Annotated in this window: 48 protein-coding genes and 1 pseudogene (1 of these 49 cut by a window edge); 25 read left to right on the top strand and 24 right to left on the bottom strand. The window is 71.1% G+C overall.

Annotation, left to right across the window (positions count from 1 at the left end; translation table 11 throughout):
• A partial coding sequence (gene ctaD / locus GIS00_RS11795) for an aa3-type cytochrome oxidase subunit I (RefSeq protein WP_154768610.1) occupies positions 1–1,583 on the top strand: 1,583 nt, incomplete at its 5' end.
• Positions 1,584–1,619: 36 nt separating this feature from the next.
• Here the strand turns inward: ctaD and GIS00_RS11790 are convergent.
• From GIS00_RS11790 to glgX, 3 genes are all read right to left on the bottom strand, one after another.
• Entirely contained in the window at positions 1,620–2,507 is an 888-nt protein-coding gene (locus GIS00_RS11790) for an alpha/beta fold hydrolase (RefSeq protein ID WP_154768609.1), read from the bottom strand.
• Positions 2,508–2,571: 64 nt separating this feature from the next.
• Positions 2,572–3,009: an SRPBCC family protein gene (locus GIS00_RS11785; RefSeq protein ID WP_154768608.1), complete on the bottom strand. Its 438-nt coding sequence runs from the start codon at positions 3,007–3,009 to the stop codon at positions 2,572–2,574.
• A gap of 83 nt (positions 3,010–3,092) precedes the next feature.
• On the bottom strand, positions 3,093–5,135 hold the full coding sequence (glgX, locus tag GIS00_RS11780; RefSeq protein WP_154768607.1) for a glycogen debranching protein GlgX: 2,043 nt from the start codon (positions 5,133–5,135) through the stop codon (positions 3,093–3,095).
• Between the two features lie 170 nt (positions 5,136–5,305).
• Between glgX and GIS00_RS11775 the strand changes: the two genes are divergently transcribed.
• The 7 genes from GIS00_RS11775 to GIS00_RS11745 all read left to right on the top strand — a co-directional run bounded on the left by GIS00_RS11775 (position 5,306) and on the right by GIS00_RS11745 (position 13,262).
• Complete coding sequence (locus GIS00_RS11775) at positions 5,306–6,118, top strand: SDR family oxidoreductase (protein WP_154768606.1); 813 nt, start codon at positions 5,306–5,308, stop codon at positions 6,116–6,118.
• The gene (locus tag GIS00_RS11770; protein ID WP_322097879.1) at positions 6,115–8,580 is read left to right on the top strand and encodes a phosphoketolase family protein; all 2,466 of its coding nucleotides are present in this window, start codon (positions 6,115–6,117) and stop codon (positions 8,578–8,580) included. Before GIS00_RS11775 ends, GIS00_RS11770 begins: the two co-directional genes overlap by 4 nt.
• An 86-nt stretch (positions 8,581–8,666) precedes the next feature.
• The gene (locus GIS00_RS11765) at positions 8,667–9,821 is read left to right on the top strand and encodes an acetate/propionate family kinase (RefSeq protein ID WP_230313456.1); all 1,155 of its coding nucleotides are present in this window, start codon (positions 8,667–8,669) and stop codon (positions 9,819–9,821) included.
• On the top strand, positions 9,799–10,161 hold the full coding sequence (locus GIS00_RS11760) for a hypothetical protein (protein ID WP_154768604.1): 363 nt from the start codon (positions 9,799–9,801) through the stop codon (positions 10,159–10,161). The genes GIS00_RS11765 and GIS00_RS11760 overlap by 23 nt, the downstream gene beginning before the upstream one ends.
• Positions 10,162–10,213: 52 nt before the next feature.
• Positions 10,214–11,011 carry a DUF1295 domain-containing protein gene (locus tag GIS00_RS11755; RefSeq protein ID WP_154768603.1) on the top strand — a complete coding sequence of 266 codons (798 nt, stop codon included), beginning with the start codon at positions 10,214–10,216 and terminating at the stop codon, positions 11,009–11,011.
• Positions 11,012–11,085: 74 nt separating this feature from the next.
• A complete protein-coding gene (locus GIS00_RS11750) occupies positions 11,086–12,144 on the top strand; it encodes an NAD-dependent epimerase/dehydratase family protein (RefSeq protein WP_322097878.1) in 1,059 nt (352 codons plus the stop codon).
• Positions 12,145–12,443: 299 nt separating this feature from the next.
• Positions 12,444–13,262 carry a sigma-70 family RNA polymerase sigma factor gene (locus GIS00_RS11745; protein WP_154768602.1) on the top strand — a complete coding sequence of 273 codons (819 nt, stop codon included), beginning with the start codon at positions 12,444–12,446 and terminating at the stop codon, positions 13,260–13,262.
• A gap of 39 nt (positions 13,263–13,301) precedes the next feature.
• On the opposite strand, the gene GIS00_RS11740 is transcribed toward GIS00_RS11745, so the two are convergent.
• Genes GIS00_RS11740 through GIS00_RS11725 form a run of 4 tightly spaced genes read right to left on the bottom strand, consistent with a single transcriptional unit; the run spans position 13,302 to position 17,680 of the window.
• Positions 13,302–14,552 (bottom strand): FAD-dependent oxidoreductase, encoded by a 1,251-nt coding sequence (locus GIS00_RS11740; protein WP_154768601.1) that lies wholly within the window; start codon positions 14,550–14,552, stop codon positions 13,302–13,304.
• A gap of 28 nt (positions 14,553–14,580) precedes the next feature.
• Complete coding sequence (locus GIS00_RS11735) at positions 14,581–15,414, bottom strand: carbohydrate ABC transporter permease (RefSeq protein ID WP_154768600.1); 834 nt, start codon at positions 15,412–15,414, stop codon at positions 14,581–14,583.
• Complete coding sequence (locus tag GIS00_RS11730; protein WP_322097877.1) at positions 15,411–16,343, bottom strand: carbohydrate ABC transporter permease; 933 nt, start codon at positions 16,341–16,343, stop codon at positions 15,411–15,413. Before GIS00_RS11730 ends, GIS00_RS11735 begins: the two co-directional genes overlap by 4 nt.
• Positions 16,340–17,680: an ABC transporter substrate-binding protein gene (locus tag GIS00_RS11725; protein WP_154768599.1), complete on the bottom strand. Its 1,341-nt coding sequence runs from the start codon at positions 17,678–17,680 to the stop codon at positions 16,340–16,342. The genes GIS00_RS11730 and GIS00_RS11725 overlap by 4 nt, the downstream gene beginning before the upstream one ends.
• Before the next feature lie 282 nt (positions 17,681–17,962).
• Here GIS00_RS11725 and GIS00_RS11720 point away from each other — a divergent pair, with 282 nt between their 5' ends.
• A complete protein-coding gene (locus GIS00_RS11720; RefSeq protein ID WP_154768598.1) occupies positions 17,963–18,247 on the top strand; it encodes a GlsB/YeaQ/YmgE family stress response membrane protein in 285 nt (94 codons plus the stop codon).
• Positions 18,248–18,346: 99 nt separating this feature from the next.
• Positions 18,347–18,862 (top strand): class I SAM-dependent methyltransferase, encoded by a 516-nt coding sequence (locus tag GIS00_RS11715; protein ID WP_154768597.1) that lies wholly within the window; start codon positions 18,347–18,349, stop codon positions 18,860–18,862.
• Here GIS00_RS11715 and GIS00_RS11710 read toward each other — a convergent pair.
• Genes GIS00_RS11710 through GIS00_RS11700 form a run of 3 tightly spaced genes read right to left on the bottom strand, consistent with a single transcriptional unit; the run spans position 18,844 to position 22,171 of the window.
• Positions 18,844–20,247 (bottom strand): glycosyltransferase, encoded by a 1,404-nt coding sequence (locus GIS00_RS11710; protein WP_154768596.1) that lies wholly within the window; start codon positions 20,245–20,247, stop codon positions 18,844–18,846. The two genes, GIS00_RS11715 and GIS00_RS11710, sit on opposite strands and share 19 nt — an antisense overlap.
• Positions 20,244–21,245 carry a glycosyltransferase family protein gene (locus tag GIS00_RS11705; protein ID WP_154768595.1) on the bottom strand — a complete coding sequence of 334 codons (1,002 nt, stop codon included), beginning with the start codon at positions 21,243–21,245 and terminating at the stop codon, positions 20,244–20,246. Before GIS00_RS11705 ends, GIS00_RS11710 begins: the two co-directional genes overlap by 4 nt.
• Entirely contained in the window at positions 21,242–22,171 is a 930-nt protein-coding gene (locus GIS00_RS11700; protein ID WP_154768594.1) for a WcbI family polysaccharide biosynthesis putative acetyltransferase, read from the bottom strand. Before GIS00_RS11700 ends, GIS00_RS11705 begins: the two co-directional genes overlap by 4 nt.
• Before the next feature lie 36 nt (positions 22,172–22,207).
• Between GIS00_RS11700 and GIS00_RS11695 the strand changes: the two genes are divergently transcribed.
• The 5 genes from GIS00_RS11695 to GIS00_RS11675 are packed head-to-tail and all read left to right on the top strand — an operon-like array spanning position 22,208 to position 27,181.
• Positions 22,208–23,302 (top strand): glycosyltransferase, encoded by a 1,095-nt coding sequence (locus GIS00_RS11695; RefSeq protein WP_154768593.1) that lies wholly within the window; start codon positions 22,208–22,210, stop codon positions 23,300–23,302.
• Positions 23,299–24,423, top strand: coding sequence for a glycosyltransferase (locus GIS00_RS11690; protein ID WP_154768592.1), 1,125 nt, complete (start codon positions 23,299–23,301; stop codon positions 24,421–24,423). The genes GIS00_RS11695 and GIS00_RS11690 overlap by 4 nt, the downstream gene beginning before the upstream one ends.
• A complete protein-coding gene (locus GIS00_RS28945; RefSeq protein WP_322097876.1) occupies positions 24,420–25,406 on the top strand; it encodes a glycosyltransferase in 987 nt (328 codons plus the stop codon). Before GIS00_RS11690 ends, GIS00_RS28945 begins: the two co-directional genes overlap by 4 nt.
• Positions 25,403–26,311, top strand: a complete 909-nt coding sequence (locus GIS00_RS11680; RefSeq protein ID WP_154768591.1) for a glycosyltransferase family 2 protein — start codon at positions 25,403–25,405, stop codon at positions 26,309–26,311. The genes GIS00_RS28945 and GIS00_RS11680 overlap by 4 nt, the downstream gene beginning before the upstream one ends.
• Positions 26,312–26,341: 30 nt before the next feature.
• On the top strand, positions 26,342–27,181 hold the full coding sequence (locus GIS00_RS11675; RefSeq protein ID WP_322097875.1) for an SDR family oxidoreductase: 840 nt from the start codon (positions 26,342–26,344) through the stop codon (positions 27,179–27,181).
• Positions 27,182–27,274: 93 nt separating this feature from the next.
• Here the strand turns inward: GIS00_RS11675 and GIS00_RS11670 are convergent, their stop codons facing one another.
• From GIS00_RS11670 to GIS00_RS11640, 7 genes and pseudogenes are all read right to left on the bottom strand, one after another.
• On the bottom strand, positions 27,275–27,874 hold the full coding sequence (locus GIS00_RS11670; protein ID WP_322097874.1) for a dihydrofolate reductase family protein: 600 nt from the start codon (positions 27,872–27,874) through the stop codon (positions 27,275–27,277).
• 135 nt (positions 27,875–28,009) lie between these two features.
• The gene (locus GIS00_RS11665) at positions 28,010–29,155 is read right to left on the bottom strand and encodes a glycerol dehydrogenase (RefSeq protein ID WP_154768589.1); all 1,146 of its coding nucleotides are present in this window, start codon (positions 29,153–29,155) and stop codon (positions 28,010–28,012) included.
• A 297-nt stretch (positions 29,156–29,452) separates the two neighbouring features.
• Positions 29,453–30,055, bottom strand: a complete 603-nt coding sequence (locus tag GIS00_RS11660) for a GNAT family protein (RefSeq protein ID WP_154768588.1) — start codon at positions 30,053–30,055, stop codon at positions 29,453–29,455.
• 93 nt (positions 30,056–30,148) lie between these two features.
• Positions 30,149–31,177 (bottom strand): aldo/keto reductase, encoded by a 1,029-nt coding sequence (locus GIS00_RS11655; RefSeq protein WP_154768587.1) that lies wholly within the window; start codon positions 31,175–31,177, stop codon positions 30,149–30,151.
• On the bottom strand, positions 31,174–31,629 hold the full coding sequence (locus GIS00_RS11650) for a MerR family transcriptional regulator (RefSeq protein ID WP_154768586.1): 456 nt from the start codon (positions 31,627–31,629) through the stop codon (positions 31,174–31,176). The genes GIS00_RS11655 and GIS00_RS11650 overlap by 4 nt, the downstream gene beginning before the upstream one ends.
• A gap of 57 nt (positions 31,630–31,686) precedes the next feature.
• Positions 31,687–33,311 (bottom strand): annotated as a pseudogene (gene mdlC / locus GIS00_RS29275) (benzoylformate decarboxylase).
• Positions 33,312–33,376: 65 nt separating this feature from the next.
• Positions 33,377–33,934, bottom strand: coding sequence for a hypothetical protein (locus tag GIS00_RS11640; RefSeq protein WP_154768585.1), 558 nt, complete (start codon positions 33,932–33,934; stop codon positions 33,377–33,379).
• Between the two features lie 117 nt (positions 33,935–34,051).
• Between GIS00_RS11640 and GIS00_RS11635 the strand changes: the two genes are divergently transcribed.
• Both GIS00_RS11635 and GIS00_RS11630 read left to right on the top strand, forming a co-directional pair.
• Positions 34,052–34,642, top strand: a complete 591-nt coding sequence (locus tag GIS00_RS11635) for a TetR/AcrR family transcriptional regulator (RefSeq protein WP_154768584.1) — start codon at positions 34,052–34,054, stop codon at positions 34,640–34,642.
• A 201-nt stretch (positions 34,643–34,843) separates the two neighbouring features.
• A complete protein-coding gene (locus GIS00_RS11630; RefSeq protein WP_154768583.1) occupies positions 34,844–38,839 on the top strand; it encodes a S8 family serine peptidase in 3,996 nt (1,331 codons plus the stop codon).
• A gap of 13 nt (positions 38,840–38,852) precedes the next feature.
• Here GIS00_RS11630 and GIS00_RS11625 read toward each other — a convergent pair whose 3' ends face one another.
• Positions 38,853–39,974, bottom strand: a complete 1,122-nt coding sequence (locus GIS00_RS11625; protein WP_154768582.1) for an endonuclease/exonuclease/phosphatase family protein — start codon at positions 39,972–39,974, stop codon at positions 38,853–38,855.
• A 189-nt stretch (positions 39,975–40,163) separates the two neighbouring features.
• Here GIS00_RS11625 and GIS00_RS11620 point away from each other — a divergent pair, with 189 nt between their 5' ends.
• The 4 genes from GIS00_RS11620 (at position 40,164) to GIS00_RS11605 (ending at position 45,387) form a co-directional block, all read left to right on the top strand.
• Positions 40,164–41,180, top strand: a complete 1,017-nt coding sequence (locus tag GIS00_RS11620; RefSeq protein WP_154768581.1) for an NADP-dependent oxidoreductase — start codon at positions 40,164–40,166, stop codon at positions 41,178–41,180.
• A 179-nt stretch (positions 41,181–41,359) separates the two neighbouring features.
• A complete protein-coding gene (locus tag GIS00_RS11615; RefSeq protein ID WP_154768580.1) occupies positions 41,360–43,681 on the top strand; it encodes an RCC1 domain-containing protein in 2,322 nt (773 codons plus the stop codon).
• Positions 43,682–43,806: 125 nt separating this feature from the next.
• Complete coding sequence (locus tag GIS00_RS11610; RefSeq protein WP_154768579.1) at positions 43,807–44,652, top strand: DUF6597 domain-containing transcriptional factor; 846 nt, start codon at positions 43,807–43,809, stop codon at positions 44,650–44,652.
• 144 nt (positions 44,653–44,796) lie between these two features.
• Positions 44,797–45,387: a dihydrofolate reductase family protein gene (locus tag GIS00_RS11605; protein ID WP_154768578.1), complete on the top strand. Its 591-nt coding sequence runs from the start codon at positions 44,797–44,799 to the stop codon at positions 45,385–45,387.
• 5 nt (positions 45,388–45,392) lie between these two features.
• On the opposite strand, the gene GIS00_RS11600 is transcribed toward GIS00_RS11605, so the two are convergent.
• Positions 45,393–45,926 (bottom strand): hypothetical protein, encoded by a 534-nt coding sequence (locus tag GIS00_RS11600; protein ID WP_196073232.1) that lies wholly within the window; start codon positions 45,924–45,926, stop codon positions 45,393–45,395.
• 61 nt (positions 45,927–45,987) lie between these two features.
• On the opposite strand from GIS00_RS11600, the gene GIS00_RS11595 reads away from it, so the two are divergent.
• A complete protein-coding gene (locus GIS00_RS11595) occupies positions 45,988–47,031 on the top strand; it encodes a proline racemase family protein (protein WP_154768577.1) in 1,044 nt (347 codons plus the stop codon).
• Between the two features lie 4 nt (positions 47,032–47,035).
• Positions 47,036–47,773: an LLM class flavin-dependent oxidoreductase gene (locus tag GIS00_RS11590; RefSeq protein ID WP_154768576.1), complete on the top strand. Its 738-nt coding sequence runs from the start codon at positions 47,036–47,038 to the stop codon at positions 47,771–47,773.
• A gap of 19 nt (positions 47,774–47,792) precedes the next feature.
• On the opposite strand, the gene GIS00_RS11585 is transcribed toward GIS00_RS11590, so the two are convergent.
• Both GIS00_RS11585 and GIS00_RS11580 read right to left on the bottom strand, forming a co-directional pair.
• A complete protein-coding gene (locus GIS00_RS11585) occupies positions 47,793–48,557 on the bottom strand; it encodes an SDR family NAD(P)-dependent oxidoreductase (protein ID WP_154768575.1) in 765 nt (254 codons plus the stop codon).
• A gap of 28 nt (positions 48,558–48,585) precedes the next feature.
• On the bottom strand, positions 48,586–50,286 hold the full coding sequence (locus GIS00_RS11580) for a class I adenylate-forming enzyme family protein (protein WP_154768574.1): 1,701 nt from the start codon (positions 50,284–50,286) through the stop codon (positions 48,586–48,588).
• 229 nt (positions 50,287–50,515) lie between these two features.
• On the opposite strand from GIS00_RS11580, the gene GIS00_RS11575 reads away from it, so the two are divergent.
• Positions 50,516–51,418 (top strand): LysR family transcriptional regulator, encoded by a 903-nt coding sequence (locus GIS00_RS11575; RefSeq protein WP_230313454.1) that lies wholly within the window; start codon positions 50,516–50,518, stop codon positions 51,416–51,418.
• Between the two features lie 18 nt (positions 51,419–51,436).
• Here the strand turns inward: GIS00_RS11575 and GIS00_RS11570 are convergent, their stop codons facing one another.
• Positions 51,437–52,252 (bottom strand): TetR/AcrR family transcriptional regulator, encoded by an 816-nt coding sequence (locus GIS00_RS11570; RefSeq protein ID WP_154768572.1) that lies wholly within the window; start codon positions 52,250–52,252, stop codon positions 51,437–51,439.
• An 87-nt stretch (positions 52,253–52,339) separates the two neighbouring features.
• Here GIS00_RS11570 and GIS00_RS11565 point away from each other — a divergent pair, with 87 nt between their 5' ends.
• Positions 52,340–53,197: an NAD(P)H-binding protein gene (locus GIS00_RS11565; RefSeq protein WP_154768571.1), complete on the top strand. Its 858-nt coding sequence runs from the start codon at positions 52,340–52,342 to the stop codon at positions 53,195–53,197.
• 8 nt (positions 53,198–53,205) lie between these two features.
• On the opposite strand, the gene GIS00_RS11560 is transcribed toward GIS00_RS11565, so the two are convergent.
• Positions 53,206–54,180 (bottom strand): amidohydrolase family protein, encoded by a 975-nt coding sequence (locus tag GIS00_RS11560; RefSeq protein ID WP_154768570.1) that lies wholly within the window; start codon positions 54,178–54,180, stop codon positions 53,206–53,208.
• Positions 54,181–54,256: 76 nt separating this feature from the next.
• Positions 54,257–54,285, bottom strand: partial view of an antibiotic biosynthesis monooxygenase gene (locus GIS00_RS11555; RefSeq protein ID WP_154768569.1) — the 3' portion only. 961 nt of this gene lie beyond the right edge of the window; only the last 29 of its 990 coding nucleotides appear in the window; its start codon lies beyond the right edge, outside the window — the gene reads right to left on this strand; it ends in the stop codon at positions 54,257–54,259.

The raw sequence follows: 54,285 nt of genomic DNA, 5'->3' as shown, positions 1-54,285 counted from the left end.
GCGTCATGGCGCTGTTCATGCGCGCCGAGCTGGCCCGGCCGGGCATGCAGTTCCTGTCGAACGAGCAGTTCAACCAGCTGTTCACCATGCACGGCACGGTCATGCTGCTCTTCTACGCGACCGCCATCGTGTTCGGTTTCGCCAACTTCGTGCTGCCGCTGCAGATCGGCGCGCCGGATGTGGCGTTCCCGCGGTTGAACGCGTTCTCCTACTGGCTGTACCTGTTCGGCTCGTTGATCGCGGTGTCCGGTTTCTTCACCCCGGGCGGCGCGGCCGCCTTCGGCTGGACCGCGTACACCCCGCTGTCCAATGAGGTGAACTCGCCCGGCGTGGGCGGCGATCTGTGGATCATGGGTCTGGCCGTGTCGGGTCTGGGCACCATCCTGGGCGGGGTCAACATGATCACCACGGTGGTGTGTCTGCGTGCCCCGGGTATGACGATGTGGCGGCTGCCGATCTTCACCTGGAACATCCTGGTGACCTCGATCCTGGTGCTGATCGCGTTCCCGGTGCTCACCGCGGCGCTGTTCGGGCTGGCCGCGGACCGACATTTCGGGTCACACGTGTTCGACCCGGCCAACGGCGGCGCGATCCTGTTCCAGCACCTGTTCTGGTTCTTCGGGCATCCCGAGGTCTACATCATCGCGTTGCCGTTCTTCGGGATCGTGTCCGAGGTGTTCCCGGTGTTCAGTCGCAAGCCGCTGTTCGGCTACCGCGGCCTGGTGTATGCGACGTTGTCGATCGCGGCGCTGTCGGTGGCGGTGTGGGCGCACCACATGTTCGCCACCGGTGCGGTGCTGTTGCCGTTCTTCTCCTTCATGACGTTCCTGATCGCGGTGCCGACGGGCCTGAAGTTCTTCAACTGGATCGGCACGATGTGGCGGGGCCAGGTGTCCTTCGAGACACCCATGCTCTTCGCCGCCGGGTTCCTGGTCACGTTCCTGTTCGGTGGTCTGACCGGTGTCATCCTGGCCGCGCCGGCGCTGGATTTCCACGTGTCGGACTCGTACTTCGTGGTCGCGCACTTCCACTACGTGCTGTTCGGCACCATCGTGTTCGCCACCTATTCGGGGATCTACTTCTGGTTCCCGAAGATGACGGGCCGGTTCCTGGACGAGGGGTTGGGCAAGTTCCACTTCTGGACCACGTTCCTGGGGTTCCACCTGACGTTCCTGGTGCAGCACTGGCTGGGCACGATCGGTATGCCCCGGCGCTACCCGGACTACCTGCCCACCGACGGGTTCACCACGCTGAACATGATCTCCACGATCGGTGCGTTCGTGCTCGGTGCCTCGACCCTGCCGTTCATCTGGAACGTGTTCCGGTCGATGCGCTACGGCGAGGTCACCACCGCCGACGATCCGTGGGGCTACGGCAACTCGCTGGAGTGGGCGACCTCGACCCCGCCGCCGCGGCACAACTTCACCTCGCTGCCCCGGATCCGCTCCGAGCGGCCGGCCTTCGAGCTGCACCATCCGCACATGATCGAGCGGATGCGCACCGAGGCCCACCCACACCGGGACTGGGAACCGCTCGCCCGTCTGGAGGAGAGCTCCCACCTCAAGATCAGGCAGCACGACTAGAACAGAACGTCCGGACAGGTTGCGATATCGGCGATCTCACCGGCCCGACGGAGCCGTGTCGGTGAGGAAGCCGAGCAGGACCTCGGCCAGGTGCTCCGGGTTCTCCTCGGCCATGTGATGCCCGGAGTCCACGACCGCCGTGCGGACCGGCAGTGTGCACCACGACTGCCAGATGGCGGCGGGATCGTCATACAGAAAGGGAATGTCGTCGTGCGCCGACCAGGCGACGAGGGTCGGGCAGGTGATGCGACGGCCGGCATCCCGGTCGGCCAGGTCCGCGTCGCGATCGACGTGCAGCCCGGCCCGGTAGTCCTCCAGCATGGCCCGGACGGTCGCCGGATCGGTCACCGCCGCAACGACGTCGGCATGGTTGTGGGCGCCCATGATGGCCGCGTCGAGTCGGTACCAGGCGAGCGGGTCCGCGGTGATCACCCGCTCCGCCTGGTCGGAGGCGAAGAAGAACCAGTGCCACCACTTCTCGGCGAACCGGGCGTCGGCCCGCTCCAACGCCTCGAGGATGGGGACGCTGTCCAGTACGGCAAGAGCGGTGACCCGCGCGGGGTGGTCAAGGGCCTTGCGGTAGGCGACGTAGCTGCCGCGGTCGTGACCGATCACAGCGAACCTCTGGTGCCCGAGAGCGTCCATCAGCGCGACGATGTCGCCGGCCATCTCGCGGTCGGAGTGGACAGCGTGATCGACGGAGGGGGTGGGCGTGGAGGAGCCGCCGTAGCCGCGGAGATCGGGGCAGACGACGGTGAAGCCGGCGTCCGCCAGCGCGGGAGCCACCCGGTACCAGGTGGTGTGGGTGCGGGGGTGGCCGTGCAGGAGGACCACGGCCGGCCCCTGCCCGCCGGTCCGGTATCGCAACCGGATGCCCGGCCCCACATCGTGTTCCGCGAGGGTGAAGCCGGGGAAGAACGACATGATGCTCATCGTGCCAGCAGGGCACCCCGCCCGCTGACCGGCGGGGTGCCCCTGCGGCGGAACTTCAGTGCTGCAAACGATTCAGCGTGTCGCTCATCTGGTCCTCGGTCTCGTTGCCCAGCTTCTCGAAGATCAGCTTGATGATCGGCGTGGCGAGCTTGGCGGCACCGTGCATCTCGACGTCCGCGGTGTAGGTGATCTCGCTGCCGGTACCGGCGGGCACCACGTCGATGGTGTCGGTGGAGGTCGCGCTGTCGTTCTCGCCGACGAACACCAACCGGGACGCACTGCGCTCCTTGAGCGTGTAGGTCAGCTCCACCTCGCGTCCGGCGATCTTCGAGACGTTGTGCCACTGAGAGCCCACGCCGACCGGGCCGGCGTCCTCGCGGGTGCACGTCTCGGTGCCCGGGTCCCATTCTTCGGCGTGGCCGAAGTCCTCCAGGTACGAGAGCACGGTCGCCGGTGGTGGTGTCACAGTGAAGGTGCGGCTGGTCTCGGTCATGGGTGTCTCCTGTCGCTGTCCAGATGTTCCGAAGGTCCTGTTCCCACGACAGCGCGCTCCGACTCCCGGCCACTGCCCGGGCGTCAGCCGCGCCTGGACTGCAGCAGGGTGAAGGAGGAGTCGCGGACCAACAGGGTGCTGACCGTTCCCTCCACCTGCTGCTCGGGATCACTGGCCGCGGCGAGCTCCCACTCCTGGTGCGGCGCATCGGGAACGGTGAACTCGACGCCGTTGGCGGCAGCGTTGAGCAGCAGCGCGAAGGCATCGCCGTCGGCATGGCCGAGCAGGAAGGTGATCGTGCGGGCGTCCGCGTTGTCCCAGTCCTCGTCGGTGAACTCCTCGCCGTCCGAGCGCAGCACCCGCACCCATTCGACAGCGTCGTCACCCGGGGCCTGCCGGAACCAGCGCGGCCGCAGCGCGGGATGCTCGCGCCGGAGGGCGATCAGCCGGCGGGTGAAGTCCAGCAGGTCCTCGTCGACCGCGTCCCATTGGAACCAGGAGATCTCGTTGTCCTGGCAGTAGGCGTTGTTGTTGCCGCCCTGGGTGCGGCCCATCTCGTCACCGCCCAGCAGCATCGGGACGCCGGCCGACAGCAGCAGGGTGCCGAGGAAGTTGCGGGCGGCCCGGGCCCGGCGTTCGTTCACCGCGGGATCGTCCGTCGGGCCCTCGGCGCCGTTGTTGAACGACTTGTTGTCGCTCTCCCCGTCGTTGTTGTCCTCGCCGTTGGCGCTGTTGTGCTTCGCGTTGTAGGACACCAGGTCGTGCAGGGTGAAGCCGTCGTGCGCGGTGACGAAACCGATGCCGGCCACGGGGGAGCGCCGGTCGGACTCGTAGACGTCCGGGCTGCCCAGCACCCGCTGCGACAGCGTGCCGAGCACGCTGTCCTGCCCGCTCCAGAACCCGCGGACGTCGTCACGGAACTTGCCGTTCCATTCCGACCAGTCCGCCGGGAACCCGCCGACCTGGTAGCCCGCCGTGTCCCACGGCTCTGCGATCATCTTGACCGGCGCCAGCACCGGGTCCTGGGCGATCAGATCGGTGAACGCGCTGTGCAGGGAGGCATCGCCGCCCTGCCGGGTCAGGGTGGTGGCCAGATCGAAACGGAAGCCGTCGACGTGCATCTCGGTCACCCAGTAGCGGAGCGAGTCCATGATCAGACCGAGTGCGGCGGGGTGCGAGACATTGAGACTGTTGCCGGTGCCGGTGGTGTCGAAGTAGTGCTCCTCGTCACCCTCGACCAGCCGGTAGTAGGCGGCGTTGTCGATGCCCTTCAGCGACAGCGTCGGCCCCAGGTGGTTGCCCTCCGCGGTGTGGTTGAACACGACGTCCAGGATGACCTCGAGTCCGGCGGCGTGCAGCGCCTTCACCATCGCCTTGAACTCGTCGACCTGCCCGCCGGTGTCGCCGCTGCTGCTGTACTCGCCGTGCGGTGCCAGGAAGCCGATCGAGTTGTACCCCCAGTAGTTGCGCAGGCCCTTCTCCGCCAGATGGCTGTCCTGCACGAACTGGTGCACCGGCAGCAGTTCGACCGCGGTGACCCCGAGATCGGTGAGGTGCCGGATCGCGGCGGGATGACCCAGCCCGGCATAGGTGCCGCGGATCTCCTCGGGCACGTCGGGGTGCAGCTGCGTGAACCCCTTGACGTGCACCTCGTAGACGACCGTCCGGTCCAGCGGCGTGCGCGGCGCGGCGTCGTCGCCCCAGTCGAAGTCTCCGCCGGTCACCACGCACAGCGGCGTCGATCCGGCTCCGTCGGTGTCGTCACGTTGCCCGGGGTCGTTCATGTCGTGGCCGAACACCGCCTGCCCCCAGTTGTACCCGCCGCTCACGGCGCGGGCGTGCGGGTCGAGCAGCAGCTTCTGGCCGTTGTGCCGCAGCCCGGCCGCCGTGTCCCACGCGCCGTGCACCCGCAGGGCGTAGCGGGTACCCGGGCCGACGCCGTCGACGAGGGCGTGGAAGACGTGTCCGGTGCGCTCGGTCAAGGCCGTGCGGTGCTCCGTGCCGTCCTCGTCGAACACGCAGCACTCGACCCGCTCCGCGGTGCTGCTGAACACGGCGACGTTCGCCCGGCCCTCCCGCAGGCTGACCCCGAGCGGGTAGGGGAACGACCGGTCGGCCTGGTCCATCTGTGCTCCTTCGCTGTCGGACGGGACCGCGGCTCCGGCCGGCCCCTCGGGCTTGCCACTTCCCCCGCCGCGGGGCCGTGACGCCCGCCGACAGCCGTTCGGTCGCGACCGGCCGGACCGTCCGCCCGGTCGCGGGCATGGATTCGGCGGGAACGGGGGACCGGCCGGTCATGGTCTTCGATCCCACGGTCTTCGAGCCCAGGACTGCGATCGTCACCGGTTCCGATTCCGGGATCGGCAGGGCGACGGCCGTCGCGCTGGCCCGGGCCGGGATGGCGGTCGGTGTCACCTGGCACACCGACCACGCAGGCGCGGAGGCAACAGCGGGGGAGATCCGCGGCCTGGGAGGCCGGGCGGAGGTGGCCCGGCTGGATCTCACCGATGCGCCCGCGTGCGCCGATGTGGTCGACGAACTCGCGGAACGGCTCGGTGGCCTCGACGTCTTCGTGAACAACGCCGGCACCGGATCGGCCACCCCGGTCCTGGACCTGGCGTTCGACGACTGGCGGCGCATCGTCGCCACCGACCTGGACGGTCCGTTCGTGTGTCTGCAACGGGCGGCCCGCAGGATGGTGGCCGCCGGCAACGGCGGGCGCCTGATCGCGGTGACGAGCGTGCACGAGCACCAGCCGCGGGTCGGATCGGCGCCCTACGACGCGGCCAAGCACGGACTCGGCGGCCTGATGAAGACGCTGGCACTGGAACTCGGCGGGCACGGGATCACGGCGAACTCGGTGGCACCCGGCGAGATCGCGACGCCGATGACCGGGCAGGACGACGAGGATCCGCGCCGCGTGCCACGCCCGGGTGTGCCGCTGGGCAGACCGGGCGACGCCCGGGAGATCGCCGCTGTGGTCGCCTTTCTCGCGTCGGCGGCCTCGTCCTACGTCACCGGGGCGAGCTGGCTGGTCGACGGCGGGATGACGCAGATGGGTCCGCAGGCGGGTTCGCACCTCGAGTCCGACGCCTGGCGGACCCCGTGACGGCCGGGCCGGACTCCGCACCCGATCGGCCGACGTCGCACCCGGGCGACGGCGCCTCACGGCGTTACCGCCGCGCGGCGGACTACCTCGCCGCAGCGATGATCTTCCTCCGGGACAACATCCTGTTGCGAGAACCGTTGCGCCCGGAGCACATCAAGCCACGGTTGCTCGGTCACTGGGGGACGTGCCCTGGGATCACGCTGGTCTACGCAGGACTCGACAAGCTCGTGTGCGAGACGGGAACCCCCACCATGCTGGTGACCGGCCCCGGGCACGGGGCACCGGCGAACCATGCGTCGCTGTGGCTCGAAGGCACGCACGCCGACCTCGATCCGGCACTGACCCGGGACACGGCCGGCCTGACCGAGCTGGTGCGGCGGTTCTCCTGGCCGGGTGGGTTCCCGAGCCACCTCTCCCCGCAGGTGCCCGGGGTGATCCACGAGGGAGGGGAGCTGGGGTACGCGCTGGCCACGGCCACCGGTGCCGCACTGGACCACCCGGATCTGCTGGTGGCGTGTCTGGTCGGCGACGGTGAGGCCGAGACCGGTCCGACCGCCGCCGCCTGGGCCGCCTCGCGCTACCTCGATCCGGTGCACGACGGCGCGGTGCTGCCGATCCTGCACGTCAACGGCTACAAGATCGCCTCACCCACGCAGTCCGGGGCGGCCGACGACGAGGATCTGCTGTCGCTGTACACCGGACACGGCTGGGCGCCGCGCATCGTCGACGTGCGCGGTGACTACCACGACCCGGAGCTGTCGCCGGATGCCCGGATGGCGGAAGCGTTGTCATGGGCGCACTCCCGCATCCGGCAGGTGCAGGAGGCGGCGAGGAACGGCGCGGACGCCAACGTTCCGCGGTGGCCGATGCTGGTCCTGCGGAGCCGCAAGGGCTGGGGGCTGCCGGCCGAGTCCGGTGGGGCACCGCTGGAGGACACCGTGCGTGCCCACCAGGTCCCGTTGCCCCACGCCGCCGACGACGCCGCCGAACTGGCCGACCTCGAGCAGTGGTTGCGCTCCTACCGACCGGACGAGCTGTTCGGGGCCGACGGGGTCCCGGCACCGGACATCCTCGCCTGCTGCCCGACCGGCGACCTGCGGCTGGGTGCGAACCCGGTGACCGACGGCGGACGGCTGCGTCGGCCGTTGCCGCTGCCGGATGTCCGGCCGTTCGCCGTCGACGTGCCGGAGCCCGGCGGCGCACGGGCGGGCGCGACCCCGACCGCGGGCCCGTGGCTCGCCGCACTGCTCCGGGAGACGGAGACCAGGCGGGACTTCCGCATCATGTGCCCGGACGAGCTGGAGTCCAACAAGCTGGGCGCCGTGCTGGAGGTGACCGGCCGCGCCTGGCAACCGGAGCCGCCGGTCGCTGCCGCGCATCTCGCCCGTGACGGTCGGGTCATGGAGGTGCTGTCGGAGCACAACTGCCAGGGATGGCTGCAGGGATACCTGCTCACCGGCCGGCACGGACTGTTCCCCTGCTACGAGGCGTTCGTGTCGATCGTCGACGGGATGACCAACCAGTACGCGAAGTTCCTCAAGGTGGCGGCGGAGGTGCCCTGGCGGCATCCGGTCGCCTCGCTGAACTACCTGCTGACCAGCGAGGGCTGGCGGCAGGAGCACAACGGTTACAGCCACCAGGGGCCGGGTTTCATCAACATGATGCTGACCAAGAAGGCCTCGGTGGCCCGGGTGTACCTGCCGCCGGACGCGAACACCCTGTTGGCGACCCTGGAACACTGCCTCGACTCGGTGGACCGCATCAACGTCGTCGTCGCGGGCAAGAACGACGGCCCGCAATGGCTCGACCTCGACGACGCGCTGGCGCACTGCCGGGCCGGGGCGGGCGTGTGGGAGTGGGCCGGTACCGAAGCCCGCCACGGAGACGGACCGTCCGCCGACGACAGCCCCACCGGGAGCCCAGGAGCCCGGCGGCCACACCCGGACGTGGTGCTCGCATGCGCCGGGAACATCCCGACCGTCGAGACGCTGGCGGCGGCGGAGATGCTGCGGCGCGACGCCCCCGGTCTCCGGGTGCGGGTCACCAACGTCGTCGACCTGCTGACGCTGCCGCCGGCCGAACGGCACCCGCACGGTCTGCCCGATGCGGAGTTCGAGAAATGTTTCGGTGGCGCCGGTGTGCCGGTGGTCTTCGACTTCCACGGGTACCCGTCGGCCGTCCACGAGTGCCTGCACGGACGGCCGGACGCCTCGCGGTTCCATGTGAAGGGGTACATCGAGGAGGGCACCACGACCACCCCCTACGACCTGTTGGCCAGCAACGGTGTCAGCCGGCACGACATCGCCGTCGAGGCGCTCCGGCGCGCGGAGGGCTGGTCGACGCGCGGCGGTGAACTCGCCGACCGCTACGCGCGCGAACGCGACGACATCCTGGTCGAACTGCGCCGCACGGGGCAGGACCCGGTGGCCATCTCCGAATGGACCTGGGACGGCGGGCGGTGACGATGTCGGGTGCAGGGAGCGGACGCGACAGCATTTCCGGCGAATCGGGCCCACCGGTGATGGTGGTCAATGCCGGCTCGCACAGCTTGAAACTCGCCGTGCTGGACCGGGATCTCACCGTCCTTGACGAGTCGGACATCGACGCCGCCCCGGACAGCGACGAGGTGGCCGAGGGACTCGGCGAGTTCCTTGACCGTGCGCCGGAGGTCGCGGCAGTGGGACACCGGATCGTGCACGGCGGGCCACGGCTGTCCGCGCACCAGGTCATCGACGCGCAGGTGCGATCGGCGCTGGACGAGGCGAGGAGCCTTGCACCGCAGCATGTCCCACCGGCACTCGCCGCGCTCGACCTGTGCCGGCGGCGACTCCCGGAGACCGTGCAGGTGGCCTGCCTGGACACCGTGTTCCACACCGGCCTCCCGGAAGCGGCACGCACCTATGCGGTCCCGCGGGAGTGGCGAAACGACCACGGAGTCCGCCGCTATGGATTCCACGGCCTGTCCTACGCCTGGACACTCGCCCGCACCGCCGAACTGCTCTCCCGCGACCCGGCCGACCTGCAGGTGGTGCTCACACACCTCGGCGGTGGGTCCTCCGTCTGCGCCGTCCGCGGCGGACGCAGCGTCTGGACGTCCATGGGCTTCACGCCGTTGGAAGGGCTGCCGATGTCGCATCGCAGCGGCAGCGTCGACCCCGGGATGCTGCTGTGGCTGCAGAAGGAGAAGGGCATGTCCGCGGACGAGGTCTCCGACGCGCTGGAGCACCGGTCGGGCCTGTTGGGTCTGTCCGACGGGCTGTCGGGGGACACCCGTGAGCTCGTGCGGGCCGCCGGTGCGGGCCACCGGCCCGCGAGCCTGGCACTCGAGGTGTTCGGACTCCGGGTGCGTCAGGAGATCGCAGCTGCCGCCGCATCTCTCGACCGGCTGGACGCGGTCGTGTTCAGCGGCGAGATCGGGGCCGACCAACCCGAGGTCCGCGAGCTGGTGGCGGCCGGCCTGCCCGTCTTGAGCGTGCACGGGGGCCTCGACACCTCCCAGGACGAGGACCACGTCATCAGCCGCGGTGGGGTGCCGGTACTGGTCGTCCGGCCGGACGAGCAGCGCCAGTTGGCTATTGAGGTCCGCAGGGTGCTCGAGGAGTCCGGGGGCCGGCCGGCCGGACCCGCACAGCAGACGACGCCGGCCGGCGCCGTGGGAACAACACCAGGAGGCACACCCGATGACGGTCAGCACTTTTCGTGACCTGCCCCTCGCCGACCGGTCCCGCCGGTGGAACAGTGCTGCTGCGGAGAAGAGGGTCCGCACGTGGGCCGGGGCGGAGGACGGGCCGAACGCCCGTTACCGGCAGGCGCACCTCTGGTACGACGCCAACGAGAAGGACAACTTCACCGCCCACAAGTTGCCGATCGCCGACGTCATCGACGGCGAGCTGACCGTCGTGCCCCGGGCGGTCATCGCCGCCGCCGGCATCGTCGACGGCGCTCGCGGCGGCGTCGACGTCCCGGACGCCGACCTGCCGAAGCTGCGCCGTCACCTGGCCCGGTACTACAAGAAGATGGACGAGACACCCCCGTGGCAGTGAACGGACGGTCCCGCGCGACAGTGCGGCCGGGCACGACAAGGAAGACAGGGCAATGGGTGTTGATCTGAAGAATCTGCGGCGGGTGGCCGTGGCGAGCGCCGCGGTGACCACGGTGCTGCAGTCGGCCACGGCCGTCATCGCGCTGAAGAAGGATCGTCGGGACTACGCCGACGGAGTCTGGGGTCCCGGGCTGGCGGCCATCGCGATCACCAGCGCGGCGCTGGGCAGCGGGAACCGGCTGCGCCGCTGGTCGCTGGCCGCGGCGGTCACGGCCTGGTCGGTACGGCTGGAACGGCAGATGCTGAGCCGGTTGGGCCGGCACGACGAGGAGGACCCGCGCTACACGGAGTTCCTGGAGGGCGCCTCGACCGCCGGTGTGGTCGGCAAGGTGTTCGTGACGCAGGGGTTGTCCCAGCTGTTGGTGTCGGCTCCGGTGCAGGTCGCGGCCGCGTGCGGGCTGCCCAGGTCGGCGCGTCGGTGGCTGTTCCCGGTGGGGATCGCGGTGATGGCCGGCGGCGCCATCATCGAGGCGCTGGCAGATCAGCAGAAGGACCGATTCCAGCAACGTGACGACGACGACAAGCCGGACGTGCTCGACACCGGGCTGTGGGGATGGTCGCGGCATCCCAACTACTTCGGCGACTCGCTGGTGTGGGACGGCGCTTTCGTGGCCGCCGCGGCGTCGGCCCCGGCGACCTGGACGATCCCGGCCCCGGCGCTGATGAGCTACCTGCTGGTGTACGCCACCGGCGCGAAGCGCACGGAACGCCGGATGCAGAGCCGGCCCGGCTACCGCGACTACCAGCGCCGGGTCTCGTTGTTCTTCCCGTGGCCACCGACGGGGGACTGAGCCCGGAGCGGGAGGTTCCTTACGCGGCGCGTCGATCACGCCCGGATGGGTAGTGGTGGTGGGTGCGAGTTCTCGTGACCGGTGCGTCCGGCAACATCGGCTCGGCGGTCCTGGCGGACCTTGCCCGGCACCCCGACATCAGGGTGACCGCGGTCGCCCGCCGGCTGCCCGACCGGGTACCGCCGTTCGACTCCGCGGACTGGGTTCCGCTCGATCTGACCGCCACCGGCGCCGTCGACGAACTGACAGCTCGGCTGCAGGGTGTGTCGGCGATCGTCAACCTGGTGTGGGGCTTCCAGCCGATGAGCGACGAGAAGCGGCTGGCGGATGTGGGCGTGGGATCGCTGCGCACCGTACTGGCGGCGGCGCAGCGTGCCGGCGTGGGGCACGTGGTGCAGTTCTCCTCGGTCGGCGCCTACGCGCCGCCGTCGGTCCCCGGCGCCGCGGTGGACGAGAACTGGCCGACCACCGGCGTTCCGAGTTCCGAGTACAGCCGGCACAAGGTGGCCGCCGAGGAGTTGATGGACGAGCATGACGGCCGCGGCGACGGGCCGTTGCTGACCCGGATCCGTCCGGGGCTGGTGATGCAGCGGTCGGCCGCCTCCGCCCTGCTCCGGTACGGCGCACCGGCCTGGTTTCCGCGCTGGGCACTGGACCTGCTGTTCGTCCTGCCGCTGGCCCCTGGGCTGCAGGTGCCGGTGGTGTATGCGCGGGATGTGGCCGCGGCCGTGTCGCAGGTGGTGCTCCGGGGCGCTGGTGGGGCCTTCAACCTGGCCGCACCGACACCGCTGACGGACGAACTGCTGGCCTCGGCATTGCATGCCGCGCGCATCCCGGTGCCGCTGCCCGCGCTGCGCGCCCTGGTCGACGTCAGCTACCGGCTGCGCCTGCAGCGCGTCGAGCCGGGGTGGCTCGATCTCGCCTACGGCGCGCCGCTGCTCGACACCAGCCGTGCGGCACAGGAACTCGACTGGGCGCCGACCAGGGACGCCGACCAGATCCTGCGCGAACTGATCTCCGGGCTCCGCGACGGTGCGTCCGGGCCGAGCCCGGTGCTACGGCCACGCACGGTGGCCGGCGAACTCCGGGACCGGCAGCGATCCGGGGCCATCACCCGGCGGCGGGAGTCCTGATCATCGAACCCGGTGTTTGAGCCCCTCCCATCGGTGGGCAGTGGGAGCACGCGGCTCCCTCCCACCCCCCGGGAGGTCGAGCCGAAGGCCCCGCCGGCCCACCCCCCGAGCCGGCGGGGCCGCCCCGATCAGTTCACGGCCCGTCGGGCTCATCACCCGTTCGCCGGGGATGACCGGCAGGTCGACCGGGCACGCACACCACAGGACGGGTTGAACAGCCAGCCTCCGCAGCGCGAGGCCGGGAGTATGCCGTGTCAGCCATCTCAGTTCCCACCCCGATCGACAGAGCCTCACGGGCCGTGACGCCCGACGTGCGGCCCGGTGACAGCGCAGAGGCGCGGCAGGACCGGCAGACCGCCGTCAACCTGCTCATGGACGAGTTGGCCGAGGCCACAGACCCGAACCGCCGGCGCCGCATCATCGATGCCGTGGCGCGGCGTCACCGTGGCGTGGTGAAAGCGGTCGCCCGGCGGTTCGCCCGCCGGGGGATCGAGATCGACGACCTGGAGCAGGTGGCCTGGATGGGACTGATCAAGGCTGCCGACCGATGGCGGCCGGGTCGGTGCGACGACTTCCTGCAGTACGCGGTCCCCACCATGACCGGCGACATCCGCCGGTACTTCCGGGACCACTCGGCCACCATCCGCCCGCCGCGGCGGCTGCAGGAGATCCGGTCGGCGGCGAGCGCTCTGGAAGCGGACGATCCGCGCGTGCACAGCGACGACGTGGTCGCCGAACGCATCGGCGTGACCGTGGAGGACCTCCGCTCCGCCAGGAAGATCTCGGGCATCTCCTACCCCGCCTCGCTCGACGTACCGCTGTCGGACGGCGACGGCAACGAGTTGCCGTTCTCCACCGTGCTGCCGTCGACCGAGCCCGGTTTCGAGCAGGTGGAGAACCAGGTGATGCTGTCCGGTTTCCTCGAAGGGCTGGCCCAACGTGACCTGTCGGTGCTGCGGATGCGGTTCGTCGACGAGATGTCGCAGTCCGAGATCGGAGCGGCCATCGGCGTCAGTCAGATGCAGGTCTCGCGGATCCTGGCCCGACTGCTGACAGCTGCCCGGGACCACTTCGGCCGCACGGTCAACTCCTCGGGAGACGTGGCCGCAGCAGCCTGAGAACCCGCGCAGCGCCGGACCGGCGCTGCGCGGTGAAGGTCAGCTCCGGTGGAGGTCGATGGCGGGCAGTTCGCGGTCGTCGTCGGCGACGTGGGTGATCTTCGCGACCAGCGGCTTCAGCGGCCCGGACATGACGATCCGGTCGACCACGGCCCGGATCTTCACGCCGAGAGCCGTGCGCGGGTAGGCGAAGTGGTCCAGACCCGGTGGCAGCGTCTGCACGTCGTCGACCAGCGGGCGCATCCACTCCTCCCACCGCTGCAACGCCTTAGTCAGTTCCTCCCGGTCGGGAGTCCCGGAGCCTGCAGGGATCTGTGCGATCTGGGCGGCCAGCACGTAGCCGGCCGTCAGGGCGAGGGAGCTGCCGCCGCCTCCCATCGGCGTGACACACCAGCCCGAGTCGCCGAGCACACACACCCGGCCGCGGTGCCAGGTGTCCATCCTGATCTGGGTGAGCCGGTCGATGTAGACGTCCTCCGAGGTGTCGAACCCGTCCAGCACCCGCTCGACCTGCCAGCCGGCGTCGGCGAACCGTTCCCGCAGCCAGGCGAGAGCGTCCTCGCGGCTGGAGTCGGTCAGGTCGACCGGGTGGTCCTTGTCCTCGTCCGCGAAGGCCAGGATGGCCCTGGTGGTGCCATGGTTGTCGGGTCGCAGGTGCACCTGCCGGCCGCCCGGAGCGGTGTACCAGCGCCAGGTGTTGTCGTCCGATTCGATCCGGGGGATGGTGCCGAAGGCCATGGTGATGTGCAGGTCCCGCGGGTCGACAGCGTCCGGGAACACCAGCGCCCGGGTCGAGGAGCGGACGCCCTCGGCGATCACCAGCAGGTCGGCGGTCAGGCTCTCCCCGGCCTCGGTGGTCACGGTGACGGCGTCGCCGTCCTGCCGGACGCAGGCGATGGGATCGCCGAACCGGATGTCCTCGCCCGGCGGCAGCGCGTCGCGCAGCACCTTCGCCAGGTCCCCGCGCAGCACCTCGAGCTCGGCGGTCGCGCCGTCCGGGTCGTCGGACGGCAGCTCGGCATGCACCGATCCGTCGGCGTCGACCAGCACAGTCCCGGTCTCGGTGGTGTTCTGCGCCTTCACCGCGTCGAAGAGGCCCGTCCGGCGCAGCACCTCGCGGGCCACGCCGCGCACGTCGATGTTCTGGCCACCCTCCCGGAACTCCTCCGTGCGCTCCAGGACGGTGACCTGCCAACCGATCCGGCGCAGCCAGAACGCCGTGGACAGGCCGGCGATGCTCGCCCCGGAGACGATGGCGTGCGGTACTGCTGCTGCGGTGGTGTCGGTCATGTCGGTCCTGTTCCCGTCCGGGCCGCCTTCACCGGATACCGGTGCGGGCGAAGCCCTGGACGAAGTAGCGCTGGAAGACCAGGAACAGCACCACCATCGGGGTCACGTTCAGCAGTGCGAACGCCATGGTGCCGCCGTAGTCGGAGCCGAACTGGCCCTGCAGGTAGAGCAGGCCGATCGGCAGGGTGAAGAGTTCGTTCTGCTTGAGAGCGATGAGCGGCCAGGCGAAGTCGTTCCAGGTCTGCAGCAGGCTCATGAAGAACAGCACCGCGATCAGCGGCCGGCAGAGCGGCAGCACGATGGAGCGGAACACCCGCAGGTGCCCGGCACCGTCGATGCGGGCGGACTCGACGAGCTCACGTGGGATGCCGATGATGAACTGGCGGGCCAGGAACACCCCGAACGCCGAGGCCGCCGTCGGCAGGATGACCGCCCAGTAGCTGCCGTAGATCTTCAGATCGGTGACGAGACCGAAGAGCGGCACCATGATGACCTGCACGGGGATCATCAGCGTCGACAACGTCACCAGGAACAGCGTGTTCGCGCCACGGAAGCGCAGCAGTGCGAAGGCGTAGCCGCCGAGCAGGCTGGCGGCGACCGAGATCAGTGCCACCACCACGGCGATCGCCACCGAGTTCCCGAACCAGGTGAGCACCGGGTAGGAGTCGAACACCCGGCGGAAGTTCTGCAGGGTCAGTGTCTGCGGCCACAGCCGGAACTCGCCGCCGAGCAGCTCGCTGCGGGTGGAGAAGGCCACCACGACCATCCAGTAGAGCGGGAACAGCACGACGGCGCTGACCACCACCGCCAGCGCCACCCGCAAGCGGCGCCCGGTCCGCCCGCGGCGCGAGATCGTCGTCATTCGACCAGGTCCCGGGTCCGGCTGATCCGCCACTGCACCGCGGTGAAGCCGAGCATCAGCACCAGCAGCACCACGCCGATCGCGGACGCGTAGCCCTGGTCGCGGACCTCGAACCCGGTGTCGTAGGCGTAGGTGACCAGCACCGAGGTGGCGTTTTGCGGTCCGCCACCGGTGAGCACGAACACGATGTCGAACACCTGGAACGAGTAGATGACGTTCATGATCAGCAGGAAGAACGAGGACGGCCCGACCATCGGCACCGTCATGTACCGGAACCGCTGCCAGCCCGAGGCGCCGTCGAGCTTGGCGGCCTCGTAGATGGCCGGGCTGATGCCCTGCAGGCCGGCCAGGTAGATCAGCATGTTGAATCCGACCCGCCACCACAGGGTCACCAGCACCACCGAGACGAAGGCCGCTGTGCCGTCGGACTGCCAGGAGATCGCGGGCAGACCCACTGCGCGCAGCAACTTGTCGACGATGCCGCTGTTCTCGTCGAATGCCAGCACGCCGATCAGCGCCGTCGCGACGCCGGAGATCGCCATCGGCACGATGAGGATCGACCGGAACACCCCGCGCGCCGGCAGCACCGAGTTCAGCAGGACGGCGGCACCCAGACCGAGGGCCATCGACAGCGGTGTCACGATGATCGTGAACAGGGTGGTGTTGAGTGCGGACCGCCAGAACACCGGGTCGGTGAACAGCCGGCCGTAGTTGTCCAGCCCGATGAACGTGCCGTCGCCGAACCCGTTGGTGCGCTGCAGGCTGATGACCACCGCACCGGCCAGCGGCACGAAGACGAACACGCCCAGCAGCACCAGGATCGGTGTCAGGAAGGCGTATCCGGCGGCGCCCTCGCCGGCCCGGCCGCGTGGTCCGCGGCGGGGCCGGGCGGCGCGGTCGGTCCCCGGGGTGGGCGGGGCGAGGGTCACTGCTTCGTGGCCTCGGCGATCCCGCTGGTCAGGCCGGCGATGGTGTCCTCGACGCTCTGTCCGCCGACGAACGCCTCCTCCAACTGGTCCTTCAGCACGGTGATGATCTTGCTCATCGACGGCGAGGCAACCTGCCCGGCGTCCTGGGCCTGCACCAACGCAGCCTGGCCGACGAAGATCGGCGAGAGCTCCGGCCGCACCTTGAACTCGATGCCGGACTCGACGAGATCGGCCCGGGTGGGCAGCAGCGACGCGCCCTCGCAGAAGTCGCGCATCGGCTGCTCCTGCGTCATGAAGTCAAGGAACGACGCCACCAGCGCGGGGTCGGCGGCGCCGGCGGTGCCGACCAGTGCGTTGCCTCCGAAATCGCTGCCACCGCGGGCGTTTCGCGGGGCGAAGGTGGCGCCCCATTCGAAGTCGAGGGTGGAGGTGGCATCCGGGATCAGGAAGGCGCCGCCCCAGACCATCGCGCAGGTCTGCGCGTACCAGGTGTCGCTGGCGTAGGTCGTCGACTTCACCGAGTTGTTCTGCGGCACCAGTTTGTCGGTGAAAAAGCTCTGGGTGAACTCGACGGCGGCACGCCCGGCCTCGGAGTCGATGGCCGGTGTCACGAGATCCTCGGCCAGGAACCGGCCGTCGGCCTGGAACAGCCAGCTGAGCCAACGGGTGACACCGTTGCCCTGCCAGTTGTAGGCCATCGGGTACTTGTCCGCCGGCAGCTCCTCCCGCAGCTTCTTCGCGACCTCCGCCAGCTCGTCCCAGGTCCAGGCGGTGTCGGCGGTGGTCGGGATGTCGGTGATCCCGGCGGCGTCGAGCATCGGCTTGTTGTAGAGGATCACCGAGGTGTCGGTGTGGTGCGGGACCCCGAACGGCTTGCCGCCGTTCTGCACCGCTGCCCAGGCCTGCGGGGTGAACCGGCTCGAGAAGTCCGACGGCAGGTGCGCGCTCAGGTCCAGCAGCTGGCCGCGTCCCGCGTACCCGCCGAAGGTGTAGTACGGGACCCGGAACACGTCCGGCGGGTTGCCGGCCTGCAGCTGCGCGTCGATGTTGGTGAACATCTGCTCGTACGGCACCGCGTTGAGCGCAACGGTGGTGCCGCTGTTGGCGGCCTCGAACGCGGCGATCCCGGAGCGCAGGCCGGCCAATTCGGCGTCGGTGCCCCAGGTGGTGAAGTTCAAGGTTTTCGTGCCCGAGCTGGTCTCCGGGGTGCTGGGCGTGGAGAACCCGCCGCACCCGGCCAGCACCGCGGCGGCCGCTGCGCCGCCCGCCCCGCCCAGGAACAACCGGCGGCTGACCGCACGGCCCGATGATGATCTGATGTCGTTGCTTCCGAACATGTCGGCCGCCTTCCTGCAGTGATGACCGGGCGTCACCCGTCTGCTCGAGCGACACGTCCGCGGCGGCGACCAGCACCTTCCAAGGACTCCCACCGCTGTGTGCCCACGAACCCGCGGGTCATACACGCCGATCACCGGGAATCCGGCCGGATCCGGCGAGAGGAGACCAGCGCCGTCGGATTCGCCTTTACGGAAGAGGGAACCGGCAGGGGGCGGTGAACACAGGGCACCGGTCGACGGCATGACGCCGCGCTCGGGCCCTACACAGAGAAGGAGTACGTCATGGGTTGGTTCGGATTCATCCTGACCATGATCATCGTGGGCCTCATCGCCGGCGCGGTGGGCCGCCTGGTGGTGTCCGGGACCAGCGGGATGTCCATCCCGCTGACCATCCTGCTGGGCATCGTCGGCAGCTTCGTCGGCGGTTTCCTGGGCTGGGCGATCTTCGGCAAGGACCCGGGCGAGGGTTGGTTCCAGCCGTCCGGCCTGATCGGCTCCATCATCGGCGCGATCATCGTGGTCTTCCTGTACGTGCGGTTCTCCGGGAAGAAGTCCATCACGCACTGACGCATCCCGATCTTCCCCCGGCCGCCGATTGGTCCGTGCGGTGCGGGGGAAGTGGGGCGCCGACGGCATCCGGTCGTCCGGGTAGGGAAGGTGTCAGGCATGCCGATGAGCTCCGCCGAGGGCAAGGACTGGATCAAGGAGCGGGTGCACGGCCTTGCCGCCGACGGCCCGGTCGAGGTCCTGGACATCGGCCCCGGGGTCGGCACCTACGCCAAACTGCTGGCCGGACCACAGGTGTCACGCCTCACCGGGGTCGAGGTGTGGGAGCCTTACATCCACACCTACCGGCTCCACCGGTACTACGACGACATCATCGTCGGCGACGCACGCGAGGTCGACTTCCCGTCCGCCGACGTGGTGATCCTCGGCGACGTCGCCGAGCACATGAGCGAGGCCGATGCCCTGGCGCTGTGGGAGAAGTCGGTGGGTGCGGCGCGCAGGGCCGTGTACCTGTCGATCCCGATCGTGCACTACCCGCAGGGCGAGATCGAGGGCAACCACCACGAGGTGCACGTGGTCGAGGACTGGTCGCACGACAAGGTTCTCGCGTCCTTCCCCGGTATCGGCGATTCCTGGACCGGCACCGAGGTCGGCGTCTACGAACTCCGGAAGTGACCCAGGTAGGTCTCCGGATCCGCCCACCCGCCGAAGACCGCAGCCAGTGACGGTCGACCGGTCACCGGTCGTACTCCCGAGTCAACGTGCCGTCGGTGCGGGAACAGCTGACTGCCCAGATCCTCCGGGTCGAGTCCGAGGCGGGCGGCCCACCGGTCGGTCCGCCGGTGGCGTCTGCTCGAGGTGATCACCACGGCGCCGTCACCGATCTCGAGGCGGCCGACGTCCTCCTCCAGCATGTCCGCGACCATCTGCGCGGTCGTCCCGTCCACCACCACCGGACGGTGCACGTCCACCAGCAGCCGTTCCACGCCGGGTCCGACGGCGCCGGCGGTGACCTGCCGGTCGGCCATGGCTGCTGTGAGCCCCGGCGCGCCGTCCCCGACCAGCTGCACCCGGCAGTCGAAGGTCTGCAGGAACGACCGGACGGACAACGCGACGGCGCCGACCGGGTGCCCGGTCACGTCGATCCGCACCGTCATGTCCACCGTGGGGTAGTGGCCGCCGTGACCGCGCATGGCCGGCTCCGGGATCCGCCGGGCGAGTGCCAGGGTCTCGAGGTCCTTGGCGTCGCGGCGATCGGGGTCGTCGGCGGTCCGCCCGGCCCAGTCGGGCCCGTCGTGCCAGACGACCGCGGCCGGGTCGTGAGCCAGGACCGCGCCCGCGACGGCGAACGCGCGGTAGGCGAGATCCCAGTCCTCGCCGCCGTACCCGGTCATCGTCGCATCGAACCCGCCGATCTCGTCGAACAGCTCGCGGGTGCAGGCCAGCGTCGCGGAGATCAGATAGCGGTAGCTGCGCGGGTGGACGCGCAGCAGGTCGCCGCTGCGGTCGTACTCGTCGGCCAGCCAGGCGGGTTCCGTCAGGTCCTCCGGCGGATCCTCCGAACCGGTCAGCCAGCCGCGGACCCGGCCGGTGCCCCACCCGGCCAGGTCCGCGTGCCGCCGGCGGCCGCCGGCCAGCGTGTCCGGGAGCACCGCGGGCAGCCGACTGATCCGGGTGAGATGGTCTGCCGCCGGGACCATGTCGCCGTCCAGGAAGACCAGCACGTCCCCGTCGGCACGGGCCGCTCCGAGGTTCCGGGCGGCGGCCGCCCGGAACCCGAGGTTCTCCTGGTGCACGACCTCGACGGCCAGGTCACCGCGCCACCGGACGACCGACGGCGGCACGGCGGAGCCGTCGTCGGCGACCACCACCTGCGTCCGGGTGTGCGGATGGGTCTGCACCGACAGCGCCGCGAGCAACCGGTCCAACCCCGCCTGGTCCTCGAAGTAGGGGACGACAACGGTGATCTCGGGCGGCTCCGGCGGGTCGTCGGGCACCAGGTCCCAGCGGTTGCCCGGTACGACGAACCGCCCGTCGGGCAGCTGCCACCGGTCGGTCACGTCAGGTCCTGCAGCAACGACCGGTACCGGGCCGCCACCTCCGCCGTGGCCGGGCCCGGCGCGACGTCCGGCCCCCACCAGGTGGTGTCGGGTTGCGCCAGCGCAGCCCGGACCTCGGTGACCAGCGTCCCGGGCTCGTACAGCCGGACGGCGCCGGGAACCCGGCGCTCCAGCTCCCGGGTGTAGGGGCCGGCGGCGACCAGCGGACGGCGCCCGGCGGCGATCCACGAGTTGATCGACCCGGAGGCGGAGACCTCCGTGTGTGGTGCCACCGGCACCCGCACCGCGCGCAGCCGCCGGACCAGGTCCGCCTCCGGGATCCAGCCGGTGATCCGGAACGACACCCCCCGACCGTCCGCCCGCTCCCGCAGCGCATCGGCCAGGTATTCCTGACCGTCGGACGGCCGGCCCAGGGCCAGGATGCGCCAGCCGCTGCCGGCCACCTCGTCGATCAGCTCGGCATGGCCCTTGCCGGGGAAAAGGAAGCCGAGCACGCCGATCTCGGCGGGCTCGGACGCGACGGGCTCACCCGTCGGCTCGACGTCGACCGGCAGCGGCACCACGTGCACAGGAGTGCGGAGCTGCGGGGCGGCCCTGGTCAGCAGGGTCTTCTCGTGGTCACTGCTGACCACCACGGCCGCCGCCGCGGCGGCCATGCGGGCGTAGTCGGCAGCGCGCTCCTCGTACTGGTGGGCGCCCGGGTGCGGCAGGTCGTGCAGGGTCAGGGTGAGTTGCCGGCCGCGGGTGTGCAGGTCGCCGGCGACGGCCTCGACGACCGCCGGGGCGTCGGCGCCGGACCTGCGGAACAGCCAGTCGTTGGTGTGCAGGTGCGCGGTGCGCACGTCCGGGTCCAGCGAAGCCACCACCGCGCGCAGCCGGTGCGGATCCATCGTCCCGGCGACCGGTCCGCCCGCCGCGGCGCCGATCGTGCGGGCCAGCGCGCTGATCGCGTGCTCCGGTTCCCCCAACCACAGCCATGCCAGGTGCGCGGCCGTCATGCCGCGAACCCCAGCAGCTGCAACGTGTCCCGGTGCCGGCGCAGTCCCGCGTCCACGACATCGGGCCGGGTCCGGTACCAGTCGAGCTGGACCTCACGGACCAGCGTGTCGGGTACCACCTCGCCGCGGACCCGCCAGGCATCCGGCAGTGCCGTGCCACGACCGGACAACTGCCACGCCTGCAGCACGACGTCCTCGACGGGCGCGATGACCTCGGTGAGCAACGTGCGTCCGGGATCGACCGTGGCCCGGTCCAGTCCCAGCCGCCGGCGGATCCGCTCGGCGAGCGCCCGCAGGATCCGATTGCCGGGGTGGTTGATCGTGAGCATGTCGGCGGGTCGGGGTGTCTCGAACAGGTCGGACACGATGACGTCGCAGGTGCTCTCGCGGCGTCGCAGCTCCGCCACTGCCGCCGCGGCGACGGCACGGACCGTGCGCGGCGTCGGCCGCGGCGCGGGCAGTCCCGCGGCCGCCGCCAGGGTACGGAGGTCGTGGTACGGCACGCCCGGCGGTGGTGCCGACGGATCCTGCGGGTCCCGGATGATGGCCTGGACGGGGTGGAGTCCGGTCCACCGGACGATCGGCACGCGAAGCACCCGGGCGGCTGCGGGCAGGGCCGCCGCGAGTTGGGCGGAGCCGAGCGGCAGTCCGGCGTAGTCGTCGCGCACCGGCTGGGTGACCAGCACGTCGGCCCGCGCGAGCAGCGCAGCCAGCCGCCCGAGGTCGGCCTGTCGTAGCTCGAAGACGGGCGGGATCCGGACGGTCCGGACATCCCCTGCGGCGATGAGCACGCGCAGCGCCTCCGCCTGGCAGTTGCCGTGCACCACCACCAGCGGGCCGGCCCCGGTGATGTCGGAGATTCCGTGGAAGGCCGCGTAATGGATCTCCCGATCCGTGGGTACAGCGGGTCCGGTGCCGCCGATCACGGGGCGGCGCCGCAGGAACCGTCGGAAGGGGTGGGCATGGCGCGGCTGTACCCGATCCGCGTCGCCTCCATTCCGTCCGCCCATCCCTACGTCGAGCACCTGTCCGTACCCGGCGACGGCCGGGTGGTCCGGCTGCCCGACCCGCCGCCGGCCGTGCCGGATCCGCTGCCCGGCCAGTGGTGGCCGCCGGTGGTGCTCGACCCCGCGTGGCCGTCGGCGCACCGGGACGAGATCGACGTCGTGCATCTGCACTTCGGGTTCGACTCCTTCCTGCCGGCGCACCTGCGGGGATGGACGGCAACGCTGGCCCGGCTCGGTGTGCCGCTGGTGCTGACGGTGCACGACCTGGTCAACCCGCACATCGACGACCCGGCCGGGCACCTCCGGCAGCTGGACGTGCTGGTGCCTGCCGCGGATGCGGTGATCACGTTGACCGCGGGAGCGGCGGAGGAGATCCGCCGGCGGTGGGCGCGGGACGCGGTGGTTCTGCCGCATCCGCAGGTCTTCGACGCGCCACGGCCCCGGCGGCTCCGACGAGCGGGGGAGCGCCGGATCGGCGTGCACGTGAAGAACCTCCGGGCGAACATCGATGCGCTACCGGTCCTGACCGAGCTGCTGCCGGTGGTGCGGGAGGTCCCCGGGGCCGTGCTGCAGGTGAACGCGCATCCGGAGGTGTTCGACCCGAGGACCACCGACCCTCGGCGCCGTGACTTCGCCCGCTGGGCCTCATCGGTGGACGGCCGTACAGAGGTGGACCTGCGGGTGCACCCTCGCCTGGACGACGACGCACTGCAGGATTACCTTGCCTCGCTCGACCTGTGCGTGCTGCCGTACCGCTTCGGCACGCATTCCGGTTGGCTGGAGGCCTGTGTCGATGTCGGCACGCCGGTCCTGGTCCCGTCCGTGGGTCACTACTCCGGGCAGCACGATCATCCGGTCTACCGGCACCCGGGAGGGCACGGCACCGGGCCGGCCCTGCGTGATCAGGTGCTGGACTGGGCCGCCGATCCCGGGTTCGCCCTGCGCACCTGCCCGGACCGCTCCGCCCAGCGCCGGGTGATCGCCGACCGTCACGCGGAGATCTACCGGTCGGTGCTGTCCCGGCGCGACGTGGTGGAGGTGACGCGGTGACAGCTGTCGACACCACACGCGCGGCAACACCTCTCAAGATCATGGTGATCGCCGGCATGCGGTTCCCGATCGCCGAGCCGTTCGCCGGCGGGCTGGAGTCGCACACCGCGTCGCTGGTCACCGGGCTGCGTCGCGCCGGCCATCTGGTCGAGGTGGCCGGGGCCGACGACAGCGACCCGGCGCTGGTCACCCGGACCTACGGCCGGGTGCGGGACGAGGCCGGGTCCGGCCGCGCGGACACGTCCGAGTCCCCGGCCACGGCGGCGGCGGAGCGTGCCGCCTTCGACGCCCTGCTCACCGATCTGCGCGAGGGTCTGCTCGGCAGCTTCGATCTCGTGCACAACAACTCGCTGTACCCGTTGCCGGTGGAACAGGCCGGACTGCTCCCGTACCCCGTGGTGACCACCCTGCACACGCCCGCCCTGCCCTGGGCGGAACGGGTGCTGGGTCCGGGGACGTCCTGCACCTTCGTGGCCGTGAGCCGCAGCACCGCCGAGGCCTGGCACCCGTGGATCGCGCCGGCCGTGGTGCCCAACGGGGTCGACCTGCGGCACTGGACACCGGGGCCCGGCGGGACCGACGCGGTCTGGACGGGCCGGCTCGTCCCGGAGAAGGGTGCGCACCTGGCCGTCGCGATCGCCCGGGCGGCGGGGCTGCGCCTCACCCTCGCCGGGCCGGTGATGGACCGGGAGTACTTCGCGCACCGCATCGCCCCGCAGCTGGGCGAGACCGTCCGCTACGCCGGACATCTGCACCACGACCAGCTCGTCCGGCTGGTCGGCAGCAGTACGGTCGCCCTGGTCACCCCGACCTGGGACGAGCCCTTCGGTCTGGTCGCGGTGGAAGCGGGCGCCACCGGCACACCGGTCGTCGCCGTCGCCCGCGGTGGTCTGACCGACATCGTGTCCCGACGGACCGGAATGCTGATCCCGGCGCCGCGCTCGGACGAGGGACTGGACCGGCACGAACTGGCCGGGGCCGTCCGCGCGGTCCACGCAGCGGTACGTCTGGACCGGACGGCGGTGCGGGAGCACACCGCCCGGCGGCACGGCCTGATGGCGATGATCCGCGGGTACGAGGACGTCTACCGCGAGGTGCTGCGGGACCGGGACTGGTCGTGATCGGCTACTACGTGCACCACCAGGGACTCGGTCACCTGCACCGGGCCGGCGCGATCACCGAGCACCTCACGGTGCCGGTCACCGTTCTGTCGTCGCTGCCCACCCGGCCCTGGCACCACCTGCAGGAGTGGGTGCAGTTGCCCTCGGATGCGGGTGTCGCGGACGACGACGTCAGCGGTGATCCGACGGCCGGTGGTGTGCTGCACTGGGCACCCACCCGACATCACGGGCTGCGGGACCGCATGTCGGCGATCTCCGACTGGATCCGCCGCGCGGCACCGGATCTCGTGGTGGTCGACGTGTCCGTCGAGGTGGCCCTGCTGTGCCGGCTGCACGGCGTGCCGACGGTGGTCATGGGCATGCCGGGTGACCGGTCCGACCGCCCGCACCGGCTCGCCTACGACTCGGCGGACGCGGTCCTGGCCCCGTGGGCGGCCGAGTTCGCCCGGACGTCGTGGCCGGAGTCGTGGCGCAGCAAGACCTTTCATGCCGGCAGCATCAGCCGCTTCGACGCATCGCACCCACCCTTCCACGAGCGCGAGGCCGGGCCGTGGCGGGCACTGCGGCTGACCGGGTCCGGCGGGACCCATGGAGTGGGTCCGGGTGCACCCTCGGTCGTCCCGGGCTGGCAGTGGACCGTCGCCCACGGCCTGGACGAGGACGAGGTCCGCGCCGCCATCGACCGGGCCGACGTCGTGGTCACCCACGCCGGCCAGAACGCCCTGGCCGAAGTGGCCGCACTGTCCACGCCGGCCGTCGTGGTGCCGGAGGAGCGTCCGCACGGCGAGCAATACGACACCGCAGCGGTGCTGGAGGCGGCCGGTCTGGCCGTCGTCGCCGGCCCGGACGACACCTGGGCGGACCTGCTCCCGGCCGCGCTGCAGCTGGGCGGCGACGGGTGGGCACGGTGGCGGTCGGGTGGGGGAGCGCCGGCGGCGGCGACGTACCTGGACAACCTCGTTGCCGCGCACCGCTCGGCATGAGAACAGCGGTCATCACCACGGTGTCGGGTCGCGGTCTGCATCTGCGCCGGCAGAGATGGGGCCTGGCGCAGCAGACGTCGACGCCGGACCTGCACGTCGTGGTGGCGATGGACGACCCGACGGCCTTCGCGGCGTGCGACGGTCCCGGGGGCGGTGAGCTGGTGCTGGTCGAGCAGCCTCTGGACGGCGGTGAACTGCCGTTGGCCGCGGCGAGGAACGCCGGCGCGGCAGCGGCCCTGGACCGTGGCGCGGACGTCCTGGTCTTCCTGGACGTCGACTGCATCCCGTCCCGCGGCCTGGTCGGGCGCTACCGGGATGCGGTCCGCAGCGAGGAGCGGATGGTGCTGCACTGCGGCACGGTGAACTACCTGTCGGCGGCCGAGTCCGAGCTGTCGGCAACAGGTTTCGACATCGACATGCTGCGCGGTCGCCCCCACCCCGCCCGCCCGGAACCCACCGCCGGTAGCCACGACACGGATGACTGGCAGCTCTTCTGGTCGCTGTCCTTCGCCGTGTCGGCGACGACGTGGCGGCGGCTCGGCGGTTTCGACGAGCGGTTCGCCGGTTACGGCGGCGAGGACACCGACCTCGGCCTCCGTGCCCACCTGGCGGATGTGCCGATCCGCTGGTGGTCCGGTGCGTCGGCCTCACACCAGTACCACCCGTCCACGCAGCCGCCGGTCCAGCACCTTGACTCGATCCTCCGCAACGCCAACCTGTTCCGGGACCTGCACGGGTTCTTCCCGATGACCGGCTGGCTCGAGGCCTTCGCGGCGGCCGGCCTGGCCCGGCACGACCCGGTGGCCGATCGGTGGACCGGCCTCCGGCAGGTCCTGCCGGATTGCCTCGCGCCGGGCGTGGGAAAGGGAACGACAGGGTCGAGGTCAGCAGCGTCCTCGGGATGAGGTGTGACACGACAGGTGAGGTGAGCAGCGGTGAGCCAGCCCCGACAGCAGCAGGATCCGCCGGGTGTGCAGGGCGTGATGACCCCGGTGCCGGACTGCGGCGAGGACAGTTACGTCGGCAGCGGCAAGCTGACCGGCAAGGCCGCGGTGATCACCGGCGGCGACAGCGGGATCGGCCGGGCCGCCGCCATCGCCTACGCGCGCGAAGGCGCCGATGTGCTGATCTCCTACCTCTCCGAGACGCAGGACGCGGAGGACACCGCTCGCTACGTGCGGGAGGCCGGGCGCACCGCGGTGTTGGTCGAGGGCGACATCTCCGATGCGGCGGTGTGCCGGGGCATCATCGACCGTGCGGTCGCCGAGTTCGGCAGGATCGACGTGCTGGTGAGCAATGCGGCGCACCAGATGTCGCACGACGACCTGGAGGACGTGTCCGACGAGGAGTTCGAGTTCACCTTCCGCACCAACGTGTTCGCGATGTTCCACCTGGTGAAAGCGGCGCTGCCGCACATGCCGCGGGGCAGCTCGATCATCGGGAGCTCGTCGGTGAACTCGGACATGCCCTCGCCGGCCCTCGCGCCCTATGCCGCCACCAAGGCCGCGATCGCCAATTTCTGCGCCAGCCTCGCCCAGATGCTGGGCCCCCGCGGGATCCGGGTGAACAGCGTGGCTCCGGGTCCGGTCTGGACACCGCTGATCCCGGCGACCATGCCTCCGGAGAAGGTCGAGCATTTCGGCGAGAACACCCCGCTGGGCCGGGCCGGGCAACCGGCCGAACTCGCGCCGACCTATGTCCTGCTGGCCTCGGAGGACGGCAGTTACATCTCGGGTGCGCGCATCGCGGTCACCGGCGGGCGACCGATTCTCTGACCGGCGCGGCGGCGGTGTGGTGCGCTCCCTGATCAATGGCGGTGCGGAGGGTCGACCCGGGACACGCGTCCGGCGAGCGGACCAGTGCCGGGATCAGAAGGCGCCTGCGGAGAAGGCGCCGGTCGGCCGGTAGACCGAGTGGACCACGCCGGTGTCGAAGGTCCGGCTGCGGACCAGTCTCAGGTCCGTGGGTGTCTCGCGGTCCGCGAACATCCGCTTGCCGCTCCCGACGAGTACCGGGAACGTCCAGATCCGCAGCTCGTCGACGAGGCCGGGGTGCTGCAGGAGGGTCTGCAGCAGGTCACCGCTGCCGTGCACCTGCAACTCCGGGCCGTCCGTCTGCTTGAGCGCGGTCAGCGAATTGACCGGGTCGCCGTCGAGCAGTTCGGCGTGCTGCCAGGTCAGCGTCGGCCGCCCGCGGGAGACCACGTACTTGCGGGCGTTGTTCATGGTGTCGGGCTGCTCGTGATCGGGAGCGGTGGGCCAGTAGGCCGCCATCAGGTCGTACGTCCGGCGCCCGAGGACGAGTGCGAAGGACTCCATGTAGCCGGCCATGACCTCGCCCATGGCCTCGTCCCAGTGCGGGACCGACCACCCGCCCGCGGTGAAATGCTCCGGGTCCTCCTCCGGTCCACCGGGGGACTGGAGCACCCCGTCGAGGGTGATGAAGGTGTTGGTCACGAGCCTGCGCACGATGTGATCCTTCCCTGGCCTGTGATGTCGGTGACCGAAGGTGGACCCGCACAGCACCGAGGACTCATCGGTGCTGTGCGACTTTCGTCCACGGGAACGCGGATCCGTGACGGCCTGACGGGACAGGTCCGGCCCTCAGTGGTGCGCGGTGTACGGCGTCGGCGCCGGCAACCCCGCCTCGTCGCGCACCCGGGTGGCGAACTTCTCGATCGAGACCAGGGCGCTGACAACGTCCGGGCTGGTGACCGCGAACGGCATCGAGTGGATCGTCTCGCCCGGGACGGTCGCCGCATCGGCGACCGTCGTCAGGCTCTCGACATCGTCGGCACGGAGGCCGACCTCGGTCAGGGTAGTGGGCAGCCCGACCCGGGTGGTGAACTCGATGAAGTCGCGGATCTCGGAGGACGGGGCGCCCTCCAGCACCAGCTGGGTCACCGAGCCGATGTTCACCTTCTGTCCGTGAGCGAGGCCGTGGGTGGCGCCGACGGCGGTGAGACCGTTGTGCACAGCATGCGCCGCGGCGAGTCCGCCGGACTCGAAACCGAGTCCGGACAGCAGCGTGTTCGCCTCGATGACCTTCTCCACGGCCGGGGTCACCTGGTGGTCGCGGACGGCGTCGACGGCCTGCAGGGCGTTCTCCCACAACACATCCCAGGACAGCTGGGCAAGGGCCGTACCGGTCACCGTCGGCAGGCCGCCGGCCATGGTGGTGGAGTTGGACCGTGCGGTCGCCCGGGCCTCCAGCCAGGTGGCGAGCGCGTCACCGACGCCGGCGATCAGCAGCGACGCGGGGGCATTGGCCACGATCTGCGAGTCGACCAGCACCAGGTCGGGGTTGCGCGGGAAGAAGCGGTACTCCTCGAACTCGCCGGACTCGGTGTAGATGACCGAGAGTGCGCTGCACGGAGCGTCTGTCGACGCCACCGTCGGGCAGTTCGCCCACCGGATACCCGCGAGATGACCGGCCGCCTTCACCGTGTCGATCGCACTGCCACCGCCGATGGCGACCACCACGTCCGATCCGCTCCTCCGGATCACCTCGACGATCCGGTCGACCTCCTTCGCGCTCGGCACCCCGCCGAACCGCTCCCACTGCGCCGTGAGTCCTGCTTCCTGCAGGGACTTCTCGACATCATGGCCGACCAACCCCCACACCAGTTCGTCGGCGACGAGCAACGGCGTCGAGCCGATCGGCTTCAGGAACTCGCCCAGCTGGTGGATCGCACCCTTGCCCTGAACGTACCTGCTCGGGCTGATCACGGTGCGGAGAGCGGTTGCCATGGGTCCTCCTTGACCTGTGGTTGCTCGCCGATCCCGGCGAGCGGGACCTCCTGACGGTACCCGCGGACACCGGCCGGGGCTACTCGAGTGCCGGCCGGCACGTGCGCGGCCGAATGGCCCCGAAGCATGTTCCGCAGCCATCGGTCTCAACCCGATGACGTTGTCGTCACGCTCCGCGAGCCGCGTCCGGGGCGACGGACGACATCGGATGCCGAGTCCGCTGTTGGTCGGGATATCGCCTCACGTTGCCCAGCGGCCCGGGGATCGCAGGGTGACCGGTCTGACGCCCGCCGATCTTCAGGTGCGCGCCGGCACCTCGATCGACATCACGCAGTTCTTCAGGCCTTTCGGGCGCAGGTAGGTGAATCCGAGTCGTTCGTAGAGCCGGCGGGTGCCGTTGTAGAGGAACGAGGCGGACATCTTCTTGGTCTGCCCGGTCAGGTCGTGCGGGTAGGACTCGACCCTCCCGCCGCCTTTGCTGCCGATGAGCTCGAGGGCGCCGCGGATCGCGAGCTCGGTGACTCCTTGCCGGCGGTAGCGGCGGTCGACGAAGACACAGGTGATCCGGTAGTCCGGGTCACCGCCCTTCTCCTTGTCGTACTGCTTGCGGTGGTGGATGTTCGGCAGTTCGTCCGGGCTGCCGAACTCGGCCCAGGCGATCGCCTCGTCGCCGTCCAGCACCAGAGCGGCGTGGGCCACGCCGCGCTTGACCATCAGCTTCTTGAAGTCCCGGCTGCCGTCGTAGCCGGGGCCGCGACCTTCGCAGTCGTGGAAGTACGTGCACCAGCACCCGCCGAAGATCCCGTTGTGTCGCTCCACCAGCCCGGCGAACGCCTCCCAGGTGGCAGGGCTCAGCGGTGCGATGCGGGGGTCCGCCGGCAACTGCGTGATCGTGGCCATGCAGCGACCGTAGACCCGGAAGCGGACGATCTGCAGCCGGAATCGACATCGGGTGTGCACCTCCACTGACGAAAGGATGCGGTGTCCGACGGATCAGTCTCCGACAGCGCGCTCCCGCGAGTCACTGGTCCAGTTCGGGTCGTCGGAGTCCGAGCGCGGGCCGACCACTTCTGCCGAGAGCCCGTCGAGGACGGCGAGTTCCTCCACGGTGAGGACGATGTCGGCCGCGGCGGCGTTCTCGTCGATCCGCTCCGCGCGGCGGGTGCCCGGGATCGGGACGATCGGGAGGCAGTGCTGCCGGCCGGCGGCGTAGAGCCACGCGAGGGCGATCTGGGCGGTCGTCACGCCCCGGTCGGCGGCGATGCCGCCGATGGCGGCGACGATCGCGAGGTTGGCATCGAAGGCATCACCGCTGAACCGGGTGAGGCCGGCCCGCCAGTCGCCGGCGAAGGCGGCCGGGTCGGCGAAGGTGCCGGTGAGGAATCCGCGGCCCAGCGGCGAGTAGGGCACGAAGCCGACACCGAGCTCCGCTGCGGCAGGCACCACGGCCCGCTCGACATCCCGGCTCCAGACGGACCACTCGCTCTGCACCGCGGCGATCGGGTGCACGGCGCACGCGGCCCGCAGCTCGTGGGCGGTCACCTCGGACAGGCCGAGGTGACGCACCTTCCCCGCGTCGACGAGGGCGGCCATCGCACCGATCACCTCCTCGATCGGCACCCCGACCTCGCGCCGGTGCAGGTAGTACAGGTCGATCACGTCGACGCCGAGCCGGGCCAGGCTGGCCTCGCACGCCTGCGCCGCGTAGGCCGGGTCGTTGCGTGAGCCGAGGGTCTTCTCCGCGATCGACCCGGTGATGCCGAACTTCGTCGCGATCGTCATCTCCTCGCGCCGGGTCCGCGCCACTGCGCCGACGGTGCGTTCGCTGTCCCCGGCGCCGTAGACGTCGGCGGTGTCGATGAAGGTGACGCCGATGTCCAGCGCATGGTGCAGCGTGGCCAGGTTCTGCGCGTCGTCGCTGGACCCGTACACACCGGTCAGTGCCATGGCGCCGAACCCCGAGCGGCTCACCACCAGCCCGTCGCCGAGCACCACGGTGCCCGTCGGATGCGTGCCGGTCATGCCCGGGCCGCCTGCCGGACGGCGATGTCGGCGGTCACCGGGGCACCATCGCAGTCGAGGCCGGTGTCGATGAGGAACCGGTAGTGGTCGACCTTCTCGTCCAGCACCACCAGATGCGCGTCCAGATCCGCCTTGCGCTGCTCGATTCGCTCCCGGTGACGTTCCAGGATGGCCAGCCGCCGGCCGTGGGTGGCCGCGCCGCCGGCGACAAGTGCCGAGAACTCCCGCATCTCGTGCACCGGCATGCCGCTGTCCCGCATCTTCGCGAGCATCCGCACCAGGGCCGCCTCCCGCTCGGTGTACCGGCGGCGGCGGTCGGGGCCGCGGCGCACCGCGGGCAGCAGACCCTCCCGCTCGTACCAGCGCAGCGTGTCCTGGCTCAGCCCGCTCACCTGCGCGACCTCGGCGATGCCGAGCGTCGCGCCCGTCGTCTGCGTGTCCGTGATGACCATGATCCCCACGCTAGGTCCTGGAGTGCACTCCAGCGCAAGGGTGGACGGTGCCGGATCTCAGATCAGTGGCGGCACCGTCGGCGCGATCGGGACCTCCAACACGGTCGGCCCGGACCGGCCGAAGGCGGCGGTGGCGGCGGCGCGGAGCGCATCCAGGGTCTCGACCCGCTCGGCGTGGCAGCCGTACCCCGTTGCCAGCGCGACGATGTCGATGCCCGGGATGTCCAGTCCCGGGACGTTCGGGGTCTGCTCAAGGACCGCGAAGGACTTCAGGATCGCGTACTCGCCGTTGCGCGGCACCACGAACAGGATCGGCAGGTCGTGCTGCGCCGCGGTCCAGATGGACTGCACCGAGTACTGGAACGACCCGTCCCCGATGATCGCGACCACCGGGCGGTGCCGGCCGCTGTCCCGCTCGCCGAGCGCGATGCCGACGGACGCCGGGAGGTTCCAGCCGAGGCCGCCGCTGGCGAAGGTGTAGAAGGTGTCCGGCTCGGTGATCGGCCACGCCGCGTGCAGGTCGGCCAGGTTGGACGGCGACTCCTCGACCAGCACGGTGTGCGGCGGCCGTACCTCGTTCAGCACCTCGAAGACCTGCCGCGCCTGCAGCGGACCGTCCGTCGTGGTCGCGGCGGCGGTGGCGGTCGGCATCGGGGCCATCCGGTGCTCGACCGGGGTGCGGGTGCGCCCGGGTGTGCGGGCGGGCAGCAGCGGCAGCAGTTGCTCCAGGGTGAGAACGGCGTCGGCGAGCAGACTGTCGCCGACCGGTGCGCGGCCGGCCTCGTTCGGGTCGTCGGTGACGTGCAGCAGCCGCATCCCGTCCGGCAGGTAACTGCCCGGGACGTACGGGTAGTAGCGGAAGACCGGGGCGCCGATCACCAGGGCCAGGTCGTGCCCGGCGAGCTTGTCGGACAGCGGGCCGGTGGCGAACGGCAGGCCGCCGAGGTAGAGCGGGTGGTCCTCCGGGAACGGGGCCCGTTCACTGGCCGGGGCGGCCCAGACCGGGACGTTCAGCTTCTCGGCGACGGCGACAGCGGCATCCCAGCCCTGGCCGCGCGCCACCGAGGCGCCGAGCACCAGGACCGGGTCGTGGGCGGCGGCCACGGCCGCGGCGAACTCCGCGAGTCGCGCCGGGTCCGGTGCGATCCTGGTCGACGCCGACCGGACGACAGCAGATGCGGCACAGGGCTTGTCCCAGTCGTCCAGCGGCAGCGAGAGGAACACCGGTCCGGCCGGCGGCTGCACCGCCATCGCGTACGCCCGCATGAACGCCGCGGGGACGTCCTCCGGCCGCACCGGCTGGTAGCTCCACTTCACCCACGGCTTGGGCAGCATCTCCGGCTCGACATTGGTCAGCCATGGCTCCAGCAGCAGCATCTCGCGGGTCTGCTGCCCGGCGGTGACGATCAGCGGGTGTGGTTCATCGCCGCGGTGATGAGGTTGCCCATCGCATTGCCGAGGCCGGCGGCGGTGTGCACGTTCACCAGCGCCGGGTGCCGGGTCGCCTGCGCGTACCCGTCCGCCATCGCGATCGCCGACGCCTCCTGCAGCGCCAGTACGAAGGTGAAGTCATCGGGGAAGTCCTTGAGGAAGGTCTCCTCGGTGGAACCGGGATTGCCGAAGAACACCGTCACGCCCAGGTCGCGCAGCAGCTGGTGGGTGACGTCCCTGACGTTGGGCACTCTTCTGGCTCCTGTCCGTGACCGGGTGATCACGGAACACTATCGGCCCAGTGTTCGCGCGGTGCTCAGGTGGTGCGACGCGGCCGGCCGAGCAGCAGGGCCGAGACGAGGAAGAACACCGCACCCAGCAGGGCGTAACCGCCGATTCCGGAGAGACTGTCCGCCCCCTGCAGTCCCTGGACGACGAAGCCGCCGCCGGCGAGCACGGAGATGCCGCCGCTGAGCATCTGCGCCACCTGACCGCCGCCGGCGCGCCGACGGATTGCCGTGATCAGTTGCGGCACACCGGATCCGATCGCCCAGATGCCCCACACCGTGAGGACGGCGCCGATCGACACGGTGGATGCCACACCGAGCGCGACGGCGACGAGAACGCTGACGCCCACGTTGATCCACTCGGTCGGCGCGGCCTGCCGCTGGTCGCCGAGGCGGAGCTGGCGGAACACGGCGACGGCGTCGATCAGCGGGTAGAGGGCCAGCAGCACCGTCAGCAGCGGTCCGACCGTAGGCGCGGCCACCAGGACAACCGCAGCCCAGGCGGCGGCGACCACTGCACGGGCGACGTAGAGCCGGCGCAACGCCCGGGCGGCGGAGGTGGGGGTGGGTGCATCGACAACGGTCATCAGCGTCTCCTGGGTGAGGGTCGAATCGGTAGAGTTACTAGTTCGTCTACTCGCTCGACCATAGACTGATGGCAACCGCCGGTGCAACCAGTGCCGGTCCAGGACCGGAGAAGGACGATGCCCGCCGAGACCACAGCCCGTACCCGGTCGGGACCGACCACGCGGGCGCACATCCTGGACGCGGCGAACGAGCTCTTCTACGCCCACGGCATCCACGCGACCAGCGCCGACCGGATCATCGAGAAGGTCGGCATCACGAAAGTCACCTTCTACCGCCACTTCCGGTCCAAATCCGATCTAGTGGTCGCCTACCTGGAAGCGCAGTCCGCCGCCGAGCAGGCCTGGATCAGCAGCGTGCGCCGCCCCGGGGAACCGGCCGCCTCACTCCAGGCGCTGGCCGACGGCATCGGTACTGCGAGCTGCCGCCCGGGATTCCGCGGCTGCGCCTTCATCAACGCTGCTGCCGAGTTCCCGGATGCGGACAGTCCGGTCCGGGCCGTCGTCGACCGGCACCGCCGGTGGATCCTCGGGACCTTTGCCGCCATCGCGACCGAGGCCGGAGTCGCCGATGCCGACGCCGTCGCCGGCCGGCTCATGCTGCTGCGGGACGGCGCCATGGTGGCCGGCTACCTCGGCGATTCCGAAACAGTGGCAACGACTCTCGGTGCGGCTTTCGCCGCCGTGCTGGCCGGGGCCGCGTCCGGCTGACCCCGGGACGCCGATCCGCCTTGCATCGCGGGCGATCGTGGATCGGAGTACCAACGGGCTCAGGAAGGGAACGGCGGGCGGCCGATCACGCATGGGACGGTCCGAAGTCACGGGCGGCCGATCGGCCGGTCATGTATCCGGGCCCGGCTCCGCCCGTCGTGAGTGGTGACAGCACGTCCCCATCCACCGGGAGCCGCCGCCATGCCCACGACCACCACGCTCACCGTCCATGTCACGTCGACCGACGGCACGCCGGTCGTCGGCGCCCGGGTCACCCGCATCGACCCGGACCGATCGCGGATCACCGCGGAGACCGACCGGCGCGGCCGCACGAGCTTCGACCTGCCCGCCTCGCTCCCGGCGCGGGTCAGCGTCATCGCCGACGGGTGGGCGACCGACGAGCGCGACACCGGCGGTGAGTACCCGCAACGGGACGACGGTGTGGAGCAGTTCGTCCTCGGTCCGGTCGGCTGGCCGACCTACTTCCGCGGCCGGGTGCGGGTGCCGTTCCGTCCGGTGCACGATGCGGTGGGCGTCAGGTCGACGCCCGGCCGGGCGGGCGCCGACGTCGCGGACGGCGAGGTCATCAGGTTCGCGGACCCCGGTGTCACCGTGGTCCGGCTCCCCGAACTGCAGGGACAGCAGCCCGCCGATGCCCCGGCCGTCTTCGCCCAACGAGCCGTCCTGGTCGACGATGCGGTCCGCGGCCTACGCGGACGCTCCGGCGACGACGTCGAGGAGGTGGGTGCGCTGGTGCAGCTGGGCGAAGATTCGGCGGCGTTCCTGACCGGCACCGTGCACGTCTCGCTGATGGACGACGTCGATCCGGTGGACCTGGCCGCCCGCAACGGCTTCGAGGTGGTCAAGCGGTTCTCCGCGCTGCGGAACACCTACGTGTTCCGCTCCCCGGAAGGGGGTGGCTACGACCTGCTCGGCAAGATCGACCGACTCGCCGCGGAACCCGGCATCCGTTATGCGGAACCGGATCTGGCAGCCACCGTGGTGCCCGATGCGGTGACGCCGAACGACTTCCTGTTCCCGCAGCAGTGGGACTTCCTGCTCGAGGGCATCCCCGATGCCTGGCAGGTGCTGCGTGACCTGGACGCCACGCACACCTTCGGCGACCCCGACCTGATCGTCGCGGTGGTCGACAACGGGGTCGACCCGGGGCATCCGGCGATCGGCGGCACCGTGTCCGACGGCCGCGACAAGGTCGTCCAGCTCTTCGATTTCGGGTCGATGGTGAACAACCACAACGCGACGAACTCCGGCGACAACCCCGACCACGGCATGTGCTGTGCGTCCGCCATCACCGGCCGGAGTGACGACGGGATCGGCATCTGCGGGGTCGCCGGCAACACCCGGCTGCTGGCCACGCGGCACCCCGGCACGGAGACCCGCTTCGCCGAGCTGTACCTGTGGCTGGCCGGGCTCGACGCCGACAGCTCCGCGGCCGGCTTCCCGGCGCAGCTGGCGCAGGGCGCCGGTGTGATCACCAACAGCTTCGGATCCAGCGTGAATGCCCCGATCTCCGCCCTGATGCAGGACACCTTCGACGCGGTGACCGACGATGGCCGGAGCGGGCTCGGCACCGTGCTGATGTTCTCGGCCGGCAACGACACGGTCGACCTGGATGACACCAACCGGCGCCCGTGGAGCATGTACAACCGCTGTTACGGAGTCTCAGCGGTGAGCCTCGACCCGGACGGGACCACGGAACGCCAGACCTGGTACAGCAACTGGGGTTCCACCGTCGACTTCTGCGCCCTGACCAACGATGCCGAGGCCCCCGGCCACAACCCGCCCGGCAGTTGGGGAGCCTTCACCGCGACCCACCGGAGCACCCCGACCGGCACGGCCGTACCGGGATCGGCAGTCACGTCCACCACCCTCCGAGCGGCGAGCGGAGCCGCGGCGTCCACCATCGACGTCGACAGCGTCGCCGGCGCGGCGGTCGGCGGTTCCGTCCTGGTGGGACCGACCTCGGCAACAACCTCGCGCGGACGGACCATCACCTCGGTCGACGCGGCCAACCGCCGGATCGGTCTCGACATGGCGCTGCCGGCCGCGTTCGCGAACGGCACCGCCGTGGTGTTCGCGGACCGCGCCTGGCGCAGCGACTTCGGCGGCACCTCCTACGCCACTCCGGTGACGGCAGGTGTTGCGGCACTGATGCTCTCCGCCAACCCGCAGTTGAGCTGGCAGCAGGTCGGCGACATCCTGCGGCGGACCGCGATCAAGGTCGACACCGGGAACACCGACCCGGTCGGCCGCTGGCGGGACGTCGACGGCCGTATCTCCAGCGACCCCGGGTACCTGGGGCCGGCGACCAGCGAGTGGTACGGCGCGGGGCGGATCGATGCGCGGGCCGCCGTCCGTCGCGCTGCGTGGACCGTCGACCTCGTCACGCAGACCGTCGAGTTCAACGACATCCCCGAGGGCGAGACCACCTTCCGGGCGGTACGGGTGGACGTGCACAGCCTGCACCCGTCGACCGTCTCGGTGGTGACCGCGCCGACCGCGCCGTTCTCGCTCCCGCTCGGCGCCACCGACTCCCTGGCCGGCACGGCGCAGTACAGCAGCCTGGAGGAGGCGTTGATCTGGGTCGCCTTCACCGGGACCACCGCCGGCGCAACGGCATCCGGGAGCATCACGGTCCGCCATGACCAGACGGACCAGGTGTGGACCGTGCCGATCGTGGCGAACACCGTGGCACCGGTGACGGCGGCGGTCATGCTGGTGCTGGACAGTTCCGGGTCGATGGACTCGCCGTCCGGGGTGGCGTCCAACACTCGCATGGAGGTGCTGCACTACTCGGCCAACATCCTCGTCGACTACGTCCAGGAGGGCGACGCGGTCGGCATCGTCGGCTTCGACACCGACGCCGGGCCGGTGCTGGTCCCGCCGGCCGGGCCGCTGGCGGCACCGGCCGCCGGCATCGACATCGCCCGGGACGCGTTGCGCGACAAGATCGACACCTTCGCCACGAACCCGGCCGGGATGACCTCCATCGGAGACGGTCTCGCGCTCGGCCAGGGTGAACTGGCTCCGGTGAACGGCTACGACACGAAGTCGGCCATCGTGTTCACCGACGGCTTCGAGAACCAGGGCAAGTTCCTCCGCGACGTCTCGTCGTCGATCACCGACCGGACCTTCGCCGTCGCGCTCGGCCGGGCGGAGAACATCCAGCCGGTCGGGCTCACCGCGGTCACCGCCGGCACCGGCGGGTACTGCGTCCTCACCGGCGATCTCGGACCGGACAGCCGCTACCGGCTGGCCAAGTACTTCCTGCAGGTGCTCGCCGGCGTGAAGAACCAGGAGGTAGTCGTCGACCCGCCGGTGCAGGTGGCCGTCGGGCAGACGGTGGACGTGCCGTTCCTAGTGGCGGAGACCGACTTCACCCTCGACGTGGTGCTGCTGACCCGCTACCCGTGGTTGGTGTCGCTGACCTTGGTGACCCCGGACGGCGACGTCGTCGACCCGGCGTTCGTGAACGGGCTCTCCGGCCGGAACTACACCCGGCTCGGCGACGAGGTCGTCTACTACCGGCTCACCCTGCCGGCGCCGATCGGTGCCGGTGCCCACACCGGGACCTGGCTGGCCCGCGTCGAACTGCCGAAGAACGCGGTGAAGGTTGCCTCGCAGCACGAGGGCCTGACCCGGGACGAGCTCGTCCAGATCCGCCGGGGCGGCGTCGGTGGCGTGCTGCTGGTGCATGCCTCGAGCAGTCTGCGGATGGACGTGGGGATCAAGCAGGACTCCAACGAACCCGGCGCCACGCTGTACCTGTCCGCGGCGCTCACCGAGTACGGGATCCCGGTGGCGGGCCGGGCGAAGGTGACCGCGACGATCACCGACCCGGTGGGCAGCAGCTGGCAACAGGGGCTGACCGAGGTGGCATCCGGCGTGTTCGAGGCGGCGATCTCCGCTCCGCTGCAGGGGGTGTGGACCGTGCTGTTCCATGCCGAGGGCGAGACGTTCCGGTCCACCCCGTTCACCCGGGAGGCCGTGCGGACCGCTGCGGTCTGGCGCGGCGGCGACTCCTACGAGCCGACCGAGGGCGAGGAGCCGACGCCGAAGAAGCACCGGGAGCGGGAGGCGCTGCGGGCACTGCTGCTGGATGCCGAACTCGAGTCCGCGGTGCGCAGCCGGCTGACCGCGGTCGGCCTGTCCGCCGACGAGATCATCGGCGGCTGAACAGGTCCGGGTCTCACGCCAGGTCGAGCGTCGCGGTGATAGCGGCGTGGTCGGAAGCCGCCAGGGCCGGTGAGGTCAGGGTCTCGTACATCTCCCACGGATCGTCGACCCGCGGCCCGTGGTACACACCCTTGCGGAAGACCTGCCCACCGGTGGCCGTGTCGTAGAGGTCGGGGGAGAGCAGCAGGTAGTCGATCTTGTCCTTCTCGTTCCCGCCGCCGTAGGTGCCCTTCCGCGGGCCCCAGGCGAAGTCGGGGTGCTCGCTGATGTCGCGCAGTCCGGTGCCGGACAGCAGTGGCTCCAGGGCGGTACTGGTGGGATCGTCGTTGAGATCGCCCAGCACGACGACGTGGCGCCTCCCGGCGTCGATCAGCTGTCGATAGATCTGTGCGACCCGGGTGGCCTGCCGCTTGCGTCGCTTCGCCCCGGTCGGGTCGTTCCTGGACCCGTAGCCCTTCGACTTGAAATGGTTCACCAGGACGGTGATCTCGTTGCCTCCCGGGGTGCCGAACGTGTACTCCGGGCAGTCACGGGAGAAGACCGGGCCGGTGGCGTCGGTGTCGAACACGTGCGAACGGATGGAGGTGAGCGGGTAGGCCGCCCGGGCCATGACCCCGACGTCGATGCCCCGGGTGTCGTTCCCGTCGATCACCATCACCTGCTCGTACGGCTGTGTGTCGACGGCGAGGAGCTGTGCGGCGCTGAACATGTCGAGCGTGGGCCGGTTCTCCGCCTCGACCACGCCGAGGATGTCGGCGTCGATGTCCCGCATCACCATCGCGGTGTGCGTCATCGCCTGCGCGGTGATGGTGTCCTTCACCAGTTCGACCCAGCCGATCCAGTCGCCGCGGCCGCCGGCCACCACCTCGACGGTGTCGCTCTTCGTGCTGCGCCGCAGCAACTGTCCGCGGATCTTGCGCAGCACGGCGAACCCGGTGGTGTCCGACCACTCCAGGCCGAGCTTGCGCAGCAGGATCAGGATCCGCTCCTTGATGGTCGGCGTGTACTCCGGCTCCTCGAGCAGGGTCTGCAGCTCGGCGTGTGCGGCCAGGATCGGCCCGCCGACGCCGGCCGGGACGTCCATCGCCTTCGGCCGGGAGAACAGGTTCTCGACGTTGAAGGACGCGATGATCATCGCCACTCCCGGGTCGGGCGGATGGGCTTTTAGCCTGGCACCGGACGGCGGCCGGCGGCACAGCCGAACGAGTGGGCACCGTGTGCCGTCGGGGTCGGGCCTGACATCGCGCGCGGTCCGTGATAAACCTGAATTCACTTCAAGATGGGTGCGCGCACCCGGCGCCGGTGCCGGGACAGGAGGGATCGGATGATCACCAGGGAGCTGCAGCTCGTCCGTCGGCCGCAGGGACGGCTGGAGGTGGATGACCTGCGGGTGGCCGAGGTCGAGGTGCCCGCACTGCGCGACGGCCAGGTGCTGGTGCGGACCTCGCACCACTCCGTCGACGCGGCGATCCGGATCAGGATGGGGGAGACGACCCCGGCCGGCTACCTGCCGCCGCTTGCGCTCGGGGCCGGTCTGGAGGGCACGGCCGTGGGGGAGGTGCTGGAGAGCCGGGCCGAGGGCTTCGGGCCGGGGGATCTGGTGCAGCACGCCCGTGGCTACCGGGAGATCGCGGTGGTGGACGCCGGTGCGGCGCTGGGCGGCGCGGGGCGGCTGACCCGGTTGGATCCCACGCTCGCCCCGCCGGAGGTGTGGGTCGGCCTGCTGGGCGGGACCGGCCTGACGGCCTGGGCGGGGTTGCTCCTCGTCTGCGAGGTCCGGCCCGAGGACGTGGTGTGGGTGTCCGCTGCCGCCGGCGCGGTGGGCAGTGTGGTCGCCCAGCTGGCTCTCGCCCGGGGCTGCCGGGTCATTGGCAGCGCCGGGAGTCCGGCGAAACTGGAGTATCTGCAGCAGGATCTGGGCCTGCACCAGGTGTTCAACCACCGCGACGGGGTCGGGCCTGCCCTGGACCGCGCGGCGCCCGACGGGATCGACGTCTACTTCGACAGTGTCGGCGGTGACCACCTGGAGGCGGCGATCGACCATCTGCGGCCGTTCGGGCGGGTCGCGCTGTGCGGCTCGATCTCCGGCTACGACGGCGGGATCGCCGCCGGGCCGCGGAACCTCTTCCTGGCCACCGCGAAGAACCTCACCCTGCGCGGATTCCGGGCCGGTGCCTTCGCCGACCGCGCCGCGGAGGCGGTCTCCGAGCTCGCGGATCTGTGGCGGGCGGGCCGGATGGACCTGCGGACCGACGTGTACGACGGCCTGGAGCATGCGCCGCAGGCGATGGTCGACCTGTTCGCGGGCCGGAATGTCGGGAAGGTGGTCGTCCGGACCTGACCTTTGTCGTGTGGCCGGCCCTGATCTGTGCCGTTCCACCGCGGTTGTCGCGGTGGAAGGGCGCGGATGGCCGGGCGGAGGCCGAGGTCGCCACCGCGCAGCCGGCCGTGCAGGTCGGCGTGATCGCGCTTACGGTGTCCGGACCGATCTGACACCGGTGAGAGCGAGGGGGCCGTCCGATGTCACGCCCACGACTGCATCTGCTGCATGTCCTGACCGCATTGCTGGTCGTGATGGGCACGGTGGCGGTGACACCCGCCGGGGCGGATGTCCCCACCGGCGCAACGGGGACGCCCGCCATCGGTCGGACCTCCGCCGCGGCACCCACCACGTTGCTCGGCTGGGGCGACGTGGTGGGCAGCGGCACCCGCCAGACACCCCGCGCCGACGGGAGATCCTTTGCCGACCAGGCCTTCCCGGTGCCGTCGCCGGTCTGGGGTGAGCGGACCCTGGACGGACTCACCGTCACCGCGGTCGACGCGGCGGAGCGCATGAGTTGCGCACTCGCGTCCGGGAAGGTGTTCTGCTGGGGCAGGACCAGGAGCCCCGGTGACGGTCGACCCCACCCGTACGGGATCGGCCTGCCGGTCCGGGTCGGCGGCGCGCTCATCGGTCGCCCGGTCACGGCCATCGCCGTGGGGCGGGATCACGCCTGCGCGCTGACCGGCGACCGTGTGTACTGCTGGGGCGACAACAGTCGTGGGCAACTCGGACGAGGAACGATCGGCGGTGGGGCCGCCACTCCGGTGGTTGCCCTGCTCGGGTCGGCCGTGCCGCGCGTCGACGCGATCGACGCCGGCGACGACCACACGTGCGTGACCTCCGCCGGCGCCGTCCGCTGTTGGGGGGCCAATGACCACGGCCAACTCGGGGACGGTACGCAGACGGACCGGGGATCGCCCGTCCTCGCCGGTGGAACCCTGGTCGGGCGCTCCGTCACGGCGATGTCGGCCGGCGGGCGTACCACCTGTGCGCTGGCCGACAACTGGTCACACTGCTGGGGTGTCGTGGAGTGGGATCTCGCAGGCACGCCCATGGCGACGACGAGCCCCACGGCCACCCGCGTACCGGAGGAGCTTCCGCGCCCGGACTTCGCATCGATCGGCGTGGGCGGCGGGACTGTGTGCGCGGTGACCGTCGGTGGTGCCGCGTGGTGCTGGGGACTGGACAACCGGGGCCAGACCGGCGGGCAGAGCCGATGGGTCCACGACCCGACTCCGGGTCCGGTGGTCACGGACGGCGTGCTGGCCGGGCGGACCGTGAGTCAACTCCGGGTCGGCGCGACCCATGTCTGCGCGCTGGCATCGGGTCGGATGATCTGCTGGGGTGACCGCTCCCGTGGTGCCATCGGCAGCGGCACCACGGGTGGTCGTTCCGCTCCTGCTGAGGTGTACACCGACGGTGCGCTCGCGGGCCGCTCCGTCATCGGCATCGGTGCCGGGGACGGGGTGTCGTTCGCGATCACCACCGGCGCTCCGGGGCAGGTGGCGGCGCCCGGGGCGCTGCAACTGGTCCGCCCGGTGCGTGTGCTGGACACCCGCACGACCGCCGGCACCGGCATCCCGGCCGGGGGCACGAAGAAGGTCCGGGTGGCCGGCATCGGCGGCGTTCCCGCAGCGGTGTCGGCCGTTGCGTTCGGCGTCACCGTCGCCGAGCCCGCCGCGTCCGGCTACCTGCAGGTGTACCCGAGCGGGAGCACGATCCCGGGCATGGCCACCACGAACTTCACCACGCAGGCCGGAACCGTCTCGCAGTTGGTGATCACACCGGTGGATGCGGACGGCACCGTCACTCTGCGGAACGTGTCGTCGCGGACGGTCCAGGTCTTCGTGGACATCTCGGGCTACTTCCTGCCGGGCGCTGCCCGGACACCGGGAGCACTGGTACCGCTCCGGCCGGTCCGTGCCGTCGACATCTACGTGGCGGCGGGCGAGATGTTCGAGTGGCGGCCCGGCGGAACGGTCGGGCTGCCGGCATCCGTCGGCTCGGTGCTGGTCAACTGGACCGTCGTCGGTGCGGACGGGCCGGGCACCTTCGAGTCCCGGACAACGGTCGTCACCGCGGACGAGTCCGGATCCGTGATGATCGCCAACTGGTCGCCCCGCCGGGTGCGGCTGATCCTCGACGTGCAGGGCCGTTTCGTTCCCGGGGTCCCGTCGGCCGCCGGCACCTACCACGCCGGTGGCGAGGCCATGGACTCCCGGACGACACCGTTGCCGGCGAACGCCCGGATCCCCATTCCTGCCGTTGCCGTCGACGACACCGTCGGTGGATACGCACCGCAGTACGGAGCCGTGCTCGGTACGTTGTCGGCGGCCGCGGGAACGGGATACCTGACAGTGCAACCACCTTCGGTGGTGGGTGCTCCCACCGCGACGCTGAAGTCGGGCAAGCGGCACTCGACGACCACATTTCTTGCGGCAGCGGATGCGGTGCTCGTCAACCGGACCGGGCGACAGGTGGCCTACGAGCTGTCCGAGCAGGGCTATTTCCTGCGCTGACCGGAGGTGTCGGAGCACAGCACCGAGCGGGCGCACCGCAGGCACGGGTCGGCGAACAGGTGGCCGCGCCCGAATGTGCCGGACCGCCGGCCCGACGCAGCCATCGGCGGCTAGGATCGGGCGACATGTCCACGGGCCAGACGTATGTCGAGCGGTTGCCGCCGCCCGCTCTGTCGGGGATCGTCCGGACTGTCTGGGTCCAGTCCACCGGTGGGGCGCCGTACCTGCAGCGGAACCTGCCGACCGGCGGCGCTGAGATCCACTGCGTCCCAGGTGCGGTCCCGCGGCTGATCGGGCCGCTGACCACCGCTCTGCCGGAACTGCTGCCTCCCGGCACCACTGTGATCGGGGCACGACTGCGTCCGGGGGCACTCGGGCGCGTCTGCGGCGTGCCGGCGACCGCGCTGCTGGACCGCGTCGTGCCGCTGGACGAGTTGTGGGGCACCGACGGCGAGCGGCTGGCCGCGGCGATCGGAGCCGCTCCGGATCCGGTGGCCGCGCTGCGGCAGCTCAAAACCGCGCTGCGCGAGCGGGCCGCCGCCCGGCCGGCGGATCGCGTCGTGGCGGCAGCGGTGGCCCGCCTGTCCGTGCCCGATGCAGGTGAGATCGCTTCACTGGCGGATGATCTCGCACTGTCCGGGAGCGCGCTGCGGCGGCGGATGCTGCAATCGGTCGGCACCGGGCCGAAGGTGCTGCAGCGCACCCTGCGGTTCCAGGCCTACCTGGCGCTCACCCAGCGCGCCGGATCCGCCCGAGCCGTTCCGTTGCCCGCCCGCTTCTCGCACTGGGCGGAGGTCGCCGGGTACGCCGACCATCCGCATCTGACCCGCGAGTGCCGCCGGCTGTCCGGACTGAATCCGACGGAGCTGCTGCACGGCAGGGACGACCGCTGTGCCTGCGGCCACGAGCACATCGCGTCCTTCGGCCCGCTGCTGGCCCGCGCCGACCGGCTGCGAGGCCGCGCGGCCTGAGCAGCCCGCCGCACATCCGGAACCGGACAGACCCGGTCGCTTGAACAGAACGCGCGTCCTCGGCGGCTGCACCGTCCGGGTCCCGCCTGCCGCGGCTAGCGTCGCGTCCGACCGCGGTACAGAGGCCAGGAACAGGAGGCAGTCATGACGGGAGTGTTCGTCGCGCACGCGGTGTCGGTGGACGGGTTCATCACCGGCCGGGGCCCGAGCCACGGAAACGGGCTCGGCGACGGCGGAGTGCTGTTCGACTGGTACTTCGGAGGCGACACGCCGAGCCGGGTCTTCGAAGGATTCCGGTTGAGCGCCGAGAGCGTGGACTTCTTCGACGCGGTGGCCGGCCGGGTCGGGATCAGCCTGGCCGGGCGGAACACCTTCGACGACTCCGGGTGGGAAGGTGGCGGGACCCCGCATCCCGCGGCGGAACTCGTCGTACTGAGCCATCGCCCCGCCCTGGCGGCGGACCGTCAGCACCTGGTGAGCACGGGCATCGAGGACGCCGTGGCGGTGGCGCGGGAGCTCGCCGGGGACAAGGACGTCGCGTTGATGGGCGGCGGGGCGACGACGGCGGCGCTGGCGGCCGGACTGGTCGACGAGGTCATCCTGCACCAGGTTCCGGTGCTGCTCGGCGCCGGCCGCCGCTTCTTCCAGGAGCTGCCGGGCCACATCCGGCTCCGCCCCGTCGAGGTGGTCGCCGCGCCCGACGTCACGCACCTCCGGTACGCCGTCGTGCGCTGACGTTGCTATCGGTGCGCCAGCCGTTCCCGGAGGCCGGCGGCCATCCCGAGGACGGTGAGCCGGTCGAAGAGTCCGCCGAGTGTGCGGGCGAGCCGCCGGCGGCGTACCGGGCCCAGCCGGAGCCGGAGCGCGACCCGGGTGCCGGTGCCCTCCGTGGTCAGGTGCAGCGACCAGATGCCGAGCATCTTCTTCCGCGGCGTCGAGTACACCAGGTGGTGCGGCGGGTCGAGCAGCTCCACCTGAAGGTGCGCGTCCCCGGGACCGTAGTCGGGCACCCGCTCGCCGATCTCGAGATGCAGCCAACTGTCGTGGATCTCACGAACAGCGCGGTGTCGCCGCGGCAGGAATCGCTCCACGGATGTGGGCAGGTACCACCCGGCGCGCCCCTTGCCGAGCTGGAGCAGCCACGGCCACACGACCTCCGGTGGCGCGGGCACGGAGAACGCGGTGTCCATCACCACGTCCGCCCGTTCGATCTCGCCGTCGCCGGGGAGCGCGGCGGCGGTCTCGGCCGGGGTCGGGCGGACGGCGGCGAACACGGGGCTGTCTCCTCATCGACTGGTCCGGCGGAGGTGGACGGTCCGATCGTAGGCTCGCCCCATGCGCGCAACCAGGACGATCCGGGTGGTCGGGTGTCATGCAGAGGGCGAGATCGGTGACGTGATCGTCGGCGGTGTGCTGCCACCCAAGGGGACCACCGTCTTCGAGATGATGCGGTCGATGGAGGCGGAGCACGACGACGTGCGACGGCTGCTGATCCAGGAGCCCCGCGGCAGTGTGGCCCGGCACGTGAACCTGATCGTGCCGAGCACCCGGGACGACTGCGTCGCCGGCGCGATCATCATGGAACCGACCGAGTACGTACCGATGTCGGGATCGAACACGATGTGCGTCGCGACCGTGCTGCTGGAGACCGGCATGGTGCCGATGACGGAACCGGAGTCGGTGTTCCGGCTGGACATGGCCGGTGGCTCGGTCGAGGTCACCGCCCGCTGCCGGGACGGGAGGTGCGAGAGCGTCACCTTCACCAACGTCCCGGCCTTCGCCGAGCGGCTGGCCGCGCCGCTCGAGGTCCCGGGCCTGGGCACGGTGCCGGTGGACGTCGCCTACGGCGGCATGTTCTACGCGCTGGTCGATGCCTCGGCGCTGGAGTTCACCATCGCGCCGGAGGAGGCGCGGGAGCTGGCCGAGCTCGGCGAGCGGATCCGGATCGCCGCCCGCGAGCAGTTCGATGTGGTGCACCCGGAGAACCCGGACATCCGCGGGGTGTCGATCGTGCAGTTCAACATGCCGTTCGACGCGCCGGGCGGTGCCTCCCGGAACACCTGCATCGTCTCGCCGGGGCGCTCCGACCGGTCGCCGACCGGCACCGGGCTCTCCGCGCGGCTCGCGGTGCTGCACGCCCGCGGGCAGCTGGGTGTGGGCCAGGAGTTCAGCCACCTGTCGATCATCGGGTCCCGCTTCATCGGCCGGATCACCGCGGAGACCACCTGCGGCGACCGGCCGGCGATCATCCCATCCATCACCGGCCGGGCCTGGATCACCGGGCTGCACACCTACACCGTCGATCCCACCGACCCCTGGCCGACCGGATATGTGGTCGGCGACACCTGGGGCACCACGATGACTCTCAAGCAGTCCTGACCCGATGAGGCTCGGCGCGACCCTCGCGCACCTGACCGCCGCGGAACCGTACCCGGTCGGCGGGTGGGCCCGCCGGCTGGCGGGAGAGGGCTTCGAGAGTCTCTGGATCCCGCAGATCCTCGGCCGGGGCTTCTTCGTGCCGGACGCTTTCGTCGCGCTGGCCACAGCGGCCGCGGTGACCGACGGGGTGGAGCTCGGCACCGCGACCCTACAGGTGCCGCTGCACCACCCGGTGGCGCTGGCGCACCGGATCCGGTCCTTGCAGGCGGAATGCGGCGACCGCCTGGTGGTCGGGCTGAGCCCGGGGTCGACGGACACCGATCATGGAATCTTGGATCGCGACTTCACGGCCAGGTTCCGGACTTTCGATGCGAACGTGGCGCGGTTGCGGGCGCTGCTGGACGAGCAGGACCCGGTGGATCTGAGCCCGCCGGTGCCGGCCCGGCCGCCGTTGCTGCTGGGCTCCTGGGGGGCAAAGGTGGAGCGGGCGGCGCGGGAGTTCGACGGCTGGCTCGCCTCCGGCTACCGGCGCACCCCGGACGAGATCGTCGATGCCCTGGTGCGTTTCCGTGAATCGGGCGGTGGCCGGGCAGTGGTCTGCGCGGTGCCCGCAGGTCCGGACACCGACCCCCGGCGGCTCCGCGCCGACCTGCAGCGCTACGCCGGGGCCGGTTTCGACGACGCGGTGATCCTCTTCGAGCCGGGAGGTCCGGACCCGGGGGCGGTGCGGGCGCTGCTCTGAGCGGCGTGCGACCGTCGGGTCAGGCCATCACCATGCCGCCGTCGACGTGCAGGCAGGTGCCATTGGTGTAGTCCGATCCCGGGCCGATGAGATAGCCGACGGCGGCGGCCACCTCGGCCGGCCGGCCCATCCGCGGGACCGGGATCGAGGCGACGCCGTACTCGGCGCCTTCGGCCATCGGGGACGCGATCGGCCCCGGCGCGACCACGTTGCAGGTGATGCCCCAGCCGCCGACCTGGCGGGCGATCCACCGGGAAAGGTTGATGATGCCGGCCTTGGCGGAGGCGTAGCCGGCGCCGGACCGGCCACCACCGCCGTCGGGATCGACCGGGCCGACGCCGCCGACCTTGCCGGACACCGACGCGATGTTGACCAGCCGTCCGCTGCCCTGCTCCCGCATGTGCGGGAAGACCGCGGCCTGGCAGGCGAAAGCCGTTGCCGTCAGGTTGGTGTCGATGTCCCGGCCGAAGGTGGCCGGGTCCAGGTCCTCGAACCCCTGCCGTCCGCAGGTGCCGGCGACGTTGACCAGCACGTCGAGCCGGCCGTGCTCCTGCGCCGTGGAGTGCACGGCGTGCTGCAGCGCCGGGATGTCGGTGATGTCCAGCTGGTGGTACCCGGCCGCGCCGATCCGGTCGGCGGTGGTGGCGACGGACGGCAGGATGTCGAGCAGCACCACGGCCAGGCCCTGGCCGGCGAGGTACTCGGCGATGCTGGACCCGATGCCCTGGGCGGCACCGGTCACCACCGCGACACGTCCGTCGGTGGCGGGGATGTCGAGGGTCATGCGGTGTTTCCTCCGGGTGCGTTCGGTGTCATGGTGTCGGGGTGGGCGTGTCGACGGCGGTGGCCTCGGTGACCTTGAACCGGCGGACCTTGCCGACACTGGTGCGGGGGAGCGCGTCGATGACGTGCCACCCGCGGGGTCGGGCGGCCGGTGCGAGGTTCTTCGTCGCCCAGCCGATCAGGTCGTCGACGGCCGGCGGGTCGGTCAGGTCCTTGGGGACGACGTAGGCGATCGGCACCTGGTCGCGGACGGGATCGGGCTGGGCGACGACGGCGGCCTCGAGCACGCCGGGCGCCTGGGCGATGGCGGCCTCGACCTCGGTGAGGCTGACGTTCTCTCCGGACACCTTGATCACGTCGTCGATCCGGCCGACGAAGCGTAATGTGCCGTCGTCGTCCGCCTGGGCGAGATCACCGGTGCGGAACCAGGTCTCGGTGCCGTCCGTGTCGGCCTCGAACACCCGCGCGTTGATCTCCGGTGCATCGAGGTAACCGGCGAAGAGATCACGGCCGCGCTCGCCGTGCACGTGCATCTCGCCGGGGACGCCGGTGCCGGCCTCCTCCCCGGTGACCGGATCGATCAGCCGGACGCGACGGTCGGCCGGGGTGCCGATCACGTCGGACTGCGGCGGCTCGCTGCGGTCGTAGGTGACGATGCAGATGGTCTCGGTCATCCCGTAGAGCTGTCGTGGTGCCGTGCCGACGAGCTCGCCGAACCTGCGGTGGTGCTCGACCCCGAGACTCTGTGCGTACCAGACGTGCCCGAGTCGCAGCGGGGCCTCCTCGGCGGGGCACCGGGCCAGGATCATCCGGATCGGGGCGGCGAACAGGCTGGCGTGGGTGACTTCGAGCGCCCTGGCCTGCGGGACCCAACCGGAGGCCGAGAACGTCGACGTCAGTGCCACACTCGCGCCGACCGCGATGGCCGGGGCGAAGCAGTAGTACTGGGCGTTGGCGTGGAACAGCGGGAGCGTGACGAACCAGCGGTGCTCCGCACGCAGGCCGGCCGCGGTCGCCATTCCGGCGGCGACCGCGACGTAGTTCGCCTGGGTCAGTTCCACTCCCTTCGGCTCGCTGGTGGTGCCGGAGGTGAACATCACCGCGAGCCGGTCGGACGGCTGCGGTCCGCCGACCCTGGCCGAATGCGTGCCGGCGTCCTGCCGCAGCGGCGACCCGGGAGCGAGGTCACCGGCGTCCTCGGTCAGCTCGACGACGGTGCCGACCCGTCCGGCCGCACCTTCGGCGAAGGCCGCCGACCGCTCGGCGGAGGAGTCCGCCGCGGCGACGAAGGCCACCGCCGGCCCGATCCGACGGACCTGGCGGTCGATGTCGCGGGCGGTCGAGGCGGGGTCGACCGGCACCATCCAGGCGCCCAGTCGGGCCACGGCCAGCCAGATCGCGACGAAGGCCGGGCAGTTGCGCAGCACCAGGTGCACCGGGGTGCCCGGCCCTACGCCCGCCCGGGCCAGCGTGCCGGCGACATCCGCGACCGCGGCGTCGAACTCGGCGTAGGTCCACCGGGTGACGGTGCCGCCGGCGTCGTGGAACAACAGGAAGGTGCTCGACCCGTGGGCGGCGACCGTGTCGTCCCACAATCTGTCGAAGGTGCCATGGTCGAAGGTGCCCCGGTCGAAAGTGCTCCGGCCGGCGGTGGCCTGTTCGGCGGTGGCCTGGTCGGCGGTGGCCTGGTCGATGGCGGCCGGTCCCCGGTGCTGGTCGTCGGTGATCATCCGGTCCTCTCCTCTGCCGAGAACGTGACTGCGTGCGGGGCCGGTGGACACCGCGCCGCGGCACGGCGTCCTCGCCCGGGAACCGCTGCGCGCGGGGTGGGTGCCACGGCAGCGGTCCCAGTGTCGGCCGGTGCACCGGGTCCGGCAATGGCGGATGGTGCACCTCGACTGTGCAGGAATGTGCATCCGGTGGGCCGTTCGCCGCAGGAAGCCGTGCAAGGATGCGCGGATGGCCGCGTCCGTCAGTCCCAACGACCTGCTGATCCTGCTGGATGTCGGCCGTACCGGGAGGTTCACCCGGGCTGCTGAGGTGCGCGGGCTGAACCACACCACCATCGCCCGCCGGATCGCTGCGCTGGAACGCGCGCTCGGTGGGAAGGTGCTGACGCGCACCTCCGGTGCCTGGGTGCTCACCCCGCTCGGCCAGCAGGCGGTCGCCGCTGCGGAGCAGGTGTCCGAGGCGGTCGCGGTACTGACCGCCGGACAGGGGCGGGAGGCGCCGTTGGAGGACATCGTGCGGCTGTCCGCACCCGACGCCTTCACCGTGCACGTCGCCGCGCCGGCCGCCGCCCGGGTGCGGCAGCGCCATCCGGGGGTGACGGTGGAGATCATCGCCGCGACCCGGCGGGCCGGCACCCAGCGCTCCGGTTCGGACGTCGAGGTGGTGGTCGGCAAGCCAGACGTGCTCCGGGCCGAGGCGCACCGGCTCGGCGCCTACGAACTGGGCCTGTTCGGCTCGGCCGAGTACTTCCGCGACCACCCGGCGCCCACGTCGACCGCCGGGTTGACCCGGCACCGACTGGTCTACTTCGTTCCGTCGATGCTGCAGGTCGACGCCCTCGACGTGGGCCGCCGGCTGCTCCCGGAGATGCAGGACGCCGTGACGTCGACCAACGTCATGGCGCACGTCGCGGCGACCCGGGCGGGCGCCGGGCTCGGGCTGCTGCCGACCTTCCTGGCCGCGCAGCATCCCGAGCTGGAACGGGTGCTGGCCGACGAGGTGTCTATGGTGCTGGACTACTGGGTGGTCAGCCGACTCGACGGGATGCGTCGGCCCGCCGTGGCCGCACTGCTGCAGGAGATCGCTGCGACCGTCGGCCGGATGAGCGATCCGGGAGGGCGACTGCGCTGAACCGGATCCCCTGCCCGATCAGTGCTGTCGGCGCCGGCGCGTCGTCGGCCCGGAGGTGCCGGCCTGCGCCGGTGCGGAGGACGTGTTGTTCACGATGCGGTCCAGCCACTCGGCGATCAGTGCCCGCTCGGCAGCGCTGAGTGCGGTGAGATCGGGGACGAGAGCACGGAAGGCCACCGACGTCGCCATCGCCGCGTCGGTGCTTGCCGGGCTCCCTGTTCTCCCTGTGCCGCGCGTGGTGTCGGCTGCCGCCGGGTCCGGGGTGAGGATCCGGTCGAGCACGGCCTCCCACATCTCGTCGGCGAGCTGCGGGTCGCGCCGGTCCGGTGGGGTGGCGAGCAGGGTCTGGATCACGCCGGTGCCGGCCGCCTGGATCAGGTCGACGGCCCGGTCCTCGGAGACCCGGAGCCGTCCGGTGCGGGCCAGCCGGTGCACCCGGGCCGCCAGCACCTCCCGGCCGGAGCGTGCCGCAGGGGAGAGTCGCACCCGGTCCGGGTCGCCGAGCAGCCGGAACAGCGCGGGATGTGCGATGCCGAAGTTGATCTGGGTCCGCCAACCGTCCCGAAGGTCGTCCAGCGGGTCGACGTCGGCGGCCGTCGCGTCGGCGACCAGCCGGGCCTTCGCCGCCACGAACGCGTTCATCACGTGTTCGGCGACCGCCTCCAGCAGGCCGTCCTTGTCGCCGAAGAGGCGGTAGATCGTCGGGGCCTGCACGCCCGCCTGCTCGGCGACGCCGCGGGTGGTCACCGCCACCGGCCCCTGCTCCTGCAGCAACCGGGCGGCGACCTCGACGATGCGGGCCCGGGTGTCGGTGCGGCCGGCGGTCTCGATCATGCTTCCAACGATAACGCAGACTTGCTATCGCTGTGTTTCCGATGGTATCACTGCTGTCGAATCACTGATAACAAGAAGGAGTGATCGATGATCACCGTCACCGGAGCCACCGGCGCGCTCAACGGCGCCACCGTCGAACAGCTGCTCGAGACCGTGCCGCCGGCCGACATCACGGTGGTGGCCCGCGATGTCGGCAAGGCAGCGCGGTTCGCCGACCGTGGGGTGCACGTGCGGCGCGGCGGGTACGACGATCCGGCCGCCCTGCGGGCCGCGTTCGCCGGCGCCGACCAGTTGCTGCTGGTCTCGTCGAACGATCCCGGGGCCGACGCCGTCGCCTTGCACGGTGCCGCGATCGACGCGGCTGTCGCCGCCGGGGTGGGCAGGGTGCTGTACACCAGTCATCAGGGAGCGGATCCGGCGTCCCCGTTCCGGCCGGCGCAGGTGCACGCGGCGACCGAGAACCTGCTCGCCGATTCGGGTCTGGCGTGGACTTCGCTGCGCAACGGCTTCTACCTGCACAGCCTGGGATGGCTGCTCGGGAGGTGGCAGGAGAGCGGCACGGTGTCGCTGCCCGCGGACGGCCCGGTGTCCTGGACATCCCGGGAGGACGCCGCGGTGGGTGCCGCGGCGATCCTGACGTCCGGGCGGCCGGTCGACGGCCCGGTCACCCTCACGGCGAGCGCTGCGCCGACCTTCGCCGAGGTGACCGGCGTGCTGTCCGAGGTGGTCGGCCGGCCGATCGGGTTCGAGATCGTCGACGAGGACACCTGGCTCGCCGGGCAGATCGCCGGCGGGCAGCCGGAGATGATGGCCCGGTTCACCCTCGGCATGTACCAGGCCGCCGCCGCCGGCTTCTTCGCCGGCACCGACGCGACACTGGCGGCGCTGCTCGGCCGGGAGCCGCGGACCGTCCGTCAGGAACTGCAGCAGATCACTGCGTCGTAGGGCCGGACTCAGATACCGAAGAGTGCCCGGGCGTTGCCGGAGGTGAACTGCTCGCGGGACTCGTCGGTGGGGAAGTGGTCGAGGAAGTCGCGGATGTCGCCCGCGGTCGGCCGCTGGAACGGGTGGTCGGTGGAGAACAGCAGCCGGTCCGGGGTGGTCACCTCGAGGGTGTGTCGGAGCAAGGTCGGGTTCAGCATTCCGGAGCAGGTGATGTGCACGTTCGACCGCAGATAGTCCGATACCTTCCGGTCGAGATGTGCCACGCGGGAGAGGCTGTCGACCCGGTCGGTCCAGAAGAGCAGGAGCTCGCCCCAGTGCCCCAACACCAGTTGTAGGCCGGGGTGGCGGTCGAAGATCCCGCGGACGATCAGCCGCAGCACCGCCTCCGCGGCCTGCAGGTGCCAGCCCCAACCGAACGTCGCCAGGCCGAGCTCGGTGACCGGGTCGAACCCCGAGTACGACGCCGCGCGGACCTGCGCGCCGGGGATCTGCGGGTGCACGAAGACCGGACGGCCCAGTGCCGCGGCCGACGCGAAGACCTCGTCGAAACGTGGGTCGTCGAGCGGGAGGTCGCCGACCCTGCCGTAGACCATCGCCCCGACGAACCCGAGCGCCGTGGTGCGCTCCAGCTCGGCGACCGCGGCGGCGGGATCGCCCATCGGCAGCGTCGCCAGTGCCTTCAACCGGTCCGGGTACCGGTCGACGGCGGCCGCGACCGTGTTGTTGGCGGTGGTGGCCAGCCGGACGGCCTCGGTGGCGTCGAGCGGGTGGGTGCCGGGCGGAGCGAGCGACAGGACCTGCACATCCACCCCTTGCCGGTCCATCCCGGCAATGCGCCCGTCGCCGAGATCGTGCAGCAGCGAAGCGTTGTCACCGTGGTCGTCGAGCACCGTGCTCGGGTCACCGCGGTCGGGCGGCAGGGCCCGCACGGCTGCAGTCAGCTCCGGCAGGTTCCAATGCTCCTCGATCGCGATGACCGTCATGTGTGCCTCCGTGGGTCCTGCGCCGGACGGCCGGGCGTCGGGCCCGACCTCCTGCAGGTCCCCGGCGACGCCAGGGTCAATCCTGGTAGTCCCAGAACTGCAGCC

The organism is Nakamurella alba, assembly GCF_009707545.1.
GTDB lineage: Bacteria > Actinomycetota > Actinomycetes > Mycobacteriales > Nakamurellaceae > Nakamurella > Nakamurella alba.
Note: the sequence above shows the minus strand (reverse complement) of the source record. Positions and strands in the feature narration are given on the sequence as shown.

Bases quoted from the DNA above. Each gene is read 5' to 3' on its own strand.
- glgX (WP_154768607.1), bottom strand. From the start codon at position 5,135: ATGGACCAGGCCGACCGGTCGTTCCCCTACCCGCTCGGGGTCAGCCTG.
- GIS00_RS11775 (WP_154768606.1), top strand. From the start codon at position 5,306: ATGGTCTTCGATCCCACGGTCTTCGAGCCCAGGACTGCGATCGTCACC.
- GIS00_RS11620 (WP_154768581.1), top strand. From the start codon at position 40,164: ATGATCACCAGGGAGCTGCAGCTCGTCCGTCGGCCGCAGGGACGGCTG.
- GIS00_RS11665 (WP_154768589.1), bottom strand. From the start codon at position 29,155: ATGGCAACCGCTCTCCGCACCGTGATCAGCCCGAGCAGGTACGTTCAG.
- GIS00_RS11650 (WP_154768586.1), bottom strand. From the start codon at position 31,629: ATGGTCATCACGGACACGCAGACGACGGGCGCGACGCTCGGCATCGCC.
- GIS00_RS11735 (WP_154768600.1), bottom strand. From the start codon at position 15,414: ATGACGACGATCTCGCGCCGCGGGCGGACCGGGCGCCGCTTGCGGGTG.
- GIS00_RS11720 (WP_154768598.1), top strand. From the start codon at position 17,963: ATGGGTTGGTTCGGATTCATCCTGACCATGATCATCGTGGGCCTCATC.
- GIS00_RS11560 (WP_154768570.1), bottom strand. From the start codon at position 54,180: ATGACGGTCATCGCGATCGAGGAGCATTGGAACCTGCCGGAGCTGACT.
- GIS00_RS11705 (WP_154768595.1), bottom strand. From the start codon at position 21,245: ATGACGGCCGCGCACCTGGCATGGCTGTGGTTGGGGGAACCGGAGCAC.
- GIS00_RS11610 (WP_154768579.1), top strand. From the start codon at position 43,807: ATGTCCACGGGCCAGACGTATGTCGAGCGGTTGCCGCCGCCCGCTCTG.
- GIS00_RS11625 (WP_154768582.1), bottom strand. From the start codon at position 39,974: ATGATCATCGCGTCCTTCAACGTCGAGAACCTGTTCTCCCGGCCGAAG.
- GIS00_RS11760 (WP_154768604.1), top strand. From the start codon at position 9,799: ATGACGGTCAGCACTTTTCGTGACCTGCCCCTCGCCGACCGGTCCCGC.
- GIS00_RS11660 (WP_154768588.1), bottom strand. From the start codon at position 30,055: ATGGCCACGATCACGCAGTTGCCGGCGGACCCCCGCATCGCACCGCTG.
- GIS00_RS11785 (WP_154768608.1), bottom strand. From the start codon at position 3,009: ATGACCGAGACCAGCCGCACCTTCACTGTGACACCACCACCGGCGACC.
- GIS00_RS11565 (WP_154768571.1), top strand. From the start codon at position 52,340: ATGATCACCGTCACCGGAGCCACCGGCGCGCTCAACGGCGCCACCGTC.
- GIS00_RS11740 (WP_154768601.1), bottom strand. From the start codon at position 14,552: ATGACCGACACCACCGCAGCAGCAGTACCGCACGCCATCGTCTCCGGG.
- GIS00_RS11580 (WP_154768574.1), bottom strand. From the start codon at position 50,286: ATGATCACCGACGACCAGCACCGGGGACCGGCCGCCATCGACCAGGCC.
- GIS00_RS11715 (WP_154768597.1), top strand. From the start codon at position 18,347: ATGCCGATGAGCTCCGCCGAGGGCAAGGACTGGATCAAGGAGCGGGTG.
- GIS00_RS11755 (WP_154768603.1), top strand. From the start codon at position 10,214: ATGGGTGTTGATCTGAAGAATCTGCGGCGGGTGGCCGTGGCGAGCGCC.
- GIS00_RS11605 (WP_154768578.1), top strand. From the start codon at position 44,797: ATGACGGGAGTGTTCGTCGCGCACGCGGTGTCGGTGGACGGGTTCATC.
- GIS00_RS11630 (WP_154768583.1), top strand. From the start codon at position 34,844: ATGCCCACGACCACCACGCTCACCGTCCATGTCACGTCGACCGACGGC.
- GIS00_RS11790 (WP_154768609.1), bottom strand. From the start codon at position 2,507: ATGTCGTTCTTCCCCGGCTTCACCCTCGCGGAACACGATGTGGGGCCG.
- GIS00_RS11585 (WP_154768575.1), bottom strand. From the start codon at position 48,557: ATGACCCTCGACATCCCCGCCACCGACGGACGTGTCGCGGTGGTGACC.
- GIS00_RS11590 (WP_154768576.1), top strand. From the start codon at position 47,036: ATGAGGCTCGGCGCGACCCTCGCGCACCTGACCGCCGCGGAACCGTAC.
- GIS00_RS11635 (WP_154768584.1), top strand. From the start codon at position 34,052: ATGCCCGCCGAGACCACAGCCCGTACCCGGTCGGGACCGACCACGCGG.
- GIS00_RS11640 (WP_154768585.1), bottom strand. From the start codon at position 33,934: ATGACCGTTGTCGATGCACCCACCCCCACCTCCGCCGCCCGGGCGTTG.
- GIS00_RS11595 (WP_154768577.1), top strand. From the start codon at position 45,988: ATGCGCGCAACCAGGACGATCCGGGTGGTCGGGTGTCATGCAGAGGGC.
- GIS00_RS11725 (WP_154768599.1), bottom strand. From the start codon at position 17,680: ATGTTCGGAAGCAACGACATCAGATCATCATCGGGCCGTGCGGTCAGC.
- GIS00_RS11575 (WP_230313454.1), top strand. From the start codon at position 50,516: ATGGCCGCGTCCGTCAGTCCCAACGACCTGCTGATCCTGCTGGATGTC.
- GIS00_RS11570 (WP_154768572.1), bottom strand. From the start codon at position 52,252: ATGATCGAGACCGCCGGCCGCACCGACACCCGGGCCCGCATCGTCGAG.
- GIS00_RS11695 (WP_154768593.1), top strand. From the start codon at position 22,208: ATGGCGCGGCTGTACCCGATCCGCGTCGCCTCCATTCCGTCCGCCCAT.
- GIS00_RS11615 (WP_154768580.1), top strand. From the start codon at position 41,360: ATGTCACGCCCACGACTGCATCTGCTGCATGTCCTGACCGCATTGCTG.
- GIS00_RS11680 (WP_154768591.1), top strand. From the start codon at position 25,403: ATGAGAACAGCGGTCATCACCACGGTGTCGGGTCGCGGTCTGCATCTG.
- GIS00_RS11655 (WP_154768587.1), bottom strand. From the start codon at position 31,177: ATGACCGGCACGCATCCGACGGGCACCGTGGTGCTCGGCGACGGGCTG.